65 protein-coding genes, 1 tRNA gene and 1 pseudogene (1 of these 67 running past the window's edge) are annotated in these 54,272 nt (G+C 60.4%); 17 read left to right on the top strand and 50 right to left on the bottom strand.

The genetic code is table 11. From position 1 onward, the window contains the following. From lepB to GR198_RS33845, 4 genes are all read left to right on the top strand, one after another. Nucleotides 1–118: the 3' portion of a signal peptidase I gene (lepB, locus tag GR198_RS33860; protein WP_164070369.1), read on the top strand. Its footprint begins 743 nt before the window's first position; the window shows 118 of its 861 coding nt (coding positions 744–861); its start codon lies beyond the left edge, outside the window; it ends in the stop codon at nt 116–118. Between the two features lie 49 nt (nt 119–167). Then, nucleotides 168–575, top strand: coding sequence for an Imm6 family immunity protein (locus GR198_RS33855; protein ID WP_017960056.1), 408 nt, complete (start codon nt 168–170; stop codon nt 573–575). A gap of 224 nt (nt 576–799) precedes the next feature. Continuing rightward, nucleotides 800–2,335 (top strand): sensor histidine kinase, encoded by a 1,536-nt coding sequence (locus tag GR198_RS33850; protein ID WP_029872791.1) that lies wholly within the window; start codon nt 800–802, stop codon nt 2,333–2,335. A gap of 63 nt (nt 2,336–2,398) precedes the next feature. Next, complete coding sequence (locus GR198_RS33845; RefSeq protein ID WP_003558593.1) at nt 2,399–3,022, top strand: carboxymuconolactone decarboxylase family protein; 624 nt, start codon at nt 2,399–2,401, stop codon at nt 3,020–3,022. Between the two features lie 70 nt (nt 3,023–3,092). Here the strand turns inward: GR198_RS33845 and GR198_RS33840 are convergent, their stop codons facing one another. Next, on the bottom strand, nt 3,093–4,067 hold the full coding sequence (locus GR198_RS33840) for an alpha/beta hydrolase (RefSeq protein ID WP_029872792.1): 975 nt from the start codon (nt 4,065–4,067) through the stop codon (nt 3,093–3,095). Between the two features lie 469 nt (nt 4,068–4,536). Here GR198_RS33840 and GR198_RS33835 point away from each other — a divergent pair, with 469 nt between their 5' ends. Continuing rightward, nucleotides 4,537–5,127, top strand: a complete 591-nt coding sequence (locus GR198_RS33835; RefSeq protein ID WP_029872794.1) for a nucleoside 2-deoxyribosyltransferase — start codon at nt 4,537–4,539, stop codon at nt 5,125–5,127. On the opposite strand, the gene GR198_RS33830 is transcribed toward GR198_RS33835, so the two are convergent. Next, nucleotides 5,102–5,989, bottom strand: a complete 888-nt coding sequence (locus GR198_RS33830) for a LysR family transcriptional regulator (RefSeq protein WP_029872795.1) — start codon at nt 5,987–5,989, stop codon at nt 5,102–5,104. The genes GR198_RS33835 and GR198_RS33830 overlap by 26 nt on opposite strands. Nucleotides 5,990–6,115: 126 nt before the next feature. On the opposite strand from GR198_RS33830, the gene GR198_RS33825 reads away from it, so the two are divergent. Together GR198_RS33825 and GR198_RS33820 are read left to right on the top strand one after the other, a co-directional pair. Beyond that, on the top strand, nt 6,116–6,967 hold the full coding sequence (locus GR198_RS33825; RefSeq protein WP_028741356.1) for an oxidoreductase: 852 nt from the start codon (nt 6,116–6,118) through the stop codon (nt 6,965–6,967). Between the two features lie 103 nt (nt 6,968–7,070). After that, nucleotides 7,071–8,075 (top strand): ketopantoate reductase family protein, encoded by a 1,005-nt coding sequence (locus GR198_RS33820; RefSeq protein ID WP_164070368.1) that lies wholly within the window; start codon nt 7,071–7,073, stop codon nt 8,073–8,075. Nucleotides 8,076–8,116: 41 nt separating this feature from the next. Here the strand turns inward: GR198_RS33820 and GR198_RS33815 are convergent, their stop codons facing one another. Then, nucleotides 8,117–9,112: an alpha/beta fold hydrolase gene (locus GR198_RS33815; RefSeq protein ID WP_172643816.1), complete on the bottom strand. Its 996-nt coding sequence runs from the start codon at nt 9,110–9,112 to the stop codon at nt 8,117–8,119. A 147-nt stretch (nt 9,113–9,259) separates the two neighbouring features. Here GR198_RS33815 and GR198_RS33810 point away from each other — a divergent pair, with 147 nt between their 5' ends. From GR198_RS33810 to GR198_RS33790, 5 genes are all read left to right on the top strand, one after another. Further along, the gene (locus tag GR198_RS33810) at nt 9,260–9,406 is read left to right on the top strand and encodes a hypothetical protein (RefSeq protein WP_164902284.1); all 147 of its coding nucleotides are present in this window, start codon (nt 9,260–9,262) and stop codon (nt 9,404–9,406) included. 8 nt (nt 9,407–9,414) lie between these two features. Then, nucleotides 9,415–10,335: a 4-hydroxy-tetrahydrodipicolinate synthase gene (dapA, locus tag GR198_RS33805; protein ID WP_029872798.1), complete on the top strand. Its 921-nt coding sequence runs from the start codon at nt 9,415–9,417 to the stop codon at nt 10,333–10,335. Between the two features lie 117 nt (nt 10,336–10,452). Next, nucleotides 10,453–10,635: a hypothetical protein gene (locus tag GR198_RS33800; protein ID WP_032984171.1), complete on the top strand. Its 183-nt coding sequence runs from the start codon at nt 10,453–10,455 to the stop codon at nt 10,633–10,635. 26 nt (nt 10,636–10,661) lie between these two features. After that, the gene (locus tag GR198_RS33795) at nt 10,662–10,925 is read left to right on the top strand and encodes a hypothetical protein (RefSeq protein WP_029872800.1); all 264 of its coding nucleotides are present in this window, start codon (nt 10,662–10,664) and stop codon (nt 10,923–10,925) included. A gap of 132 nt (nt 10,926–11,057) precedes the next feature. Next, complete coding sequence (locus GR198_RS33790) at nt 11,058–11,369, top strand: DUF1883 domain-containing protein (protein WP_003547605.1); 312 nt, start codon at nt 11,058–11,060, stop codon at nt 11,367–11,369. 13 nt (nt 11,370–11,382) lie between these two features. On the opposite strand, the gene GR198_RS33785 is transcribed toward GR198_RS33790, so the two are convergent. Further along, entirely contained in the window at nt 11,383–12,699 is a 1,317-nt protein-coding gene (locus GR198_RS33785) for a replication-associated recombination protein A (RefSeq protein WP_029872801.1), read from the bottom strand. Further along, entirely contained in the window at nt 12,696–14,099 is a 1,404-nt protein-coding gene (locus GR198_RS33780; protein WP_029872802.1) for a DegQ family serine endoprotease, read from the bottom strand. Before GR198_RS33780 ends, GR198_RS33785 begins: the two co-directional genes overlap by 4 nt. Before the next feature lie 146 nt (nt 14,100–14,245). Between GR198_RS33780 and GR198_RS33775 the strand changes: the two genes are divergently transcribed. Further along, the gene (locus tag GR198_RS33775) at nt 14,246–14,626 is read left to right on the top strand and encodes a YkvA family protein (protein WP_003547589.1); all 381 of its coding nucleotides are present in this window, start codon (nt 14,246–14,248) and stop codon (nt 14,624–14,626) included. Between the two features lie 23 nt (nt 14,627–14,649). Then, the gene (locus GR198_RS33770; protein WP_029872803.1) at nt 14,650–15,003 is read left to right on the top strand and encodes a lysozyme inhibitor LprI family protein; all 354 of its coding nucleotides are present in this window, start codon (nt 14,650–14,652) and stop codon (nt 15,001–15,003) included. A gap of 58 nt (nt 15,004–15,061) precedes the next feature. On the opposite strand, the gene ilvD is transcribed toward GR198_RS33770, so the two are convergent. Continuing rightward, entirely contained in the window at nt 15,062–16,900 is a 1,839-nt protein-coding gene (gene ilvD / locus GR198_RS33765) for a dihydroxy-acid dehydratase (protein ID WP_029872804.1), read from the bottom strand. Nucleotides 16,901–17,235: 335 nt separating this feature from the next. Between ilvD and msrP the strand changes: the two genes are divergently transcribed. Together msrP and msrQ are read left to right on the top strand one after the other, a co-directional pair. Further along, the gene (msrP, locus tag GR198_RS33760; RefSeq protein WP_026158636.1) at nt 17,236–18,183 is read left to right on the top strand and encodes a protein-methionine-sulfoxide reductase catalytic subunit MsrP; all 948 of its coding nucleotides are present in this window, start codon (nt 17,236–17,238) and stop codon (nt 18,181–18,183) included. Next, nucleotides 18,183–18,839 (top strand): protein-methionine-sulfoxide reductase heme-binding subunit MsrQ, encoded by a 657-nt coding sequence (msrQ, locus tag GR198_RS33755; protein WP_029872805.1) that lies wholly within the window; start codon nt 18,183–18,185, stop codon nt 18,837–18,839. Before msrP ends, msrQ begins: the two co-directional genes overlap by 1 nt. 3 nt (nt 18,840–18,842) lie before the next feature. Here the strand turns inward: msrQ and GR198_RS33750 are convergent. From GR198_RS33750 to rpsL, 32 genes and pseudogenes are all read right to left on the bottom strand, one after another. Continuing rightward, a pseudogene (locus GR198_RS33750) lies at nt 18,843–19,266 on the bottom strand (DUF2809 domain-containing protein). Nucleotides 19,267–19,396: 130 nt separating this feature from the next. Further along, entirely contained in the window at nt 19,397–19,819 is a 423-nt protein-coding gene (gene rplQ / locus GR198_RS33745) for a 50S ribosomal protein L17 (protein WP_003547581.1), read from the bottom strand. A gap of 123 nt (nt 19,820–19,942) precedes the next feature. Beyond that, nucleotides 19,943–20,953 (bottom strand): DNA-directed RNA polymerase subunit alpha, encoded by a 1,011-nt coding sequence (locus tag GR198_RS33740; protein WP_003547579.1) that lies wholly within the window; start codon nt 20,951–20,953, stop codon nt 19,943–19,945. A gap of 97 nt (nt 20,954–21,050) precedes the next feature. Next, nucleotides 21,051–21,440 (bottom strand): 30S ribosomal protein S11, encoded by a 390-nt coding sequence (gene rpsK, locus GR198_RS33735; protein WP_003547577.1) that lies wholly within the window; start codon nt 21,438–21,440, stop codon nt 21,051–21,053. 133 nt (nt 21,441–21,573) lie between these two features. Beyond that, nucleotides 21,574–21,942 (bottom strand): 30S ribosomal protein S13, encoded by a 369-nt coding sequence (gene rpsM, locus GR198_RS33730; RefSeq protein ID WP_003547573.1) that lies wholly within the window; start codon nt 21,940–21,942, stop codon nt 21,574–21,576. A gap of 221 nt (nt 21,943–22,163) precedes the next feature. Further along, on the bottom strand, nt 22,164–22,814 hold the full coding sequence (locus tag GR198_RS33725) for an adenylate kinase (protein ID WP_011651424.1): 651 nt from the start codon (nt 22,812–22,814) through the stop codon (nt 22,164–22,166). Next, the gene (gene secY / locus GR198_RS33720; protein WP_003547569.1) at nt 22,811–24,151 is read right to left on the bottom strand and encodes a preprotein translocase subunit SecY; all 1,341 of its coding nucleotides are present in this window, start codon (nt 24,149–24,151) and stop codon (nt 22,811–22,813) included. The genes GR198_RS33725 and secY overlap by 4 nt, the downstream gene beginning before the upstream one ends. Nucleotides 24,152–24,385: 234 nt before the next feature. Then, complete coding sequence (gene rplO, locus GR198_RS33715) at nt 24,386–24,862, bottom strand: 50S ribosomal protein L15 (protein ID WP_003547567.1); 477 nt, start codon at nt 24,860–24,862, stop codon at nt 24,386–24,388. Nucleotides 24,863–24,878: 16 nt separating this feature from the next. After that, entirely contained in the window at nt 24,879–25,088 is a 210-nt protein-coding gene (gene rpmD, locus GR198_RS33710; protein WP_003547566.1) for a 50S ribosomal protein L30, read from the bottom strand. A 14-nt stretch (nt 25,089–25,102) separates the two neighbouring features. After that, complete coding sequence (rpsE, locus tag GR198_RS33705; protein WP_003547565.1) at nt 25,103–25,672, bottom strand: 30S ribosomal protein S5; 570 nt, start codon at nt 25,670–25,672, stop codon at nt 25,103–25,105. A 131-nt stretch (nt 25,673–25,803) separates the two neighbouring features. Beyond that, entirely contained in the window at nt 25,804–26,166 is a 363-nt protein-coding gene (gene rplR, locus GR198_RS33700; RefSeq protein WP_003547564.1) for a 50S ribosomal protein L18, read from the bottom strand. Between the two features lie 12 nt (nt 26,167–26,178). Further along, nucleotides 26,179–26,712: a 50S ribosomal protein L6 gene (rplF, locus tag GR198_RS33695; protein WP_003547563.1), complete on the bottom strand. Its 534-nt coding sequence runs from the start codon at nt 26,710–26,712 to the stop codon at nt 26,179–26,181. Between the two features lie 42 nt (nt 26,713–26,754). Beyond that, nucleotides 26,755–27,153 (bottom strand): 30S ribosomal protein S8, encoded by a 399-nt coding sequence (gene rpsH, locus GR198_RS33690; protein ID WP_003547562.1) that lies wholly within the window; start codon nt 27,151–27,153, stop codon nt 26,755–26,757. 12 nt (nt 27,154–27,165) lie between these two features. Then, on the bottom strand, nt 27,166–27,471 hold the full coding sequence (gene rpsN / locus GR198_RS33685; RefSeq protein WP_003547561.1) for a 30S ribosomal protein S14: 306 nt from the start codon (nt 27,469–27,471) through the stop codon (nt 27,166–27,168). A 32-nt stretch (nt 27,472–27,503) separates the two neighbouring features. Then, nucleotides 27,504–28,061: a 50S ribosomal protein L5 gene (rplE, locus tag GR198_RS33680; protein WP_003547560.1), complete on the bottom strand. Its 558-nt coding sequence runs from the start codon at nt 28,059–28,061 to the stop codon at nt 27,504–27,506. Continuing rightward, on the bottom strand, nt 28,054–28,362 hold the full coding sequence (gene rplX, locus GR198_RS33675; RefSeq protein WP_003547559.1) for a 50S ribosomal protein L24: 309 nt from the start codon (nt 28,360–28,362) through the stop codon (nt 28,054–28,056). The genes rplE and rplX overlap by 8 nt, the downstream gene beginning before the upstream one ends. 11 nt (nt 28,363–28,373) lie before the next feature. Then, on the bottom strand, nt 28,374–28,742 hold the full coding sequence (gene rplN / locus GR198_RS33670; RefSeq protein WP_003547558.1) for a 50S ribosomal protein L14: 369 nt from the start codon (nt 28,740–28,742) through the stop codon (nt 28,374–28,376). Nucleotides 28,743–29,000: 258 nt separating this feature from the next. Beyond that, nucleotides 29,001–29,240, bottom strand: a complete 240-nt coding sequence (rpsQ, locus tag GR198_RS33665; RefSeq protein ID WP_003547557.1) for a 30S ribosomal protein S17 — start codon at nt 29,238–29,240, stop codon at nt 29,001–29,003. Between the two features lie 12 nt (nt 29,241–29,252). Next, nucleotides 29,253–29,453, bottom strand: coding sequence for a 50S ribosomal protein L29 (rpmC, locus tag GR198_RS33660; protein ID WP_003547556.1), 201 nt, complete (start codon nt 29,451–29,453; stop codon nt 29,253–29,255). 11 nt (nt 29,454–29,464) lie between these two features. Continuing rightward, nucleotides 29,465–29,878 carry a 50S ribosomal protein L16 gene (gene rplP / locus GR198_RS33655; RefSeq protein WP_003547555.1) on the bottom strand — a complete coding sequence of 138 codons (414 nt, stop codon included), beginning with the start codon at nt 29,876–29,878 and terminating at the stop codon, nt 29,465–29,467. A 36-nt stretch (nt 29,879–29,914) separates the two neighbouring features. Beyond that, nucleotides 29,915–30,646 carry a 30S ribosomal protein S3 gene (gene rpsC / locus GR198_RS33650; protein ID WP_003547554.1) on the bottom strand — a complete coding sequence of 244 codons (732 nt, stop codon included), beginning with the start codon at nt 30,644–30,646 and terminating at the stop codon, nt 29,915–29,917. Continuing rightward, nucleotides 30,646–31,035 carry a 50S ribosomal protein L22 gene (gene rplV / locus GR198_RS33645; protein WP_003547553.1) on the bottom strand — a complete coding sequence of 130 codons (390 nt, stop codon included), beginning with the start codon at nt 31,033–31,035 and terminating at the stop codon, nt 30,646–30,648. The genes rpsC and rplV overlap by 1 nt, the downstream gene beginning before the upstream one ends. Nucleotides 31,036–31,037: 2 nt before the next feature. Next, nucleotides 31,038–31,316, bottom strand: a complete 279-nt coding sequence (gene rpsS / locus GR198_RS33640; protein ID WP_003547552.1) for a 30S ribosomal protein S19 — start codon at nt 31,314–31,316, stop codon at nt 31,038–31,040. 15 nt (nt 31,317–31,331) lie between these two features. Beyond that, a complete protein-coding gene (rplB, locus tag GR198_RS33635) occupies nt 31,332–32,168 on the bottom strand; it encodes a 50S ribosomal protein L2 (RefSeq protein WP_028741365.1) in 837 nt (278 codons plus the stop codon). Nucleotides 32,169–32,179: 11 nt separating this feature from the next. Continuing rightward, nucleotides 32,180–32,473 carry a 50S ribosomal protein L23 gene (locus tag GR198_RS33630; RefSeq protein WP_003547550.1) on the bottom strand — a complete coding sequence of 98 codons (294 nt, stop codon included), beginning with the start codon at nt 32,471–32,473 and terminating at the stop codon, nt 32,180–32,182. Then, nucleotides 32,470–33,090: a 50S ribosomal protein L4 gene (gene rplD / locus GR198_RS33625; protein WP_003547549.1), complete on the bottom strand. Its 621-nt coding sequence runs from the start codon at nt 33,088–33,090 to the stop codon at nt 32,470–32,472. Before rplD ends, GR198_RS33630 begins: the two co-directional genes overlap by 4 nt. A gap of 13 nt (nt 33,091–33,103) precedes the next feature. Next, a complete protein-coding gene (gene rplC / locus GR198_RS33620) occupies nt 33,104–33,745 on the bottom strand; it encodes a 50S ribosomal protein L3 (protein WP_003558542.1) in 642 nt (213 codons plus the stop codon). A gap of 39 nt (nt 33,746–33,784) precedes the next feature. Further along, nucleotides 33,785–34,093: a 30S ribosomal protein S10 gene (gene rpsJ / locus GR198_RS33615; protein WP_003547547.1), complete on the bottom strand. Its 309-nt coding sequence runs from the start codon at nt 34,091–34,093 to the stop codon at nt 33,785–33,787. Nucleotides 34,094–34,247: 154 nt separating this feature from the next. After that, the gene (gene tuf / locus GR198_RS33610; protein ID WP_012757012.1) at nt 34,248–35,423 is read right to left on the bottom strand and encodes an elongation factor Tu; all 1,176 of its coding nucleotides are present in this window, start codon (nt 35,421–35,423) and stop codon (nt 34,248–34,250) included. Nucleotides 35,424–35,491: 68 nt separating this feature from the next. Then, nucleotides 35,492–37,591, bottom strand: coding sequence for an elongation factor G (gene fusA, locus GR198_RS33605; RefSeq protein ID WP_017993648.1), 2,100 nt, complete (start codon nt 37,589–37,591; stop codon nt 35,492–35,494). A gap of 29 nt (nt 37,592–37,620) precedes the next feature. Beyond that, complete coding sequence (rpsG, locus tag GR198_RS33600; RefSeq protein WP_003547538.1) at nt 37,621–38,091, bottom strand: 30S ribosomal protein S7; 471 nt, start codon at nt 38,089–38,091, stop codon at nt 37,621–37,623. 78 nt (nt 38,092–38,169) lie between these two features. Continuing rightward, nucleotides 38,170–38,541: a 30S ribosomal protein S12 gene (gene rpsL, locus GR198_RS33595; protein ID WP_003547537.1), complete on the bottom strand. Its 372-nt coding sequence runs from the start codon at nt 38,539–38,541 to the stop codon at nt 38,170–38,172. A 497-nt stretch (nt 38,542–39,038) separates the two neighbouring features. On the opposite strand from rpsL, the gene GR198_RS33590 reads away from it, so the two are divergent. After that, nucleotides 39,039–39,332 carry a hypothetical protein gene (locus GR198_RS33590; protein ID WP_003547528.1) on the top strand — a complete coding sequence of 98 codons (294 nt, stop codon included), beginning with the start codon at nt 39,039–39,041 and terminating at the stop codon, nt 39,330–39,332. A gap of 153 nt (nt 39,333–39,485) precedes the next feature. Here the strand turns inward: GR198_RS33590 and rpoC are convergent, their stop codons facing one another. The 12 genes from rpoC to GR198_RS33535 form a co-directional block, all read right to left on the bottom strand. Continuing rightward, nucleotides 39,486–43,694, bottom strand: a complete 4,209-nt coding sequence (gene rpoC / locus GR198_RS33585; protein ID WP_026158635.1) for a DNA-directed RNA polymerase subunit beta' — start codon at nt 43,692–43,694, stop codon at nt 39,486–39,488. Between the two features lie 190 nt (nt 43,695–43,884). Next, nucleotides 43,885–48,024 carry a DNA-directed RNA polymerase subunit beta gene (rpoB, locus tag GR198_RS33580; RefSeq protein WP_029875731.1) on the bottom strand — a complete coding sequence of 1,380 codons (4,140 nt, stop codon included), beginning with the start codon at nt 48,022–48,024 and terminating at the stop codon, nt 43,885–43,887. A gap of 263 nt (nt 48,025–48,287) precedes the next feature. Then, complete coding sequence (rplL, locus tag GR198_RS33575) at nt 48,288–48,665, bottom strand: 50S ribosomal protein L7/L12 (protein WP_020049535.1); 378 nt, start codon at nt 48,663–48,665, stop codon at nt 48,288–48,290. Nucleotides 48,666–48,723: 58 nt separating this feature from the next. Then, nucleotides 48,724–49,242, bottom strand: a complete 519-nt coding sequence (rplJ, locus tag GR198_RS33570; protein WP_003547522.1) for a 50S ribosomal protein L10 — start codon at nt 49,240–49,242, stop codon at nt 48,724–48,726. A 329-nt stretch (nt 49,243–49,571) separates the two neighbouring features. Next, the gene (gene rplA, locus GR198_RS33565; protein WP_003547520.1) at nt 49,572–50,273 is read right to left on the bottom strand and encodes a 50S ribosomal protein L1; all 702 of its coding nucleotides are present in this window, start codon (nt 50,271–50,273) and stop codon (nt 49,572–49,574) included. Nucleotides 50,274–50,277: 4 nt separating this feature from the next. Then, nucleotides 50,278–50,709, bottom strand: a complete 432-nt coding sequence (gene rplK / locus GR198_RS33560; protein WP_003547518.1) for a 50S ribosomal protein L11 — start codon at nt 50,707–50,709, stop codon at nt 50,278–50,280. Between the two features lie 176 nt (nt 50,710–50,885). Further along, entirely contained in the window at nt 50,886–51,416 is a 531-nt protein-coding gene (gene nusG, locus GR198_RS33555; protein WP_003547516.1) for a transcription termination/antitermination protein NusG, read from the bottom strand. A 17-nt stretch (nt 51,417–51,433) separates the two neighbouring features. Next, the gene (gene secE, locus GR198_RS33550) at nt 51,434–51,634 is read right to left on the bottom strand and encodes a preprotein translocase subunit SecE (protein WP_003547514.1); all 201 of its coding nucleotides are present in this window, start codon (nt 51,632–51,634) and stop codon (nt 51,434–51,436) included. Between the two features lie 195 nt (nt 51,635–51,829). Next, nucleotides 51,830–51,905 (bottom strand) — tRNA-Trp (locus GR198_RS33545). Between the two features lie 168 nt (nt 51,906–52,073). Then, complete coding sequence (locus GR198_RS33540; RefSeq protein ID WP_017960033.1) at nt 52,074–52,967, bottom strand: NAD-dependent epimerase/dehydratase family protein; 894 nt, start codon at nt 52,965–52,967, stop codon at nt 52,074–52,076. A 171-nt stretch (nt 52,968–53,138) separates the two neighbouring features. Next, entirely contained in the window at nt 53,139–53,273 is a 135-nt protein-coding gene (locus GR198_RS36180) for a hypothetical protein (RefSeq protein WP_003547509.1), read from the bottom strand. Nucleotides 53,274–53,475: 202 nt separating this feature from the next. Next, on the bottom strand, nt 53,476–54,272 hold a 797-nt coding region (locus tag GR198_RS33535), incomplete at its 5' end, for an elongation factor Tu (RefSeq protein ID WP_164070367.1).

Below are 54,272 nucleotides of genomic sequence, written 5' to 3'. Positions count from 1 at the left end.
CAGTCTGGATAGCCGCTTCGATATGGGATTTATCCCAGATGACAACATATATGCGAAGGCAGCCATCGTGCTTTTCAATTCCGAGGATGGATCGCGGCAGATGTCGTGGATTCAATAACTCGATAGGCAGAAAATATTGCGACCAGGCCCGTAAAGAGCATGAGCAGATGAAACTACGCGCTGAACTGATCGCTCTGCCGCCACGCCAGCAAGCACGGCGCTTGGCAGCCGTCGCCGCGTCTCTGGTCATCCAAATCAAGCATACCGAACCCCACGCGCCCGAAGCCGAAGCCGCGTTGGCGGCAATCCGCACCTGGGGTGATGGCGGAGGACTGACCGGCCGATACGTCTCCGATCTTGTCTATAGCGACGATGAGCGCGGGGCGCTCCGTCGGCTCTCGGAGGCAGCCGGAGAGCCCAGCGAAGACGGCTGGAACGCGCTGACGACGGCAACCATGTACGTCGCCTGGCTTGTTTACCAGGAGACCGGCGAGCCCATGCCGAGTGACGTCAACGAGGTCGGAGAGGACAGCCTTGACCTTCTGGACGAGCAACTGGCCAAACTCCACATATAGTTCGCCGCAGCCTGCAAGGAGAAGCAAGGCAGCTCCTTCATCGATCGCTGGTGCTGTTGTGCATCCGTGATCGCCGCGAGCGTCGCCGACGACCCTGCTCCTTCTAATTTCTCCTTCTCCAGGTTTCGGTCGAGGAATTCCCGACCATAGACATTAGCGAAACTTTATCGTTTCTGACGAATGCTACGGATACGTGCAACGCGCCAGATCTGAAGCAGGGCCGGATGATGCCACACTCGTTTGAATCTATCCTGGAGAGCCTGCCTCAGGGCATTGTTCTGCTTGATCCTGCCGGTACGGTGACGGCTTTCAATTCGCGCACGCTTGATATTCTCGGCCTTCCGCAAGGCGCCATCCGCAAAGGCATGAACATCGACGGATTGCCGGGCACCGCAGACTGCCGTGCGGTGGCATCCCGGCGGTCGATGGCTGGTGGAGCGCCCACGTCTCAGTTTGCCCTTTCCGATGGAGGGATGGTCTCATTGACCTGCGCCCCGTCGAGGGATGGAGGCTGGATCCTCAGTTACGAAGACATCTCGACTCTCATTCGCGTCGAAGACAGCCTGACCGAACAACATCGCCGGTTCGACGCAGCGCTCAGCAATATGCCGCATGGGCTGTGCATGTTCGATTCGACAAAGAATCTCATTCTGTGCAACGCTTCCTATGCACGGATGTACAATCTGCCGGACCTGCTGACGCAACCGGGAACGCCACTTGTTGATATCCTGGCCTATCGCAGCCGAGAGGGAAATGGCCCGGCCGATACCGCCGCCTATTTTGACGTGGTCTTTGAAGCGACAGCACGCGGTGCGCCGGCCAGCCAAAATATCGTTCTGGCAGATGGACGCGTTATCAAGATCACCCACAATCCGATGCAAACGGGTGGATACGTGGCCACGCATGAGGACGTGACAAAGACCGTGCGACTTGCCGAAGAGCTGCGCCGGCATCACGATCAGCTCGAAGCGACGGTTAAGAGCCGCACGGCGGAAGTCGAGCGGCAGGCGCGGGAACTCGAGCGAATGCTGGCGCAGGAGCGGAACATCAACGAATTGCAGCGGCAATTCGTGGCGATGGCATCGCATGAATTCAGGACCCCGCTGGCAATCATCGACGCTGCTGCCCAGCGGCTGCTGCGAAAAAGGGGGGCGGTCGAGCCCGAATTTCTCAGCGACAAGGTCGATCAAATCCGCGCATCGGTGACCCGGATTGTCGATCTCATGGAGAGCATCCTGTCAGCCGGACGCCTTGATACTGGCAAGATCGATATCAACTACGACGCCTGCGCATTGAGATCATTGATAAAAACCTGCTGCGAGCGGCAGTCGACGATCGCAAAGTCGCACAGCTTTGTGTTGGATATCGATGGGCTGCCGGAGTTCATCGATGCCGATCCCCGCACTTTGGCACAGGTCTTTACCAACCTGCTTTCCAATGCCGTCAAATACGCGCCCGGAACCTCCGAAATTCGCGTCACTGCATGGGCTGAGACGGGAAACGTCAAAGTTTCGATCAGCGATGATGGCGTGGGGATCGACGCCGAAGACGTGCCCCGGCTGTTCCAGCGCTATTTTCGGGCCCGGACGTCGACCGGGATTGCCGGAACCGGTATCGGCCTCAATCTGGTGAAGCAGATCGTCGAACTGCACAACGGTTCGATAGAGGTTCGCAGTGCAAGAGGATGCGGTTCGACGTTTACCGTAACCCTTCCCATCAAGAGAAACGGCGACGTTTCCGCGGCCAATGACGCTGCCTGACGTTTCAGGATTGCTGTCCTGCATATCTACCCTATCCTTCTCACAATAGAGGAGGATCATGTCATGGCTTTCATTCACACACCCAACGCATCCGCCAGCGAGAAGACGACGTCGATGTATGCGTCGGCCGAGGCGAATTATGGTTATCTGCCGAACATGTATCGGGCCTTCGGCCATCGGCCGGAGGTGATGGAGAGCTGGGCAGCGCTGCTTTCGAGCATTCGCGGCCATATGAGCTTGCGGCGCTACGAGCTGGTGACGCTGGCGGCGGCCAAGGAGCTCAAATCCTCCTATTGCATGCTGGCGCACGGCTCAGTGCTGCTGCGCGAGGGTTTCACCAGCGACGGGCTGACGGCTGTTGTCAACGAGACGGACAAGGCGCCGATCGATGCCGGCGAACGCGCGATCATGGCCTTTGCCGCCAAGGTGGCGCGCGATGCGACGTCGGTGACCCAGCAGGACATCGACGGGCTGAAGAAACACGGGCTGAGCGACGCCGATGTCTTCGACGTCACGGCTGCGGCAGCCGCCCGGTGTTTCTTCTCGAAAATGCTGGATGCGCTGGGTGCTGCACCCGACCATGCCTATATCGAGCGGCTGGAGCCGAATGTGCGAAAGACGCTCAGCGTCGGCCGAGAGGTCGAGCGGCCTCTGGCGCCGTCACAGTCCCGGGGTACACCGCAATGACGCGATGAAGGAGAGCGTCCGGCGTCTGCTCTTGCGGCTCCAATTCCTCAGGCCCTCACTCCTGCGGCCCTTACTCCTGCGGTTTGTCGGCAAAATGCTGGATCGCAAATTCGGCGATATTCTGGCTCGACCGATCGGCATCGTCGAGCAGCGAGGGAAACAGCTGCCACTGATGGGGCATACCCGGCCAGACCTCGGTGGTGACATCCACGCCCGCCTGGCGCGCCTTGTCGGCGAGCCGTAGCGTATCATCCAGCAGGACTTCGCCGGAGCCGACCTGCAGCAACAGCGGCGGAAAGCCGGTCATGTCGGCGTAGAGCGGCGATGCCTGGGGATCGGTCGGAGACCGGCTGCGGAGATAGGTCTTGCGCAGGGTGTCGATCCAGTCCTTGCCGACCAGCGGATCGCTTCCGGCGTTTGATGTCATGGATCCGCCCGTCGCGGTAAGATCGGTGATGGGGCTGAGCGCAATCACAGCCGCCGGCAACGGCTTTGCCGCCTGCATCTGCCGCAGCACCGTCTCGATCGCGATATTGCCGCCGGCGCCGTCTCCGGCCACGATGACATTCTCGCTCCGATAGCCGTTGTCGAGAAGCCAGCGATAGGCGGTCAGCGCGTCGTTGATCTGCGCGGGATAGCCATATTCGGGCATCAGCCGATAATCAATGAGAAGAATGTCGCTGGATGCGGCCTTGGCGAGCGAGCCGGCAAGCAGGCTATGTGTGCGAATGGAGCCGCTGGAAAAGCCGCCGCCATGAATATAGAGGATCACCCTTTGGCCGATCGGGTGATGAAGACGAGCGGGCCACATCAGCTCGGCGTCGACGCCGTCGGCATCGACCTGCCGAACCTGGATGCGCGTCGGCCCCGGCATCGTCTCCATCAACGTCCTGAAGGCTGTCCGCCGCTGCTGCAGGCTATCGGCGCCGGCAAAGTGATCCTTCCAGAGGCCGACGAGTTTTTCGACCTGTTCGCGCGAGGCCGGGCTTTGCGGCCCAATGTCCCGCCCGACCGCCGCCGAGGCGAGCAGCATCAGCGCAGCCAAAGCGGGGAACAGACATTTGAGCCGCCTTAGGGCTCTTCGAATACCAGCTGGCAAAATCCGACCGTTCATCAACCTCTCCCGACGATGCTGGCCAAGGCGGCATCTTTGGCCGGTTCGTCCACCGGAGTCAAAAGGGTGACAGGCGCGAACCCCAAGCTTTTTCATTCCACGAACATCGCCGCACCCGTCCGGGCCTGGGTGCGGTCGATGGCCGCCTTGAACGCCGCCCATATCAGGCGGCGGCTCGATGACGGAGATAGGGCGGCTCCTCTGCAGGTCCCTCCGCTCTGCCTGGAATGAAAGTCGGCAGCTGCCCGTTCACTGTGGATTCGTCAGACTGCTCTTAAAAAATTGAACAATGCCTGCCTGCACGGCTTGCCATTTGCCGCGCTTCCGTCGGAAATGGACGACGTGCCTGGCTGCCTCCTAAACCCGGGCGCCTCTTCTTGCTTGTGAGTGAAGGATACCGATGACCACCATTTACCTTGCCGGCCCGGAAGTCTTTCTTCCGGATGCCATGCCCATCATGGCCGAGAAACGCCGATTGGCGCGCCAGTTCGGCTTCGAGCCGACCGGTCCCGGCAGCGACGAAAACCAGACGCCGGTGAAGCGGACGGCCGTAGAGATCTACGCGCGCAACGACGACGCCATGCGTCGAGCCGAGATCTGCCTTGCCAACATCACTCCCTTTCGAGGCGTCAGCGCCGATCCGGGTACGGTCTACGAGATCGGCTTTATGATTGCGCTGGGAAAAGCGGTCTTTGCCTATACCAATCACCCCGACGACTATGGTCTGCGTGTTCGCTCGATCTGGTATGCGGGGCTCGATATCGATGAGACGAGCGGGCGCCCACGCGGACCGGATGGCATTGCGATCGAAAATCACGGGATGGCCGACAACCTGATGATCGACGGAGGGGTCGAGGCGACGGGGGGCAAGGTGTTTCGTGCGGCGGCGCTCCCGGCGGACCCTGCCCGCGACCTTACGGTTTACTTCGAGGCGCTTCAGACCATCGCCGGCATGCTGGCCTCTTTTACTCCGCCTTCATCGCGTCGATGAGCGCCCTGAAGCCCGCCGACATGTGGCGGCGGCTCGGATAGTAGAGATAGAGCGGTTCCTCCGGCTGGCACCAGTCGTCCAGCACCTGGATCAACTCGCCGCCGGCGATCGCCTTCTCCACGCGCGGCTCCCAGACATAGGCAAGGCCGACGCCGCCGAGCGCTGCCTGCATCATCAGCTCGTGATCGTCGAGCGACAGCGGTCCGGTCGGCTGAAAGCTAACCGCCTGGCCGTCCTTCTCGAATTCCCAGGCGTAACGCGCGCCTGAAGGAAACATGTTCTGGATGCAGAGATGGCGCTTGAGTTCGTGCGGTGTCGCCGGTTTCGGCCGGGTCTCGAAATAGGCGGGCGAGCCGACGACGACCAAGCGGATGCGCGGCTTGATACGCAACGCGATCATGCCCTCGGTGACGCGTTCGCCGAAGCGGATGCCAGCATCGAAGCCCTCTTCGACGATATCGACCAGCCTGTCCGTGGCGTTGATCTCCAGCTGCAAATTGGGATTCTTTTTGAGCAACGGGCCGATGACACGACCGATGACGAAGGGGCCGATCGAGTTCGGAACGTTGATCCGCACCTTGCCGAATGGCGTGTCGCGGTAGCGGTTCAGCGCATCCAGCGCTGCAGCCATTTCGCCGAAGGCCGGGTCGAGATGCGAGATCAACAGTTCGCCGGCCTCGGTCAGCGAAACGCTGCGCGTCGTGCGGTTGAGCAGGCGGATGCCGATCCGATCTTCGAGATTGAGCACGGCGTGGCTGACCGCGGAGGCGGTGACACCCCTCTCCTCGCCCGCCTTGCGGAAGCTTTTGTGCCGGGCGACGGCCGCGAAGGCTGCGAGTTCGGAAAGTTCGGTGGCGCGCATTCCTGAATGTCACTCATCATAGTTTCAAGAATAACAAATCTTATACAGCAACGGATTTTCGGTCAAATTCAACCGGTCAGCACAGAGATGCGACGCCAACCGAATAGCTCTCGAAAGGAATTCGTCATGAAAGTATGGTTCATCACTGGTGCATCCCGCGGCTTCGGCGCGCTGATGACCAAGGAAGCCCTTGCGTCAGGCGATGCCGTTATCGCCACTGCCCGCAACCCGAAGACCATCACCGAGCAGTTCGGCGAGCATCCGAACCTGCTGGCCGTTGCCCTCGACGTCACCAACGAGGCGCAGGCCAAGGAGGCAGCGGCTGCCGGCATCGCCCGCTTCGGCCGTATCGACGTCCTCGCCAACAATGCCGGCTACGGCCTGCTCGGCGCTGTCGAGGAAGCCACCGCCGAAGAGGTCGAAAAGCTCTATGCCACAAATGTCTTCGGCCTCTTGAAAGTGACGCGCGCCGTGCTGCCCTATATGCGCCGCCAGCGTTCCGGCCATGTCCTTAACTTCTCATCGATCGGCGGTTACTTCGGCTATCCCGGCTGGGGCGTCTACGGCTCGACGAAGTTCGCCGTCGAAGGCCTCTCGGAATCGATGGCCGCCGAACTCGAACCTTTCGGCATCAAGGTGACGATCGTCGAGCCGGGCTTCTTCCGCACCGACTTCCTCGCCGACACCTCGCTGGCGATCAGCCCGGCCTCCATCGCGGACTACGAGGGTACGCCGGCCGGCAAGATGCGTAGTTTCGCTGCCGACGCAAACCATGCCCAGCCCGGCAATCCCGCCAAGCTTGCCGCCGGCATCATGACGCTCGCCAATTCGCCCAATCCGCCGCTGCGCATGCCGTTCGGCAGCGATACGGTAGCCGTGATCGAGGAGCAGCATGCCAGCGTCGAACAGGAACTTGCCGTCTGGCGCCAGCTCGCTTTGTCCACGGATTTTCCAAGCGAGGCAACGGCCTCGGCCTGAAGGGCACTGCCCGCAGGAAAACGCATGATGCGGCAAATTGGTATTCGCCTCACTTCTGGAATGACCTAGATCTAGGTTCGATCACCACCATGAAGAGGCGAGCATGTCCATCAAGTCCATCTGCATCTATGGCGCTGGCGCACTCGGCGGCGCTATCGCCGTCAAGCTTGCAAGCCAAGCCGGAAACGACGCCATCATCTCCGTCATCGCGCGTGGGGCGCATCTCGACGCCATCCGCGACAATGGTCTCAGCCTGCGCGAAGCCGATGCGGAAAGGCCGCTCAATGTCCGCCTCACCGCGACCGACGATCCCAGGACATTGCCGCCGCAGGATCTCGTCATCACCGGCCTCAAGGGGCATCAGCTGGCACCCGCTGCCGAAGGCATTGCAGGCCTCCTCAAGGAGGGCACCCGCGTCGTCATGATCCTCAACGGCATCCCGTGGTGGTATTTTCACCGCGATACCCAGAGCCGGCATGCCGAGCTGCAGTTCGACGAGCTCGATCCCGGCGGCGGGCTGTGGCGGGTGATCGGGCCGGAACGCGTCATCGGCTGCGTCGCTTATCAGGGTGCCGAGGTGATCAACCCCGGCGAGATCCAGCTTTCCCACAACGGCCGCTTCGTGCTCGGCGAGCCCTCCGGCGACATCTCGCCCGATCTCGAGGTGATCGCCGCGGTGCTGACCGGCGCGGGTCTCAACATTACGACGACACCTGATATCCGCGGCGAGATCTGGAGCAAGTTGATGGGCAACGCCGCCTTCAACCCGATCAGCGCGCTGACCAGGGCGCTGATGACCGACATCATGGCGGATCCCGCCCTTTCGGCTACGGTCGGCAAGGTGATGAGTGAAGTCCGCGCCGTCGGCGAGGCCTTGGGCGCGCGGTTCAGCATGACCGTCGAGCAGCGGTTGGAACAATCGCGCCATATCGGCGGCGTGCGCACATCGATGCTGCAGGATCTGATCGGCGGCAAGGCGCTCGAAATCACGCCGCTGGTCGGCATGGTGGTGGCGCTCGGACGCCTGGGCGCCGTGCCGACGCCGGTGTCGGAAACGATCCTGGCGCTGGTGACGCAATTGGATCGGGAAAACCAGCGCGGCGGCTGATTGCGGAGGAAGGGCGGCCGGGAAAACCCGGCCGTCTTCGCTTACTTTCCGACCTGCTCGGCCCAGTTCGGCGCCTTGCCGCCACCATCGAGGAAGGTCATCGCCATAGTCGCCATGAGGGGCGAGGCGAAGGTCTCGTAGTGGGTGAGATCGGGCAGGATCGCCAGCCGGTTCTTCGACATGTTTTCCCGCATCCAGCCCGCATCGCGCAGACCGCCACCGAGCTTATGGTAGAAGTCGATCATATGCTCGGGCCGGATCATGTCGGCATCGCCATAGATCAGCATAACCGGCATGGTGAGCTTGGCGACGGCATCGCTATAGTCGATGGGTTCGCGCATCAGCGCCCCCATGGCGTCGAGCAGCTTCGGAAATTCCGAAACGTCAGGCGCCACCGCCTTGTAGGAGAGGAACATCGGCGTGTCCTTCATCATGTCGGCCATACCGGCGCCGACGGCCGCCTGCTGCGGCAGCATCTCCGGGAAGAAGCCGTTCTGCGCATAGGGTGCCGAGAGGATCACCAGCCGGCGCACCTGGTCGGGCGCGTTCGCCGCCATATTCAACGCCACCCCGCCGCCGAAGGAATAGCCGAAGACGTCGAGCTTGTCGTAACCGAGCTGCTTCACCAGGATTGCGAGATCGGCGCCGATGGCCGGAAGCTCGATCGGTCGCTTGCCGAGCGGGGTGCGGCCATGGCCCTGCAGATCGACGGCGATCACCTGCCGGTGGTCGGTGAAAACAGGCATGACCGGCGCGAACATCTCGATCTGCCCGAGGCCGCCGTGAAGCAGTAGCAGCGGCTCGCCCTCGCCGCGGATCTCGTAATAATAATCGATGCCGTTGACCGGCAGACTTCCCTTCCTGACAATCGCCGCTGCAGCCTTCTTCTCCTCGATAACAGGCGTGCTGCTGTCGGCGCCTGATATACCGGGCGCTGCCAGGAATGCGGCAGCCGTTGCGATCATCGAAATCAGCGTCATCTTCGACATGTCCTTGCTCCGTGTTTGCATCGATACCGCAAGGACGGCGGCGCTCATGTCTTTCCGACACCACGCTTCGAAATTTCTCGCATCGGCCTTTATGCCGTTCCTATATTTTCGTGCCCCGCTCCGAATGGATTTCCTATCGCCGGCAGCAGTAGACTTTCGCCATCACTGCAAAGGCCAAATGCCATGCGAAATGTCATGTCCTCCGGTTTTCAGCCCCTTCGCCCATCCAGGATCAAACGCGGCAGCCGGCAGATGCGCGAGAAACGCACCGCCCAGGCGCTGATCGTCTTCGGCGTGGTGCTCGCCTGCGTCGAACTCTACATCGTTTTCGGCGCGCTGTGAGATCCGCCATGGAAACGGCGAGAATGCCGCGCCTTGGCGGCGCGATCACCGCTCTTGTCACGCCGTTTCGCCATGGCGGCCTCGACAGGCCGGCGCTTCGGGCGCTTGCGGAGTGGCAGATCCTCAGCGGCGTCGACGGGCTTGCTGTCTGCTCCGTGTCAGGGGAAGGCCCGACGCTTTCGCCGCAGGAGCGCGCTGAGGTGATCGACCTCAGCATCCGGTCTGCGGCCGACCGCGTTTGCGTCATCGCCGCCACCGGCACCAACTCCACCGAAAGCACGATCGCGCTCACCCGCGAGGCCGAAGCGCTCGGCGCCGCCGCAGTACTCGTCACCGTGCCCTATTATTCCAAGCCCGGGCAGAAAGGCATCATCCACCACTTCGAACAGGTGGCAGCGGCGAGCGGCCTGCCTGTTATCGTCGACAACGCGCCGGCGCAGACGGCGAGCGATCTTTCGACGGAAACGCTCGGCAGGCTGGCCGCCATCCCGGGGATTGTCGGCATTCGCGACGCGACCGGCGACATTGCTCGCTTCGCCGGGCTTTCGCCGATCCTGCGACAGCGCTTCCGCTTCTTTTCCGGCCATGACCCTTCCGCGCTCGCCTTCACCATCGCTGGCGGCGACGGCGCGATCTCGCCGGGCGCCAACGTTCTGCCAAGGCTCTTCACCTCGATGCAGCAGGCAGCACGGGCCGGAAACCTTTCGGCCGCGCGTTCTCTGCAGGATCGGCTGCTGCCGCTGATCTCGGCACTTGGGCCGGAGGGCGATCCGGCGAGGATCAAATACGCGCTCCGGCTGATGCGCGGCCTGGGGGCCGAGCTTCGCCTTCCACTTGTCGCTGCCGAGCCGGAGGTGCATTTGGCCATCGGCAAGGCGCTTGCGCCCTTCCTTGACGAAAACAGCGCGGGGATGGCGTTATCCCTATGAGATTTTTATATTTTCGTTTTCGCCGCCAAATGGAAACCCTATCCACCGGAGCTTATTTTTGAAGCGTGACACCGCCGCTCGATCAAGCGGCGGTTGAGACTTCGAAAGGACAAACCGATGTCACGCCTGACTGAACCGAGTGCCGAGAGCGACCCGCGGCAACGCAGCCACATCAGCACACTCGCCGCCGATCCCTCCCATTCGATACTCTCCGGCCTTGTCGCGATTACACCCCGCCTTGCGATGACGCTGGCCTTTGCTGGCCTGGTCCAGATGATGTTCGACCTCATCTCCCGTTGAAGCATCAGGACCGAAGGATCACCACAATGGCAAACGCACAGCAACGCCGCAGCCTTCCCGCTGCAGCACCTTCGCCTTCCGCCCGCTTCACCGTCGGCCGCGACAGAAGCGGCCGCTGGATCGTCCACGACCGCGAGGGCCTTGTCGGCGGGCTCTTCATCAATGAAGCGGCCGCCCTCCATTTCGCAGCTGGGGAATGCAACTGCCCCTCCGCCGATATCCATAGGGCGGCCGTAGGCATGGTGCTCGAATTTGCGCCCTTTGCGCGCGGCACCACGAATATCCACTAAATCTTGCCGTACTCCCGCTGTTTCCATGCAGCGGGAGTACGAAGACATGAGCTGAACTGCCGATTTCCAACTTTTCCTTAACCCACATTCTGGTAAAATCCTGGCGCAGAGACTTCAGACGCCACGAGACCGATGCCGAAACCGAATTTCCGCTTCACCCATTACGATCTCAAGGAACAACGCGCCGGAACGATCATCGAGGTGTCGTTGAATGCTGTGAACAATGTCCGCCTGATGACGGCCCCGAATTTCCAGCGGTTCACCGAGGTTCTCGATTTCAAATATATCGGTGGCGTGGCTCGCAAATCGCCGATCAAGATCGCCGTTCCGGAAAGCGGTCACTGGCATGTCATCGTCGATATGGAAGGTCATCACGGGCTTGCGGAATCGTCCGTCAAGGTGATCGCCGCGCCGGCAAATCAGAAGACGCCGCGCGCCTCCTGAGGTTCGCCAGGCTTCAGCGCGGGTTACGCTCCTTGCGAAGCTTCGCCCACCATTCCAACCGCTTGCGGATATCGCGCTCGAAGCCGCGCTCCGGCGGATCGTAGAAGATCTGGCGTCCCATCTTCTCCGGGAAATAATCCTGGCCGGAAAAGGCATCGGGCTCGTCGTGGTCGTAGCGATAGCCGTCGCCGTAACCCTCACCCTTCATCAACTTGGTCGGCGCGTTGAGGATGTGCTTCGGCGGCAGCAACGAGCCGTTCTGCTTGGCGGCCTGGCTTGCCGCCTTGAAGGCGGTGTAAACGGCATTCGATTTCGGAGCGGTGGCGAGATAGACACAGGCCTGGGCCAGCGCCAGTTCGCCTTCCGGCGAGCCGAGATACTCATAGGCATCCTTGGCGGCATTGCAGATCACCAGCGCCTGCGGATCGGCAAGACCGATATCCTCCACCGCCATGCGCACCAGCCGCCGGCCAAGATAGAGCGGATCCTCGCCGGCATCGAACATGCGGGCAAGATAATAGAGCGCGGCATCGGGATCCGAGCCGCGCACGGATTTATGCAGCGCCGAGATCAGATTGTAGTGGCCGTCCTGCGCCTTGTCATAGACCGGGGCACGGCGCTGGACGATGCGCGTCAGGCCTTCGGTATCGAAGCTCTCGCCTTCGCGCGCCGCGCGCCAGACTTCTTCGGCGAGCGTCAGCACCGCCCGGCCATCGCCGTCGGCCATGCGCACCAGGCTGGCGCGGGCATCCTCCGTCAGCGGCAGCGGCTTCTGCTCGATCGCCTCGGCACGCTTCAGCAGTTCCTCGAGGCTCTCCTCGTCATGCGACTTGAAGGTGAGCACACGGGCCCGCGACAGCAGAGCGGCGTTGAGCTCGAAGGACGGGTTCTCGGTGGTGGCGCCGACGAGGATGACGGTACCATCCTCCATGACGGGCAGGAAACTGTCCTGCTGGGCGCGGTTGAAACGATGGATCTCATCGACGAAGAGCAGCGTCTGACGGCCGTCCATGCGGCGCAGGCGGGCTGTCTCAAACACCTTCTTCAGATCGGCGACGCCGGAGAAGATCGCCGATATCTGCTCGAAGGCTAGCCCCGCCTCGCCCGAGAGCAGCCGTGCCACGGTCGTCTTGCCGGTGCCGGGCGGCCCCCAGAAGATCATCGAGCCGAGCGAGCCGCTTTCGATCATCCTTTTCAGCACGCCATCCTCACCGGTCAGGTGTTCCTGACCGGTGACATCGGCAAGCGTCTTCGGCCGCAGCCGGTCGGCAAGCGGCCGCCTGGCAGCGACCTCCTCCGGAACGCGCGGCGCGAAGAGATCGTTGCTCATCGGAAAAATTGCCGGATGCGCTGGCCGTCGCGCTCGATCTCGACCCGCCAGAAGCCGGGGTCGCTATCGGCGATCTCGGACAGTTCGCTGGTCGACTTCACATCGGTGCCGTTGATCGAGACGATGATATCCTTCGGTTCGAAACCGAGACGGGCGGCGGGCGAATCCTCCTTCACCTCGGAGACGACGACGCCCGCCGATTCCGGCGGCATGCGCAGCTCGTCAGCGACACGCGGCGACAGGTTCTCGACGACGGCACCGGTAAACGGCGTATGTCCGCCGATCGTGCGCTGGTCGCGCGGCGAGGTTTCCGGGGCGCGGGCGAGCGTCAGCGGCAGTTGCTCCTCGCGGCCGTTCTCGATGACGGTGAGCTTGACCGAATTGCCGAGACCAGCCGTCGTCAAGCGGTAGAGCAGCGCATCCGGATGCTCGACGGAAACTCCGTCGACGGCGGTGACGATTTCGCCGGCCTTCAGCCCGGCCTTGGCGGCCGGCCCACCTTCCGAAACCTTGACGACGAGCGCGCCGCGGGCCTTGTTCAGCCCCAGCGCCTCGGCCACTTCCGAGGTCACGGCATCGAAACTTGCGCCGACATAGGGCCGCTCAAAGGATTTGACGCCGGCATCGGCCGACGCGAGGAAGACCTTGACCAGATTGGCAGGGATGGCGAAACCGATGCCGTTCGAGCCGCCGCCGCGCGAGAAGATCGCCGTGTTGATGCCGATCAGCTCGCCCTTCATGTTCATCAAGGCGCCGCCGGAATTGCCGGGATTGATCGAGGCATCGGTCTGAATGAAAAAGCCGAACTCGTTCTTGATCACCTGGTTGCGGGCAAGCGCCGAGACGATCCCGCTCGTCACCGTCTGGCCGACACCGAAGGGATTGCCGATCGCCAGCACGAGATCACCGACCTCGACCGTATCGGAATTGCCGATCGGCAATGTCGGAAAGCTTTCCTTGGCGTCGATCTTCAGCACGGCAAGATCGACACGGTCATCGCGCAGCACCACCTTGCAGGGGAATTCGCGGCCGTCCGAGAGCGCCACCTTTATATCGTCTGCGCCCTCGATGACGTGATTGTTGGTCACGACAGTGCCGTTCGCCTCGACGATGACGCCGGAGCCGAGCGAAGACTGCTTCTCCGAACGGTTCGGCATCTGCTGGCCGAAAAATTGCTCGAAGAAAGGGTCGCCGGCAAAGGGCGACTGCCGCCGGACGGTCTTTTCCGCATAAACATTGACGACGGCGCCTGACGTCTGTTTGACGAGCGGCGCGAAGGAGAGCTGCATCTGCATCTGGCTCTCGGGTACGGTCTTTGCCGTCTGCGCTTGGGCAGCAAGCGGCAGAACGAGCATGACAGCGAACAGCGAGACGGAGGCGCGCTTGAAAAGGCCTTGCATGGGTATCCCTTTTGAATCCTCTTGAGGAACGTTGTAGCGCCCGACGCTAGAAAGGAAAGAGGGCGGAAGCATGGAAGAATAAGGCAATGGAACGTCGCGGAAGTACCACTTAAAGCGATTGCGAATTTGATTCAGGAAGTACGGCCATGCAACTGATATCAAAAGCCAAAATCTGGGCAAAGTCACTGAAGCGTGACATCGTGGCATTGTGGCTTGCCGCCCGTGACGCACGTGTGCCGTGGCACGCGAAGGCAGTGGCCGGCGCCGTTGCCGCCTACGCGCTGTCGCCCATCGATCTCATCCCCGATTTCATCCCCATCCTCGGCTATCTCGACGATCTCCTTATCGTGCCGCTCGGTATCATGCTGGCGATCCGGCTCGTGCCAGTAGAGGTGATGAACGAGCTTCGTACGGAGGCGACAAGGCGCATCGAGCGTCCCTCCAGCCGGGTCGGACTGATCTTCATCCTTGCCGTCTGGCTCATTTGCATCATCTTCCTGGCTCTGGCACTGCGGAAGCTAGCCTGACCGGCAGCAATAGGAACATATGAATGATCACGACAAGAACGACGACAGCGGCCCTCGGCTTTGCGATCCTGCTCATTGGATCGAACCTGGCACAGGCAGCAAGCTTCGATTGCGATGCGAAAGAATTGAAGCCGGATGAAAAAGCGATCTGCGACAGCCGCGCACTCAACGACGCCGACGTGAAGATGGTGACGACCTTCGAGCTGCTCTCCGGCCTGCTGGCGATGGGTTCGCGCGGAACATTGCAGGACGAACAGACGGCCTGGTTGAAAAAGCGGCAGGAATGCGGAGCGGATGCGGCGTGTATCAAGGCTGCCTATGACGAGCGGCTGAAGCAGTTCGGCGAGACCTATAAAAACATCAACCGGCCGCTTTGAAAGCGACCGGTTGGAAGAGCCGCTGACTTTTCATCAACGGTTCGTAAGCTGAAGCTGCTCAGCGGGCGTTCAGATCGCGCACGGCACCGCGGTCCGCACTCGTTGCGAAGGCCGCGTAGGCCTTCAGCGCGGTCGTGACATTGCGCTTGCGGACTTCTGTGGGATACCAGCCCTTGGCGTCCTGCTCGCCGCGGCGGGCGGCGAGTTCAGTCTCGCTGACGCGCAGGCTGATCGTGCGGTTGGGGATGTCGATGTCGATCATATCACCTTCGCGCACCAGGCCGATCGTGCCGCCATTTGCCGCTTCCGGCGAGGCGTGGCCGATCGAGAGGCCGGAGGTGCCGCCGGAGAAGCGGCCGTCGGTGATGAGCGCACAGGCCTTGCCGAGGCCCTTCGACTTCAGATAGCTGGTCGGATAGAGCATTTCCTGCATGCCTGGGCCGCCCTTCGGGCCTTCGTAGCGGATGACGACGACGTCGCCGGCCTTGACCTCGTTGGCAAGGATCGCCTTGACGGAGGCATCCTGGCTTTCGAAGACGCGGGCGGGGCCGGAGAATTTCAAGATCGATTCATCGACGCCGGCAGTCTTGACGATGCAGCCGTCGATCGCAAGGTTGCCCTTGAGCACGGCAAGACCACCATCCTTGGAGAAGGGATGTTCGACCGAGCGGATGACGCCGTTCTCGCGGTCGGTGTCGAGTTCGTCCCAGCGGGCCTCCTGGCTGAAGGCGACCTGGGTGGGAATGCCACCCGGAGCGGCACGATAGAATTTACGGACAGTTTCGCTGTTGGTGCGGGTGATATCCCACCGATCGATCGCGTCGCCCAGCGTTTCTGCATGCACGGTCGGGCAATCGCGGTTCAAGAGACCGCCCTTGTCGAGTTCGCCGAGGATCGACATGATGCCGCCGGCGCGATGGACGTCTTCCATATGAACATCGCTCTTGGCGGGGGCGACCTTCGACAGGCACGGCACGCGGCGCGACAGCGCGTCGATATCGGCCATAGTGAAATCGATCTCGCCTTCATGGGCGGCGGCAAGAATGTGCAGGACCGTATTGGTGGAACCGCCCATGGCGATATCGAGCGTCATGGCATTCTCAAACGCCTGTTTGGAAGCGATGGTGCGCGGCAGCGCCTTGACGTCATCCTGCTCGTAATAACGGCGGGCGAGATCGACGATCAGGTGGCCGGCCTCGACGAAGAGGCGCTTGCGGTCGAGATGGGTGGCAAGCGTCGAGCCGTTGCCGGGCAGCGACAGGCCGAGGGCTTCCGTCAGGCAGTTCATCGAATTGGCCGTGAACATGCCGGAGCAGGAACCACAGGTCGGACAGGCCGAGCGCTCGATGGTCTGGACGTCCTCGTCGCTGATCTTGTCATCGGCAGCGGCAACCATGGCGTCGACGAGGTCGAGTGCATGCGTCTTGCCGTGCATCACGACCTTACCGGCTTCCATCGGACCGCCCGAGACGAAGACCGTCGGGATATTGAGGCGCAGCGATGCCATCAGCATGCCGGGAGTGATCTTGTCGCAGTTGGAAATACAGACCATGGCGTCGGCGCAATGGGCATTGACCATGTATTCGACGCTGTCGGCGATGAGCTCGCGCGAGGGCAGCGAATAAAGCATGCCGTCATGGCCCATGGCGATGCCATCATCGACGGCGATCGTGTTGAATTCCTTGGCGACACCGCCGGCCGCCTCGATCTCGCGGGCAACGAGCTGGCCGAGGTCCTTCAGGTGCACGTGACCGGGGACGAACTGGGTGAAGGAATTCACCACCGCGATGATCGGCTTGCCGAAATCCGAATCCTTCATGCCCGTGGCGCGCCAAAGGCCGCGGGCGCCCGCCATGTTGCGGCCATGGGTCGTGGTTCTGGAACGGTAAACTGGCATCGGTGTCTTCCTCAACGTGGCGGAATTATCAGGCGAAGCTGGGCGGCATGGAGCCTGCAGGCCGGGCAAACGCTGCTTTTTGGAATTGTCCTAATCCAATCGACGGGGGCTGTCACTACCGGGAAGCCCAAATCCGGTACGCCGGGGAGAAGCGCCATGAGGCCCATCGATCATATACGGTTCGACGCGACGTTTTGTTACAGCCTATTCCATCACGGCCGAACACAAAAAATTGGCTTCCTGTCAGCAATATTCAAGGCTTAGACACTAATCTAGACATGGTGGCGGTTCGTTTAAGGGCTATATTTCAAGATATCCGCCAAGGAGGTTTCGACATGCCAACCTATCGCCCACCGAAGATCGCGTCATCGGAGATCACGCCGCGCCAGATCTATGTGCGCCGTCGTGAATTTCTGGGCGCGGCGGCGCTTGGCGCCATGGCGCTCTACAGCGGCGGCAAGGCGAGCGCTGCGGCCCTCTCTGCCGTAGAGAGCAAGTATAAGGTCGATGAGAAGCCGACGCCGATCAAGGACGTCACCACCTACAATAATTTCTATGAGTTCGGCCTCGACAAGGGCGATCCCGCAGCACTTTCCGGCGATTTCAAGCCGCTGCCCTGGACGATCAAGGTCGACGGCATGGTCAACAAGCCAGGCACCTTCGACCTCGAGGCGCTGATGAAGGAATTCCCGATCGAGGAGCGCACCTACCGGATGCGCTGCGTCGAGGCCTGGTCGATGGTCATCCCCTGGGACGGCTTTCCGCTGGCATCGCTGCTCGACAAGGTTGAGCCGCTGGGCAGCGCCAAGTACGTCGCCTTCGAAACCGTGGTGCGGCCGGACGAGATGCCTGGGCAGAAGGGGTTCTTCCAATCGCTCGACTGGCCCTATGTCGAGGGTCTTCGCCTCGACGAGGCGCGCCATCCGCTGACGCTGCTGGCCGTCGGGCTCTACGGCGAAACGCTGCCGAACCAGAACGGCGCGCCGATCCGCCTCGTCGTGCCGTGGAAATACGGCTTCAAGGGCATCAAGTCGATCGTCAGGATCACGCTCACCGACCAGCAGCCGAAGAATACCTGGCAGGTCACCAATCCGCAGGAGTATGGCTTCTACGCCAACGTCAATCCAGCGGTCGACCATCCTCGCTGGAGCCAGGCGACCGAACGGCGCATCGGCGAAAGCGGCTTCTTCGGCGCGAGCCGCCATCCCACCCTGCCCTTCAACGGTTATGCCGACGAGGTGGCGAGCCTTTATGCCGGCATGGATCTGAAGGCGAATTTCTGATGGCGGAACTGTCGCTCGCCATCCCGAAACGCTGGCAGCCCGCCTCCGTCTGGCTGCTTTATGTCGTCGGGCTCGTGCCTGCGGCCTGGACTTTCTATCTCGGCGCGACCGATCAGCTCGGCGCCGATCCGGTCAAGACCTTCGAGCTTTTCCTCGGCATCTGGACGATCCGTTTCCTGATCGCAACACTTGCCGTTTCCCCTGCCCGCGATCTCTTCGGCTGGAACTATCTGCGTTACCGCCGCGCGCTTGGCCTGCTCACCTTCTATTACGCGCTGATGCATTTCACCGTTTACATGGTGCTCGACCAGGCGATGGATATTGCCGCCGTCATCAACGACGTGCTGAAGCGCCCCTTCATCATGTTCGGCATGGCAGCCCTTGCGATGCTCATTCCGCTGGCGCTGACATCCAACAATCTCTCGATCCGCCGTCTCGGCAAGAACTGGATCTGGCTGCATCGCCTCGTCTACATCATCGCCGCCTGCGGGGCGCTGCACTTCGCGCTCTCGACCAAGATCCTCGACCTCGAGCAATATATCTATGTCGGGCTGATCGTCGCGCTCATCCTCTATCGCTCCTACCGGCCGATCGCACGCAACAGGCAGAAGGGCAAAGGGCGGACGCGCAATCGCGCAGTGGCGTCGGCCTCGTGAGGTTTAGCGGCGAGGACGCGTCGCAGTCCGGCGTGCCGGATCGAAGGCGCAGGCCGCGGCTATGCCGATTGCATAAGCCAGCATGTTCCAAAGCGAAAAGACCCGGCCAAGCAGCAGGGCGCCTGCCGTGGTCAGCCGAAACGCGTCGAGCCAGGGCGTGTGATAAAGCCGGAACAATTCCACTGAGATCGCGATGAGTAGCGCTGTGACAGCAATTGCTGCTGGCCGTGACCTTGCGGCAATGAGCGCCACCAGCAGATAGGACCATCGCTCCCCAGAGTGCCGATCCACCATACTTGACGACGATGAAAGGCAGATCGGCCGCATAGCCAAACCGTCTGAGCGCCAGCCCGAGCGCTATAACCGCAAGCAGGGCTATGAGACGGAGGAACTGCACTCGACGACGATTTTCAAAGACTTCGCGCAAATGAACCTGTCCTATCTGCACCTCAGCCGGTTCAACGGCTGATCTCAAAAGAAGCGCGGCGCTGTCGTGCACAAACAAAAACAGCCGGGCTTTGCAGCCCGGCTGTTCTGTTTCCGCCGGAGAGGAAGATTTAAGCGGCGACAGCCTGCTCTTCGGCAGCGACGCGGGCCTTGTCGGCTGCGCCCTTGGCATAGGCATCGCGGTCAACGAATTCGATCACAGCCATGGCGGCATTGTCGCCCTGGCGGAAGCCGGCCTTCATGATGCGCAGGTAGCCGCCGTTGCGGGTGGCGTAGCGCGTTGCGATCGTGTCGAACAGCTTCGCGACGACAGCGGCATCGCGGATCTGCGAGATCGCCTGACGGCGAGCATGCAAGTCGCCGCGCTTGCCGAGCGTGACGAGCTTCTCGACGATCGGACGGATTTCCTTGGCCTTCGGCAGGGTCGTGACGATCTGCTCGTGGGTAATCAGCGAAGCCGCCATGTTGGCGAACATCGCCTTGCGGTGGCTTGCAGTTCTATTCAGCTTGCGGCCGGCTTTACCATGGCGCATTGCTATTCTCCTTTAATGCAGGTGCCCTTACGCTAAGTGGGCCTGCCGTTTCCTGGCACATGCAGGCGATCGGCCTGCTGTTTGACGGGGAAAGGCAGCCGAAAGAGCCTGCCTTTTGTTTTTTCAGTACTGGTCTTCGTAACGCTTGGCGAGATCTTCGATGTTCTCGGGCGGCCATGCCGGCACTTCCATGCCGAGGTGCAGGCCCATGGAAGCGAGAACTTCCTTGATTTCGTTCAGCGACTTGCGACCAAAATTCGGTGTGCGGAGCATTTCTGCTTCGGTCTTCTGAATGAGGTCGCCGATGTAGACGATGTTGTCGTTCTTCAGGCAGTTTGCCGAACGGACCGACAGTTCGAGTTCGTCCACCTTCTTCAGGAGAGCCGGGTTGAAAGCGAGTTCGGTGACTGCTTCCTCTTCGGTTTCCTTCTGCGGCTCGTCGAAGTTGACGAAGACGCCAAGCTGATCCTGGAGGATGCGCGCCGCAAAAGCGACGGCGTCTTCGCCGGTGATCGAGCCATCGGTTTCGATGGTCATGTTCAGCTTGTCGTAGTCGAGAACCTGTCCTTCGCGGGTATTTTCAACCTTGTAGGACACCTTCTTGACCGGCGAATAGAGGCTGTCGACCGGGATGAGACCGATCGGAGCATCTTCCGCACGATTGCGTTCGGCTGGAACGTAACCCTTGCCGTTGTTGACGGTGAATTCCATGCGGATTTCGGCACCCTCGTCGAGCGTGCAGATGACATGCTCGGGGTTGAGGATTTCGATATCGCCGACCGTCTGAATGTCTCCAGCCGTGACAACGCCCGGGCCCTGCTTACGCACGACCATGCGCTTTGCATCGTCGCCATCCATCTTGATGGCGATTTCCTTGATGTTAAGGACGATGTCCGTCACGTCTTCGCGGACGCCCGGAATCGAGGAGAATTCATGCAGCACGCCATCGATCTGCACCGCCGTGACGGCAGCACCGCGCAGCGAGGAGAGCAGAACGCGGCGAAGCGCGTTGCCGAGGGTGAGGCCGAAGCCGCGCTCCAGCGGTTCGGCAACAAGCGTCGCCCTGGTGCGCGAGCTCGAAGAGAACTCCACCTTGTTCGGCTTGATCAGTTCCTGCCAGTTCTTCTGAATCATGAGTTTGCCTTCCGTTCGTTGCCACCATCCAATCGTGGCAACCGAGCTTGAAAACCACCGGGAGCGCGCAGGCGCTCACCGGTGACGAGAGCGATGATCAGACGCGGCGCTTCTTGCGCGGACGGCAGCCATTGTGCGGGATCGGGGTCACGTCGCGGATGGACGTGATCATGAAACCTGCAGCCTGGAGCGCGCGCAGAGCCGATTCACGACCCGAACCCGGACCGCAGACTTCGACTTCCAGCGACTTCATGCCGTGCTCCTGGGCCTTCTTGGCGCAGTCTTCGGCAGCGATCTGGGCAGCGAACGGGGTCGACTTGCGCGAGCCCTTGAAGCCCTTGGCGCCAGCCGACGACCAGGCGATCGCATTGCCCTGCGCATCAGTGATGGTGATCATCGTGTTGTTGAAGGTCGAGTTGACGTGAGCGACACCCGACGAGATGTTCTTGCGCTCGCGACGGCGAACGCGGACGGCTTCCTTAGCCATGGTATTCCTTTCGTTGATCTCTTCACCGCCGTAATGCCAGCGGCTACACCGGAACGGCGCCTATATGGTCCCGCTCCAAACTCAAAAGAGGCCGGCGCAGACCGCCAGCCTCCCCACCCCGGTTTCCCGGAAATTACTTCTTCTTGCCAGCGATTGCCTTTGCCGGACCCTTGCGGGTGCGGGCATTGGTATGCGTGCGCTGACCGCGGACCGGAAGGCCGCGGCGATGACGCAGGCCGCGGTAGCAGCCGAGGTCCATCAGACGCTTGATGTTCATCGCGGTATCGCGACGAAGATCGCCTTCGACCTGATAGTCGCGGTCGATGGCTTCGCGGATCTGAAGGACTTCTGCGTCCGTCAGCTGATGCACACGACGTTCAGCCGGGATACCGACCTTTTCGACGATTTCCTGTGCGAATTTAGAACCGATCCCGTGAATGTAGGTCAGCGCGATGACAACGCGCTTCGCAGTCGGGATGTTGACGCCAGCGATACGTGCCACGCCTATTCTCCTTGCATTCCAGTTGCCATCCGGCAAGTGGGCTTCGTTATGCGGTCTTGAGAACCGCCCGTTCAGATTTACGTCCGTAACATGTCAAAACGACCGCACCCGGACTTCCCTGGGAAATCCGCGCCGATCGCATGGAATGTCGCGAGTTGGCGCGGTGTTTAGCGGAATCACTGCTGAAAAGCAACCAGTCCGCCAAGTTTATTTTCAAAGCCTTAAAGCTTGGAAAGAATGCTTTCGACCTCGGCGGTCACCTGATCGATTTCTGCCATGCCGTCCACAGACTTGAGTTTGCCCTTGGCATGGTAATAGCCGATCAGCGGTGAGGTCTCCTTGTAGTAGACCTGCAGACGAGCCGTCATGGTCTCCGGAGTGTCATCAGGACGGCGCTTGAAGTGCGTCGAACCGCACTTGTCGCACACGCCCTCGGCAGCCGGAACCTTATCGGTATCGTGATAGACGCTGCCGCACTGTGCACAGGAGTAGCGACCGGCAACGCGACGAACCAGCTCGTCGTCATTGACACGGAATTCGATGACGACCGAAAGGTCGAGACCTTTAGCCTTCAGCATCGCCTCGGTGGCGTCCGCCTGGACGAGCGTCCTGGGGAAGCCGTCGAGGATAAAGCCGTTGGCGCAATCGGGTTGATCGATACGCTCGGAAACAATGGCAATGACGATCTCATCCGAGACGAGCTTGCCGGCGTCCATGACCGCCTTCGCGCGCTTGCCGACATCGGTGCCGGCGTTAACCGCTGCACGCAGCATGTCCCCCGTGGAAAGCTGCGGAATGCCGTGCTTTTCCACGATCCGCTGGGCCTGGGTTCCCTTACCCGCGCCCGGCGGCCCCAAAAGGATAAGTCTCATCGCCCCCTCTTTCCTCCACGCAACTTCGATTTCTTGATCAGGCCTTCGTATTGCTGCGCGATCAGGTGACCCTGGATCTGTGCAACCGTATCAAGAGTTACGCTAACCACGATCAAAAGCGAAGTCCCACCAAGGGCTAATGGAATGCCGGTTTGCGACACCAATATCTCCGGAAGGATGCAGACGAAGACGAGATAGAGCGCGCCGATCACCGTGATTCGGGTCAGCACGTAGTCGATATATTCGGCGGTGCGGTCGCCCGGACGGATGCCGGGAATGAAGCCGCCATGCTTCTTCAGATTATCAGCCGTGTCCTTCGGATTGAAAACGATGGCCGTATAGAAGAAGGCGAAGAAGGCGATCAGCGCCGCATAGAGCACCATATAGAGTGGCTGGCCATGACCGAGGGCCGCGACGATCGATGTCGCCCAGGAGGGCATTGCCGTGGTGCTGGCAAAGCCCGCAATCGTTGCCGGCAGAAGCAGCAGCGACGATGCGAAGATTGCCGGAATGACACCTGATGTATTGAGTTTCAACGGCAGGTGGGACGTATCACCCTGGAACATCCGGTTGCCGACCTGACGCTTCGGATACTGGATCAGCAGCCGGCGCTGGGCGCGCTCTACGAAGACGATGATGGCGATGACGGCGATCGCGACGATGATCACCAGCAGGATCAGCGGGGTCGACAGCGCGCCTGTGCGGCCGAGTTCGAGCGTGCCGGCAAGAGCAGTGGGAAGGCCGGCGGCGATGCCGGCGAAGATGATCAGCGAGATGCCGTTGCCGATGCCGCGCGAGGTGATCTGCTCGCCGAGCCACATCAGGAACATCGTGCCGCCGAGCAGCGTCAGAACGGTGGAGACGCGGAAGAACCAGCCCGGGTCGACGACCAAGCCCTGGCCGCTTTCAAGGCCGGCGGCAATGCCATAAGCCTGGAGCGCACCGAGGATAACGGTACCGTAGCGGGTATACTGGTTGATGATCTTACGGCCCTGCTCGCCTTCCTTCTTGAGGTTTTCGAGCGCCGGCACGACCGAAGTCATCAGCTGCACGATGATCGAGGCGGAGATATAGGGCATGATGCCGAGCGCGAAGATCGCCATGCGCTCAACGGCGCCGCCCGAAAACATGTTGAAAAGGCCGAGAATGCCGCCTGCCTGGCCGCGGAAAGCCTGGGCATAGGCTTCAGGATTGAGGCCCGGAAGCGGAATATGCGTGCCAAGTCGGTAGACGAGGAGAGCTGCCAGTGTGAACCACAGGCGCTTCTTCAAATCCTCGGCTTTGGCGAAGGTCGAAAAATTGAGGTTGGATGCCAATTGTTCCGCTGCAGAAGCCATGCGTTTCTCCGCGCTACCAATTCCGGCGTCTATGGGGGACAGACCGGACCCGGAATCAGTATGAAATTATTCAAAACCGGGCTTAGGACGGATTGCAACGCAACCCCATGCCTCACCCTTGTTTTCGAGTCTTACCGGCATGACGCGGGCGCGCCAGCCAAGTTTTTGTGAGGCCCACATATGGGAGCAAAATCGCCCGGTGTGAAGCACCCCGGGCGACATATCATCAGATTATTATTCGGCTGCAGCCGGAGCCGAAAGCAGCGTCACGGTGCCGCCGGCCTTTTCGATCTTCTCGACGGCAGGCTTGGAGGCGCCTGCAACGACGATGGTGATCTTGGCCTTGATCTCGCCGTCGGCGAGAACGCGAACGCCGTCCTTGACGCGGCGGATGACACCCGCAGCCTTGAGGGCAGCTGCGTCAACGGTCGTCTTGGCATCGAGCTTGCCGGCGTCGATCGCCGTCTGGATGCGGGCCAGCGACACGACAACAAAATCGGAAGCGAAAATGTTGTTGAAGCCGCGCTTCGGCAGGCGACGATAGATCGGCATCTGGCCGCCCTCGAAGCCATTGATGGCGACGCCCGAACGGGACTTCTGACCCTTCACGCCGCGACCACCAGTCTTGCCAGAACCCGAGCCGATACCGCGGCCGAGGCGCTTGCGGCTGTGGGTCGAGCCTTCGTTGTCTTTAATTTCGTTGAGTTTCATGAGCGTTTCCTCCGTCTCACTTCTCGTCGACGACGCGAACGAGATGCTGGACAGCACGGATCATGCCACGAACGGAAGGGGTATCCTCCAGCGTGCGGCGACGGTGCATCTTGTTCAGTCCGAGACCGATCAGCGTGCGCTGCTGGACATCCGGACGGCGAATCGGGCTGCCGATCTGTTCGATCGTGACAGTCTTCGCTTCAGCCTTCTTAGTAGCCTTGGCCATCTGTCAAACTCCTCTTATTCTTCAGAGGCGTTGCCGGAGGCGCTACGACGAGCCTGCAGCGTTGCATACTTGATGCCGCGCTGAGCTGCGATGTCCTTCGGGTGAACCTGGTGCTTCAGAGCGTCGAAGGTGGCGCGAACCATGTTGTAGGGGTTCGACGAACCGGTCGACTTGGCGACGACGTCGTGCATGCCGAGTGTTTCGAATACGGCGCGCATCGGGCCGCCGGCGATGATGCCGGTACCGACCTTGGCCGAGCGCAGCAGAACCTTGCCGGCGCCGTGGCGGCCATGAACGTCGTGATGCAGCGTACGGCCGTCACGCAGCGGTACGAAGATCAGTTCGCGCTTGGCGGCTTCGGTTGCCTTGCGGATGGCTTCCGGCACTTCACGTGCCTTGCCATGGCCGAAGCCGACGCGGCCCTTCTGGTCGCCGACGACGACGAGTGCTGCGAAACCGAAACGACGGCCGCCCTTGACGACCTTGGCGACGCGGTTGATCGCGACAAGCTTGTCGACGAATTCGCTATCGCGCTCTTCACGGCTCTGGCGGTCGTCCCGCTGCGGCCTTCTTTCCTGTGCCATTGTCCTCTTCCTTTTTCTTTTCCGGGTGCAATCGGCAAACAAATGTGGACCGCATCAGCCTCCCCTTTCGGAGAGTGCCTGCGGTCCGGCGAAAATCCGGCCGGCGCTTGAGGCGTCCGGCCGGAAACTGATCAGAAGGTGAGACCGCCTTCGCGGGCCGCTTCGGCGAGAGCCTTGATGCGGCCGTGATAGATGAAGGCGCCACGGTCGAACACGACTTCCGTAACACCGGCCTTGGAGGCGCGCTCTGCGAGGAGCTTGCCCACAACGGTAGCGGCGGCGGTATCGGCACCGGTCTTCAGAGAACCGCGCAGATCCTTCTCGAGGGTGGAGGCAGACGCAAGCGTCTTGCCGGCCACGTCATCGATGACCTGGGCGTAGATGTTCTTCGAGGAGCGATGAACCGACAGGCGCGGACGGCCATTGGCCACCGACTTGAGATGACGGCGCACGCGGTTGGCACGACGTGCAAGTGCTTCTTTCCTGCTAGCCATTTCGCGTGATCCTTACTTCTTCTTGCCTTCTTTGCGGACGATCCGCTCGTCAGCGTACTTGACGCCCTTGCCCTTGTAGGGCTCGGGACCGCGATATTCGCGGATTTCGGCGGCAACCTGACCGACCTGCTGCTTGTTGATGCCGCTGACGACGATTTCCGTCGGCTTCGGAACAACGATCGAGATACCGACCGGCGGCTCGTAGATCACGTCATGGCTGAAACCGAGGGCCAGCTGCAGGTTCTTGCCCTGCATGGCGGCGCGGTAACCGACGCCGTTGATTTCAAGCTTGCGCTCGAAACCGTCCTTGACGCCCTTGAAGATGCCTTCGATCATCGTGCGGGACATGCCCCACTTTGAGCGCGCATCCTTGGTCTGGTTCACCGGCGTCACGACGACGGCGTTATTTTCAAGCTTGAGGCTGATTTCGTCGTTAGCAACGAAAAACAGCTCGCCCTTCGGGCCCTTTGCAGTCACCTTCTGGCCATCGACCGTAGCCGTGATCCCAGCAGGCACCTGAACGGGCTTTTTACCGATACGAGACATGTTTCAATCCTGTCTGTTCGCTATGGAGATCCCTGCCCGATCTTAGAAGACCGAGCAAAGAACCTCGCCACCAACGTTCTGTTCGCGAGCCTGGTGATCGGCCATCACACCCTTCGGAGTCGAAAGGATGGTGATGCCGAGACCGTTCGCGACCTGCGGAATGGACTTGACCGAGACATAAACCCGGCGGCCCGGCTTGGACACACGGCCGATCTCACGGATCACCGATGCGCCTTCATAATATTTCAGCTCGATGCTGAGTTCCGACTTGCCATTGCCGAAATCGACAACGGAGTAGCCACGGATGTAGCCTTCGGATTGCAGAACATCGAGAACACGTGCACGGAGCTTCGAAGCAGGCGTCGAAACCGACGACTTGCGGCGGGAAGCGCCGTTACGGATGCGAGTGAGCATATCGCCCAACGGATCAGTCATTGTCATGTAACCTGCTCCTTACCAGCTCGACTTGACGATACCCGGCACCTTGCCGAGATTGCCGAGTTCACGCAGCGCAATACGCGACATGCGCAGTTTGCGGTAATATGCGCGCGGACGCCCCGAAACTTCGCAACGGTTGCGAATACGGGTCTTCGATCCATCACGCGGCAGGGATGCCAGCTTGATCGAGGCCTTGAACCGCTCTTCGATCGGAAGAGCCTGGTTCATGATGATCGCCTTCAACCCAGCCCGCTTAGCGGCCTGGTTAGCGACCGTAGTACGGCGGCGCTTGTTCTTTTCAACTGCGCTTGTCTTCGCCATGTCAGGTTCCTTTTCTACGCTCGTCGTTACGGTTATTGACGGAACGGGAAGCTGAACTCTTTCAGAAGAGCCCGTGCTTCGTCGTCGGTCGTCGCCGTCGTGCAAACGATGATGTCCATGCCCCACATCTGATCAACCTTGTCGTAGTTGATCTCAGGGAACACAATGTGCTCCTTGATGCCCATGGCGAAGTTGCCACGGCCGTCAAAGCTTTTCGGGTTCAGGCCGCGGAAGTCGCGAACGCGCGGGAGCGCGATGTTCACGAGACGGTCCATGAACTCGTACATGCGGGCGCCGCGCAGGGTGACCTTCGCGCCGATCGGCATCTGTTCGCGGACCTTGAAGCCTGCGATAGAGTTGCGTGCGCGGGTGATGACCGGCTTCTGGCCGGCGATCGCTGCGAGGTCGGCGGCAGCTACCGTCGGCTTCTTCGAGTCAGCGGTCGCTTCGCCGACACCCATGTTGATCACGATCTTGTCGAGCTTCGGGATCATCATCTCGTTGGCGTAGGAGAACTGCTCCTGCAACGCCTTGCGGATGCGCTCGACATATTCCTTCTTGAGCCGCGGCTCATATTTTGCCTCAGCCATCGATCACTTCTCCAGAACGCTTGGCCACACGGACCTTCTTGCCGTCAACGACCTTGAAACCGACGCGGGTCGGCTTGCCGTCCTTGTCGATGATTGCAACGTTGGACAGGTGAACCGGGGCTTCCTTGTTGATGATGCCGGCTTCCTGGGTCTGCGTCTGGCGCTGGTGGCGCTTGACGACGTTGACGCCACGAACAACGGCACGATCTTCCTTCGGCATGACCTGGACAACTTCGCCGGTACGGCCCTTGTCCTTGCCAGCGAGCATGACGACCTTGTCGCCCTTACGAATCTTCTGCATCGCTTCGCTCCTTACAGTACTTCGGGAGCCAGCGAGATGATCTTCATGTGGTTCTTGGCGCGAAGTTCGCGCGGAACCGGTCCGAAGATACGGGTGCCGATCGGCTCTTTCTTGTTGTCGATGAGGACTGCTGCGTTGGTGTCGAAGCGGATGACGGAGCCATCTGCACGACGGATGTCCTTGGCGGTGCGAACGACAACCGCCTTCATCACGTCACCCTTCTTCACACGGCCGCGCGGGATCGCTTCCTTGATCGAAACGACGATGACGTCGCCGATCGAGGCATACTTGCGCTTCGAGCCGCCCAGCACCTTGATGCACATGACACGACGTGCGCCGGAATTATCCGCGACGTCGAGGTTTGTTTGCATCTGAATCATATCAGGTCGCCTTCTTGGTTTACCGGAATGGTTGGGCTAGCCCCCTACTCCGGCTTATGAAAATTTTCGCCGGCCGAGCTGCCGTGAGGCAGCACAGACGCGGCAATAGCTGAATAGCGCGGGATCGATCGTGCCAGGGTGGTTTCCCGAACGGGACCTTCCGTGCGCTCAAAGCAAAAGAACGCCCGGCATTCGAGCGTTCTGACGCTGCTTCATACAGATATTTCGGCGAGACGCAAGGCCTCGCGCAAAATTCTGTTACTTGCCCTGGGCGGAAATCACCGTCCAGCGCTTGTCCTTGGAGATCGGCGCGCATTCCTCGATGGATACGGTATCGCCAATCTTGTACTGATTGTTCTCGTCGTGGGCCTTGTACTTCTTGGAACGACGAACGGTCTTCTGGAGCAGCGGGTGAGCGAAACGACGCTCGACACGAACCACTACCGTCTTCTCGTTCTTGTCGCCAACGACGACGCCCTGCAGGATGCGCTTCGGCATATTTTTCTTCCTTTAGGCCTTAACTTCTGCCGCCTTCTGGCGGGCAATGGTTTTCACGCGGGCGATGTCCTTGCGGACTTCGTTGATGCGCGAGGACTTTTCGAGCTGGCCGGTCGCCTTCTGGAAGCGCAGGTTGAACTGCTCCTTCTTCAGCTTGGCAAGCTCGTCCTTGAGTTGGTCGGCGGTGAACCCGCGAACGTCTGAGGCTTTCATGAGCTCATTCCTTACTCTGCAATGCGCTGAACGAAGCGCGTCTTGACCGAGAGCTTGGCAGAGCCGAGGCGAAGCGCCTCACGGGCGATTTCTTCGCTGACACCGTCGATCTCGAACATCATACGGCCGGGCTTGACCTTGCATGCCCAGTATTCAACGGAGCCCTTACCCTTACCCATACGGACTTCGGTCGGCTTTTTGGTTACCGGAACGTCCGGGAACACGCGGATCCATACACGGCCGGCGCGCTTCATATAACGCGTGATCGCGCGGCGGGCCGCTTCGATCTCGCGCGCGTTGACGCGGTTGGGTTCCTGTGCCTTCAGGCCGAATTCGCCGAATGCCAGGTCAGAACCGCCCTTGGCGACGCCCTTGATGCGGCCCTTGAACTGCTTGCGGTACTTGGTACGCTTTGGCTGCAACATTTTCTTATTCTCCGAACTTCTCTGCCACGCGCGCTATCAAGCGTTGTCGCGGCGACGGTCTCTGTCGCGGTCACGATCACGGCTTGCCGGACCCTGGGCGTCACCTTCCATCGCGCGGCGCTCGGAAGCCATCGGATCATGCTCAAGGATTTCGCCCTTGAAGATCCAGACCTTGATGCCGCAGATGCCGAACGCGGTTTCTGCTTCAGCCGTGCCGTAGTCGATGTCGGCGCGCAGCGTGTGCAACGGCACACGACCTTCGCGGTACCATTCCGTACGGGCGATTTCAGCGCCGCCGAGACGGCCAGCGCAAGTGATCTTGATGCCTTCGGCGCCAAGACGCATCGCGGACTGAACGGCGCGCTTCATGGCGCGACGGAAAGCCACGCGACGCTCGAGCTGCTGGGCGATCGACTGAGCGACCAGCGTCGCATCGACTTCGGGCTTGCGCACTTCAACGATGTTGAGGTGCGTTTCCGAATTGGTCATCTCCGACAGCTTCTTGCGGAGCTTGTCGATGTCAGCGCCCTTGCGGCCGATGATCAGGCCCGGACGTGCCGAGTGGATCGTGACGCGGCACTTCTTGTGCGGACGCTCGATGACCACCTTGGAGATTCCGGCCTGCTTCAGTTCGCTCATGACGAACTTGCGCATCTTCAGGTCTTCGTGCAGCAGCTGGCCGTACTCGGCATTGTCCGCAAACCAGCGGCTATCCCAGGTACGGTTGATGCCGAGGCGGAAACCGATTGGATTGATTTTCTGACCCATTATGCGGCCTCCTCTGCTGCCTGCACTTCACGAACGACGATCGTCAGGTGCGCGAAGGGCTTTTCGATGCGCGACGCGCGACCGCGGCCACGAGCGTGAAAACGCTTCATGACGATCGACTTGCCGACATAGGCCTCGGCGACAACCAGCGAGTCGACGTCGAGATCGTGGTTGTTCTCGGCGTTGGCGATCGCAGATTCGAGCGTCTTCTTGACGGCGCCTGCGATGCGCTTGCGGGAGAACTCCAGCTCAGCGAGTGCGCGCTCGACCTTCTTGCCGCGGATAGCCGCAGCAACCAGGTTGAGCTTCTGGGGGCTGACGCGGAGCGTGCGGGCGACTGCTTGCGCCTCGTTGTCCTTCAGCCGGCGTTCGGCTTTTGCCTTGCCCATTGTTACTTCCTCTTCGCCTTCTTGTCCGCGCCGTGACCGTAGTAGGTGCGGGTCGGAGAGAATTCACCGAATTTGTGGCCGACCATGTCTTCATTGACGCTGACCGGGATATGCTTGCTGCCGTTGTAGACGCCGAAGGTAAGACCGACGAACTGCGGCAGGATCGTGGAGCGACGGCTCCAGATCTTGATCACTTCACTACGACCGCCTTCACGAACCTTCTCAGCCTTCTTGAGAAGATAGCCGTCAACGAACGGACCTTTCCATACTGAACGAGCCATTGGAGACTTCCTCTCTTACTTCTTACGCTGATGACGCGAGCGCATGATCATCTTGTCGGTCGACTTGTTCGACCGGGTGCGCTTGCCCTTGGTCGGCTTGCCCCACGGCGTCACCGGATGGCGACCACCGGAGGTGCGGCCTTCACCACCGCCGTGCGGATGGTCGACCGGGTTCATGACGACGCCGCGGTTATGCGGACGCTTGCCGCGCCAAACGGTACGACCGGCCTTGCCGTCGTTGATGTTGGCGTGATCAGGGTTGGAGACGGCGCCGATCGAAGCAAGGCAGGAGCCATGAACGAGACGCTGTTCACCGGAGTTCAGGCGAAGGATCGCCATGCCCTGGTCGCGGCCGACGAGCTGTGCGTAGCCACCGGCGGAGCGAGCGATCTGACCACCCTTGCCCGGCTTCATTTCCACATTGTGGATGATGGAGCCGACCGGGATGTACTGCAGCGGCATGGTGTTGCCGGGCTTGACGTCGACAGCCTTCTCGGAAGCGATGACCTTGTCACCGGCAGCGAGGCGCTGAGGAGCGAGGATATAAGCCTTCTCGCCGTCAGCATAGTTCACCAGCGCGATGAAAGCCGTGCGGTTCGGATCGTATTCGATACGCTCGACCGTGCCTTCGACGTCGAACTTGCGACGCTTGAAGTCAATCAGACGATAGGTGCGCTTGTGACCGCCGCCGATGAAGCGGGCGGTGATGCGGCCGAGGTTGTTACGACCGCCGCTCTTGGTCAGACCTTCCGTCAGCGCCTTGACCGGCTTGCCCTTGTAGAGGGCCGAACGGTCGACGATGACCAGCTGGCGCTGGCTCGGGGTGATCGGATTGAAAGTTTTCAATGCCATTTTCTTATACCTCAGAGACCGGTGGAGACGTCGATCGTCTGGCCTTCAGCCAGCGTCACAACAGCCTTCTTCACGTCCTTCTGCTTGCCGACGAAACCGCGGAACCGCTTGGTCTTGCCTTTGCGCAGCAGAGTGTTGACAGCCGTGACCTTGACGCCGAACAGCGCCTCGACCGCAGCCTTGATTTCCGGCTTGGTCGCCTGCTTGGCGACATTGAAAACAACCTGGTTGTTTTCGGATACCAGCGTGGACTTTTCGGTGATCGCCGGAGAGACGATCACATCGTAGTGGCGAAGATCGGTCACTTGAATCGCTCCTCTAGCGCTTCAACCGCAGCCTTGGAAAGCACGAGCTTGCCGCGGCGCACGATGTCGTAAACGTTGATGCCCTGGATCGGCAGAACATCGATGTTCGGGATGTTCTGAGCTGCGAGCTTGAAGTTGCCGTCAAGCTCTGCGCCGCCGATGAAGAGGGCGTTGGTCAGGCCGAGCGTCTCGAAAACGGACGCGAGCGACTTAGTCTTGGCTTCAGCGGCAACCAGGTTGTCGATGACGATGACGTCATCGGCCTTGATCTTGGCCGAAAGGGCGTGGCGAAGGCCGAGTGCACGAACCTTCTTCGGAAGATCGTGCTCGTGGCTGCGGACAACCGGGCCGTGAGCCTTGCCGCCGCCGCGGAACTGCGGAGCGCGAGCCGAATGGTGGCGGGCGCGGCCCGTACCCTTCTGCTTGTACATCTTGGCGCCGGTGCGCGAAACTTCCGCGCGGCCCTTAGCCTTGTGCGTGCCCTGCTGCTTCTTGGCAAGCTGCCAGCGGATGACGCGGGCAAGAATGTCTTCACGGGGCTCGAGGCCGAAAATCGCGTCCGAAAGGGAAACCTTCCCGGCGTCTTTTCCCTCGAGGGTCTTGACGTTGAATTCCATTGATCTGGCTCCCTTACTTCGCGGCCGACTTGACGGCGTCGCGCACGATGATCCAAGCACCCTTGGAACCAGGAACAGCACCCTTGATCAGGATCAGACCACGATCTTCGTCGGTCGAAACCACTTCCAGGTTCTGCGTCGTGACGCGCGTCTGGCCCATGTGACCAGCCATCTTCTTGTTCTTGAAAACCTTGCCCGGATCCTGGCGCGAGCCAGTCGAACCGTGCGAGCGGTGCGACACCGACACACCGTGCGTGGCGCGCAAACCGCCGAAGCCGTGACGCTTCATGGCGCCGGCAAAACCCTTGCCGATCGTCGTACCCGTCACGTCGACCAGCTGGCCAGCTGCGAAGTGGCCCGCCTTGATCTCCGTGCCGATCTCCAGCAGGTTGTCTTCCGAAACGCGGAATTCAGTGACCTTGGCCTTCGGCTCGACGTTGGCAATGGCAAAGTTGCCGCGCATCGCCTTCGACGTGTTCTTTACCTTCGCCTGGCCGGCACCGAGCTGAACTGCGGTATAGCCATTCTTTTCGACAGTGCGCGTGGCAACGACCTGGACGGCCTCCATACGCAGTACCGTTACCGGGACATGCTCGCCGGCGTCGTTATAGACGCGGGTCATTCCCACCTTCTGTGCAATCACACCTGAACGCATCGGTTCAATCCTTCTCACTCAGCCCGAAGACCCGAGGTCTCAGAGCTTGATCTCAACATCGACACCGGCGGCGAGATCGAGCTTCATCAGCGCGTCTACCGTCTGCGGGGTCGGGTCAACGATATCGAGAAGGCGCTTATGCGTGCGCATCTCGAACTGTTCGCGGCTCTTCTTGTCGATGTGCGGGGACCGGTTGACCGTAAACTTCTCGATGCGGGTCGGAAGCGGAACGGGGCCCCGGACGCTTGCACCGGTGCGCTTAGCCGTCGATACGATCTCACGCGTGGAGGCGTCGAGAATCCGGTGATCGAACGCCTTCAGGCGGATGCGGATATTCTGGCCGTTCATTCGACTTTATCCTTGTGTCTGTTATCCGCGTGTCACCACTTAGGGACACGACTTACCTTCAGTTACGTTAGCGGGCCACCGGTTTCAAAGATCGAGAGGGACACCGAGATCGGCGTCCCTGTCCTTTCCTTGGGCCAGGTGGCCCAGCCGCTAATTACTCGACGATCGACGCGACGATGCCGGCGCCGACGGTGCGGCCGCCTTCGCGGATCGCGAAGCGCAGCTTTTCTTCCATCGCGATCGGAACGATCAGCTCGACCGATACCGTGACGTTGTCGCCAGGCATGACCATCTCGGTGCCCTCAGGCAGCGTCACAATGCCCGTCACGTCGGTCGTGCGGAAGTAGAACTGCGGACGGTAGTTGGTGAAGAACGGCGTATGACGGCCACCCTCTTCCTTCGTCAGGATGTAGGCTTCAGCCATGAACTTCTTGTGCGGCTTGACCGAACCCGGCTTGCACAGAATCTGGCCACGTTCAACGCCATCACGGGTAACGCCGCGGATCAGCGCGCCGATGTTGTCGCCAGCCTGGCCCTGATCGAGCAGCTTGCGGAACATTTCAACGCCGGTCACCGTCGTCTTCGTCGTCGGGCGGATGCCGACGATCTCGACTTCTTCGCCAACCTTGACAATGCCACGCTCGACGCGGCCGGTCACAACCGTACCGCGGCCAGAGATCGAGAACACGTCTTCGATCGGCAGCAGGAACGGCAGGTTGATCGGACGCTCAGGCGTCGGGATGTAGGCGTCGACAGCGGCCATCAGTTCACGGATCGAATCTTCGCCGATCTTCTTGTCCGAATCTTCGAGAGCAGCAAGTGCTGAACCCTTGACGATCGGGATATCGTCGCCCGGGAAGTCGTAGGACGACAGCAGTTCGCGAACTTCGAGCTCGACCAGTTCGAGAAGCTCGGCGTCGTCAACCTGGTCGACCTTGTTCAGGAACACCACGATTGCCGGAACGCCGACCTGGCGGGCCAGCAGGATGTGTTCGCGCGTCTGCGGCATCGGGCCGTCAGCGGCCGAGCACACCAGGATCGCGCCGTCCATCTGGGCAGCACCGGTGATCATGTTCTTGACGTAGTCGGCGTGGCCGGGGCAGTCGACGTGGGCGTAGTGGCGGGCCGGCGTCTCGTATTCAACGTGGGCCGTCGAAATCGTGATGCCACGCGCCTTTTCTTCCGGAGCCGCGTCGATCTGGTCGTACGCCTTGTACTCACCGAAGTACTTCGTGATCGCTGCCGTCAGAGACGTCTTACCGTGGTCAACGTGGCCAATCGTGCCAATGTTGACGTGCGGCTTGTTGCGCTCAAACTTACTCTTTCCCATTTTCGGGTCTCCGTTTTGCTAGTCCCCGAAGGGATCTAATTCTTGTTATCGGTCAATTGGTATTCCGGTCACTTCTGACCGGAATACTTTGCCTGGATTTCAGTTGCGACGTTCGACGGGACCGGCGAATAGTGATCGAAGGTCATCGTGTACTGGGCGCGGCCCTGGGACATGGAGCGCAGGTTGTCGACGTACTTGAACATGTTCGCGAGCGGGACGTTCGCGTTGATGACGACGGCGATACCACGGCTTTCCTGGCCCTGGATCTGACCGCGACGGGAGTTCAGGTCGCCGATAACGTCGCCGACGTAATCTTCCGGGGTGACGACTTCGACCTTCATCATCGGCTCGAGCAGCTGAGCGCCGGCCTTCCTGGCTGCTTCACGGAAGCAGGCACGCGATGCGATTTCGAAGGCGAGAACCGAGGAGTCGACGTCGTGGAAGGCGCCGTCGATGAGGGTCGCCTTGACGCCGAGCATCGGGAAGCCCGCGAGCGGACCCGAAGACAGAACGCTTTCGATGCCCTTCTGGACGCCGGGGATGTATTCCTTCGGAACGGAACCGCCGACGATCTTCGATTCGAACTTGAATTCGTCGCCATCCGGGTTCGGTTCGAAGACGATCTTGACGCGCGCGAACTGGCCGGTACCGCCGGACTGCTTCTTGTGCGTGTAGTCTTCTTCGTGCGTCCGGGTGATGGTTTCGCGGTAGGCAACCTGCGGCGCGCCGACGGTTGCTTCGACCTTGAACTCACGACGCATGCGGTCGACGATGATGTCGAGATGCAGTTCGCCCATGCCGGCGATGATGGTCTGACCTGATTCCTGGTCGGTCTTGACGCGGAAGGACGGATCTTCAGCAGCTAGGCGGTTGAGCGCGAGGCCCATCTTTTCCTGGTCGCCCTTGGTCTTCGGCTCGATGGCGATCTGGATGACCGGCTCCGGGAATTCCATGCGCTCGAGGATAACCGGCTTCAGCGGATCGCAGAGCGTGTCGCCCGTCGTGGTTTCCTTGAGGCCGGCGAGAGCGACGATGTCGCCTGCGAAGGCTTCTTCGATGTCTTCCCGCGAGTTGGAGTGCATCTGCAGCATACGGCCGACGCGCTCGCGCTTGTCCTTGACCGTGTTGATGACCGACGTGCCCTTTTCGAGCTTGCCGGAGTAGATGCGGGCGAAGGTCAGCGAACCGACGAAGGGGTCGTTCATGATCTTGAAGGCGAGCATGGAAAGCGGCTCGCTGTCATCGGCATGACGCTCGATTTCGGCTTCCGTCTTGAAATCGATGCCCTTGATCGCCGGGATGTCCATCGGCGACGGCAGGTAGTCGACAACGGCGTCGAGCAGCGGCTGCACGCCCTTGTTCTTGAAGGCCGTGCCGCAGAACATCGGGTGGAACTTGACGTCGATCGTGCCGCGGCGAACCAGCGCACGGATCTGATCGTTGTCGGGCAGAATGCCTTCGAGGTAAGCTTCGGTGGCGGCTTCGTCGATATCGACGACCGTCTCGATCAGCTTTTCGCGATATTCTTCAGCCTTGGCCTTCATGTCCTCGGGGATCTCGACGACATCCCACTGGGCGCCGAGCGACTCGTCGCGCCAGATGAGTGCGTTCATCTCGACCAGGTCGATGACGCCCTTGAATTCGGTCTCAGCACCGATCGGCAGCTGCATGACGACGGCCGTTGCACCGAGACGGGTCTTGATCATCTCGACGGAGCGGTAGAAGTCCGCGCCGGTCTTGTCCATCTTGTTGCAGAAGATCATCCGCGGGACATTGTACTTCTCGGCCTGGCGCCAGACGGTTTCCGTCTGCGGCTCAACACCGGCGTTGGCGTCGAGCAGCGCGATGGCGCCGTCGAGAACGCGCAGCGAACGCTCAACTTCGATGGTGAAGTCAACGTGGCCGGGAGTGTCGATGATGTTGAAGCGGCGCGTCTTGCCGTCACGGCCCTTCCAGTAGGTCGTGGTGGCAGCAGAGGTGATCGTGATGCCACGCTCCTGCTCCTGCTCCATCCAGTCCATGGTGGCTGCGCCGTCGTGGACTTCGCCGATCTTGTGCGACTTGCCGGTGTAATAAAGAATACGCTCGGTGGTCGTGGTCTTGCCGGCGTCGATATGCGCCATGATACCGAAATTACGGTAGTCTTCGATCTTATATTCGCGAGCCATTGTGGACTGCCTTTCGATACCGTTCGGAATTACCAGCGATAGTGCGAGAACGCGCGGTTGGCGTCAGCCATCTTGTGCGTGTCTTCGCGCTTCTTGACGGCGGAGCCGCGGTTGTTGGACGCATCGAGCAGTTCGCCGGAAAGGCGGTCAACCATAGTCGTTTCATTGCGCTTGCGGGCAGCAGCGATCAGCCAGCGAATAGCAAGAGCCTGGCGGCGCTCCGGACGAACATCGACGGGGACCTGGTAGGTCGCACCACCGACACGACGCGAGCGAACTTCAACGTGCGGGGCAATGTTCTCAAGCGCAGAATGGAAAACCGTGAGCGGCTCCTGCTTGGACTTGCCGTGGACGACGTCGAACGCACCGTAGACGATGTTTTCAGCAACGGACTTCTTGCCGTCGAGCATGATGGCATTCATGAACTTGGTGACGACGAGATCGCCGAACTTCGGGTCCGGATTGATCTCGCGCTTTTCTGCTTTATGACGTCTGGACATAGTTTTGTCTCTTCAACCGTTAAGGCGCTTCATGACGCGGAGGACCTCGCGCAGCGCCGGATTATTCAAAAAACCGAATTACTTCGGACGCTTCGCGCCGTACTTGGAGCGGCGCTGCTTGCGGTTCTTGACACCCTGGGTATCGAGAACGCCGCGGATGATGTGATAACGGACACCCGGAAGGTCCTTAACGCGGCCGCCACGGATCATGACGACGGAGTGTTCCTGAAGGTTGTGACCTTCGCCGGGGATGTAACCAATGACTTCGAAGCCGTTGGTCAGGCGGATCTTTGCGACCTTACGCAGAGCCGAGTTCGGCTTCTTCGGCGTCGTCGTGTAGACGCGCGTGCAAACGCCGCGCTTCTGCGGGTTCTCCTGGAGTGCGGGAACCTTGTTACGCTTTACGTTCGCCTGGCGAGGCTTGCGGATCAGCTGGTTTACGGTAGGCATTCAACCATCCCTTACGTTTTATCTCAGTACCCTTACGGGCTTGAACTCGCGCCGTCTCCGGCAGTGACGCGCGCTTTCCGTCAATGCGCAAAATATGGCCCGATCCGCTTCCGCAGATGGACCACAAGGAGCAGAGGACACATAAAATATGCGTCGTGCGTGCAGCATCATGACTTCAACGTGCGTTTAGAACCTTGTTTGAGGTGAACTTCAGGGCGAGTCGCCCCGAACAGCCAAGCCTCACATGGGATCTGATGGCCGGGGTACTACTGGTTTCCACCCGTCTCGTCAAGGCCGGTTAAGAAATAAACTCGCCGTATCGCCTTGATATGGCGGCCGAACGCCCTGTTTCATCCTTCTAGACGAATTCACGGCCGTGCCCCAAGATAAAAACTTGGGCATTGCAGCAAAAGCGGTTAAGGAATCAGCAATTGCGGCGTTCGGCCCTCACAGCAGGATTCGAGCGACCGAATCGTCAAAGAGCCGAAGGACAGGCGATGATTACGACACCTGATAACGACAATAATTTCGACGGCCCGATGATCTTCATCATCATCGGCAAGGGCTACGAGTCCGACGCCAGCGAAGGCATCGACCTGCACATCATGCTCAAGGCGCCTGACGACGACACTGCCGTACGCGAGGCCTTGAACGCCCTTGCCGAGGAAGGCTTCATCGAAGCAGATCTCGACCAGATCGGCATGCTGACCGAGGTCCCGGCCGAAGAGCCGCACGCATCTGCATACCAGGGCGCCGTCGAAGGCGAAGTCGCGATCATCCGGTTCAACTGAAGGGAGCCGCCGCTCACGCTGCCGGTCGCCAAAGGCAGCATAAGCGGAAAGCAGCGCCCTCCCTCCCCCGCCAGACCGATCAGAGCAGACTAAAACGAAAAACCGCCCGGATCGCTCCGGGCGGTTTTTCAATTCATCGACTTCAGCCGCGGATTATTCCGCAGCCGGAGCCTTTTCGGCCATGTCCTGCAGCATCGGCGTGGCGACGGCAGCACCCGTGCCCTTGCGGCGCTCTTCGAGGATCATCTCGTCGCGCGACGTGGCGATGCGGCGGATCTGGGTCATGGTGCCGCCGGTACCGGCCGGGATAAGGCGGCCGACGATGACGTTTTCCTTCAGACCCTGCAGGCCGTCGGTCTTGCCGGCGATCGCAGCTTCCGTCAGCACCTTGGTCGTTTCCTGGAAGGAAGCGGCCGAGATGAAGGACGGGGTCTGCAGCGATGCCTTGGTGATGCCGAGAAGAACCGGATCGCCGTAGGCTGGCTTCTTGCCCTGCTCGATCAGGTGATCGTTGACGTCTTCGAGCTCGATCCGGTCGACATTGTCGCCGACGATATAGGTCGAGTCGCCTGCATCGGTGATTTCGACCTTCTGCAGCATCTGACGGACAATCACCTCGATGTGCTTGTCGTTGATGACGACGCCCTGCAGGCGGTAGACTTCCTGGATCTCGTTGACGAGGTAGGAGGCCAGAGCCTCCACGCCCTTGATCGCCAGGATATCGTGCGGAGCCGGGTTACCGTCGAGGATGTAGTCACCCTTTTCGATATAGTCACCTTCCTGAAGGTGGAAGGGCTTGCCCTTCGGGATCAGGTATTCGACAGGCTCGACACCGTCTTCCGCCGGCTCGATGATGACGCGACGCTTGTTCTTGTAGTCGCGGCCGAGACGGATCGTACCATCGATCTCTGCGATGATGGCGTGGTCCTTCGGACGGCGGGCTTCGAACAACTCGGCAACACGCGGCAGACCGCCGGTGATGTCCTTGGTCTTGGCGCTTTCGAGCGGCGAACGAGCGAGAACGTCACCCTGGGAGACCTTCGTGCCCGGCTCGACCGACAGGATTGCATCGACCGAGAGGAAGAAGCGGGCGTCACCACCACGAGACAGCTTCGCGATATTGCCGCTGGCATCCTTGATGACGATCGCCGGCTTGAGGTCCGAGCCGCGCGGGGTCGAACGCCAGTCGATGACCTGACGCTTGGTGATGCCGGTCGATTCGTCGGTCGCTTCCAGAACGGAGAGACCGTCGACCAGATCTTCAAACTGAACGGTACCGGCCACTTCCGTCATCATCGGACGGGTGTAGGGGTCCCACTCTGCCAGGCGCTGGCCGCGCTTGACCTTGTCGCCTTCGTCGACATGCAGCTTCGAACCGTAGGCCACGCGCTGCGACGACCGCTCGACACCACGTTCGTCCAGGATCTGGACGGTCATGTTACGGCCCATGGCAACGAGGTTGCCATCGGAGTTGCGCAGGATGTTGCGGTTCTTGATCTGCACCGTACCTTCGTACGAGGCTTCGAGGAACGACTGGTCGACCACGGTTGCCGTACCGCCAAGGTGGAAGGTACGCATGGTGAGCTGGGTGCCCGGTTCGCCGATCGACTGAGCAGCGATGACGCCGACGGCTTCGCCCATATTGACCGGCGTACCGCGCGCGAGGTCGCGGCCGTAGCAGACCGAGCAGACGCCCGTCTGGATTTCGCAGGTCAGTGCCGAGCGGATGCGGATCGACTGGATGCCGGCCTTCTCGATTTCGACGACGTCGGGCTCGAGGATCATCCTGCCGGCATCGACGATGCGCTCACCCGTGACCGGATGATCGATGTCGTCGAGCGCCGTGCGGCCGAGGATACGGGCGCCGATCGAGGCAACCACCTGGCCGGCATCGACGATGGCGGTCATGGTGAGGCCCGTCTGCGTTCCGCAATCGACATGCGTGACGATGCAATCCTGCGCGACGTCGACGAGACGGCGGGTCAGGTAGCCGGAGTTGGCGGTCTTCAGGGCGGTGTCTGCCAGACCCTTACGGGCGCCGTGGGTCGAGTTGAAGTACTCGTTGACCGTCAGGCCTTCCTTGAAGTTCGAGATGATCGGGGTCTCGATGATTTCGCCCGACGGCTTGGCCATGAGGCCACGCATGCCGCCCAGCTGGCGCATCTGGTTCGGAGAACCTCGGGCACCGGAGTGGCTCATCATGTAGATCGAGTTCATCGGCTTCTGGCGACCGGTCTTCTCGTCGAATTCGACCGCCTTGATGCGGGCCATCATCTCTTCGGCGACCTTTTCGGTCGCCTTGCCCCAGGCGTCGACAACCTTGTTGTACTTTTCGCCCTGGGTGATGAGGCCGTCATTATACTGCTGCTCGTATTCCTTCACCAGGTTTTCGGTGTCGGCAACGATCTTGGCCTTGGCATCCGGAATGACCATGTCGTCCTTGCCGAACGAAATGCCGGCGCGGCAGGCGTGGGCGAAGCCGAGCTGCATGATGCGGTCGCAGAAAATGACCGTGTCCTTCTGGCCGCAATGGCGATAGACCGTGTCGATCATCTTCGAGATGTTCTTCTTGGTCATTTCCTGGTTGCAGATATCGAAGGGCACCTTGCCGTTCTTCGGCAGCAGTTCGCCGATGAGCAGACGGCCAGGCGTCGTCTCATAGATCTTCGAGTAAGGCTTGCCATCCTCGTCGACCGACTTGAAGCGGCCGCGGATCTTGGTGTGCAGCGTCACGACCTTGCTTTCGAGGGCGTGATGCAGCTCGCCGAGATCGGAGAAGGCCATGCCTTCGCCCGGCTCGTTCTGGTTGAGGATCGACAGATAGTAGAGGCCGAGAACCATGTCCTGCGAGGGAACGATGATCGGCGCGCCGTTGGCCGGATGCAGGATGTTGTTGGTCGACATCATCAGCACGCGGGCTTCGAGCTGGGCTTCGAGCGACAGCGGCACGTGAACGGCCATCTGGTCGCCGTCGAAATCGGCGTTGAAGGCAGTGCAGACGAGCGGATGCAGCTGGATCGCCTTGCCTTCGACCAGGATAGGTTCGAAGGCCTGGATGCCCAGGCGGTGCAGCGTCGGTGCGCGATTCAAGAGAACCGGATGCTCGCGGATAACCTCGTCGAGGATATCCCAGACTTCCGGCTTTTCCTTCTCGACCAGCTTCTTGGCCTGCTTGACGGTCGAGGAGTAACCCTTGGCGTCGAGGCGGGCATAGATGAACGGCTTGAAGAGCTCGAGCGCCATCTTCTTCGGCAGGCCGCACTGATGCAGCTTCAGTTCCGGACCGGTGACGATGACCGAACGGCCGGAATAGTCGACGCGCTTGCCGAGCAGGTTCTGGCGGAAGCGGCCCTGCTTGCCCTTCAGCATGTCGGAGAGCGACTTCAGCGGACGCTTGTTGGCACCGGTGATGACGCGGCCGCGACGGCCGTTGTCGAACAGCGCGTCAACGGATTCCTGCAGCATGCGCTTTTCGTTGCGGATGATGATGCCAGGCGCACGAAGCTCGATCAGGCGCTTCAGACGGTTGTTACGGTTGATGACGCGGCGGTAGAGATCGTTCAGATCCGACGTCGCGAAACGGCCGCCGTCGAGCGGAACCAGCGGACGCAGATCCGGCGGGATGACCGGAACGACCTTCATGATCATCCATTCCGGACGGTTGCCCGACTCCATGAAGTTCTCGACGATCTTCAGGCGCTTCATCAGCTTCTTCTGCTTGAGATCCGACGTGGTGTCGGCAAGCTCGGCGCGCAGGTCGCCAGCGATCTTTTCGAGGTTCATCGAGGCCAGCATCTCGTAGATCGCCTCGGCGCCGATCATCGCGGTGAACTGGTCTTCGCCGTATTCGTCGACGGCAAGCATGTACTCTTCTTCCGAGAGGAGCTGGTGCTCCTTCAGGGCGGTCAGGCCCGGCTCGGTGACAATGTAGTTTTCGAAGTAGAGAACGCGCTCGACATCCTTCAGCGTCATGTCGAGCAGCGTCGAAATGCGTGATGGCAGCGACTTCAGGAACCAGATGTGGGCAACGGGAGCGGCGAGCTCGATATGGCCCATGCGCTCACGGCGAACGCGCGACAGCGTGACTTCGACGCCACACTTTTCGCAGATGATGCCCTTGTACTTCATGCGCTTGTACTTGCCGCACAGGCATTCGTAGTCCTTGATCGGCCCGAAGATGCGCGCGCAGAACAGACCGTCGCGTTCCGGCTTGAACGTACGATAGTTGATGGTTTCCGGCTTCTTGATCTCACCGTAAGACCAGGAGAGGATCTTCTCCGGAGACGCGATCGAAATCCGAATAGAATCGAAATTCTGTGCAGGCACCTGCGGATTGAAAAGATTCATGACCTCTTGGTTCATGCCTGTCTCCTTCATGGGCTAAAGCGCCCTCAAAATGCGATGGTCGGCGGCAAATTCCCGGGAGCCGCCTCCCTCGCTTAAACGAGAATAACCGCTGGATGCGGCGAAACTTCCCTTCCGGGCCGACACGGATACGGCGCCCGGTGGGACCGGCGTGCGCCGCATTGGCAGCGCACGCCCTATCAAGTGCTTACTCGGCCGCGTCGGGCAGCTGAGCTGCCTGCGCCTCGTCAAGCTTGGTGTTCTCGAGCTCGACGCTGAGGCCCAGTGAGCGCATTTCCTTGACGAGAACGTTGAAGCTTTCCGGAATACCGGCTTCGAACGTGTCGTCTCCTCGGACGATGGCTTCGTAGACCTTGGTGCGGCCGGCGACGTCGTCCGACTTCACCGTCAGCATTTCCTGCAGCGTGTAGGCCGCGCCGTATGCTTCGAGCGCCCAGACTTCCATTTCGCCGAAGCGCTGGCCGCCGAACTGCGCCTTGCCGCCCAGCGGCTGCTGGGTCACGAGCGAGTAAGGACCGATCGAACGAGCATGAATCTTGTCGTCGACCAGATGGTTGAGCTTCAGCATGTAGATGTAGCCCACGGTCACCTGGCGGTCGAACTGCTCACCGGTACGGCCGTCATAGAGCGTCGACTGACCGCTATCCTTGAGGCCTGCCAGACGCAGCATGTCGTTGACGTCGGCTTCGTTCGCGCCGTCGAAAACAGGCGTCGCAATCGAAACGCCGCGCTTCCACTGGTCGGCGAGACGCAGAACCGAGTCGTCGTCGAACTCATGGACCTGTTCGGCCTTCGGGCCGTCTCCGACGACATCGCCGATGGTCTTGCGCAGCGGCTCAATGTTGCCATTGGCCTTGTATGCGTCGATCAGTTCGCCGATCTGGCGACCCATGCCGGCGCAAGCCCAACCCAGATGGGTTTCCAGGATCTGACCGACGTTCATGCGCGAAGGCACGCCGAGCGGGTTCAGAACGACGTCGACATGCGTGCCGTCTTCGAGGAACGGCATGTCCTCCACCGGCACAATGCGCGAGACGACGCCCTTGTTCCCGTGACGGCCGGCCATCTTGTCGCCCGGCTGGATCTTGCGCTTTACCGCGACGAAGACCTTGACCATCTTCATGACGCCAGGAGGCATTTCATCGCCGCGCTGGACTTTTTCGACCTTGTCCATGAAGCGCTGTTCGAGGCGCGACTTGGATTCGTCGTACTGACCGCGGAGCGCTTCGAGCTCGCTCTGGACCTTTTCGTCTTCGACCGCGAACATCCACCACTGCGAGCGGGGATATTCGGAGACGACGGCGTTCGAAAGCTCGGCTCCCTTCTTAAAGCCCTTCGGGCCGGCAATGGAGGCCTGGCCGCGCAGCATCTCGATCAGACGGCCGTAGACGTTACGGTCGAGGATCGCCTGCTCGTCGTCACGGTCCTTTGCCAGACGCTCGATTTCTTCGCGCTCGATGGCCATCGCGCGCTCGTCTTTTTCAACGCCGTGGCGGTTGAAGACGCGGACTTCGACGATCGTGCCGTAGGTGCCGGGCGGCATGCGCATGGATGTGTCGCGCACGTCGGAGGCCTTTTCGCCAAAGATGGCGCGCAGAAGCTTTTCTTCCGGCGTCATCGGGCTTTCACCCTTCGGCGTGATCTTACCGACGAGGATATCGCCCGGCTGAACTTCGGCGCCGATATAGACGATGCCGGCTTCGTCGAGGTTCTTCAGCGCTTCTTCCGAAACGTTCGGAATATCGCGGGTGATTTCCTCAGGACCAAGCTTGGTGTCGCGCGCCATCACTTCGAATTCTTCGATGTGGATGGAGGTGAACACGTCGTCGGCAACGATACGCTCGGAGAGCAGGATCGAGTCTTCGTAGTTGTAGCCGTTCCAAGGCATGAACGCGACGAGCGCGTTGCGGCCGAGCGCCAGGTCGCCGAGATCGGTCGACGGGCCGTCGGCGAGAATGTCGCCACGGTTGACCTCGTCGCCGACGGTGACCAGCGGGCGCTGGTTGACGCAGGTGTTCTGGTTCGAACGCTGGAACTTCTGCAGGCGGTAGATATCGACGCCGGACTTGCCGGCTTCGAGGTCTTCCGTGGCGCGGATAACGATACGCGTCGCGTCGACCTGGTCGACCACGCCGCCGCGGCGAGCGCCGATGGCAGCACCAGAGTCTCGGGCAACCACCGGCTCCATGCCGGTACCGACGAACGGAGCTTCGGCACGCAGCAGCGGCACTGCCTGACGCTGCATGTTCGAGCCCATGAGCGCGCGGTTGGCGTCGTCGTTTTCCAGGAACGGGATAAGCGCGGCTGCGACCGAAACGACCTGCTTCGGCGAGACGTCCATCAGGTTCATGCTGTCGCGCGGGGCGAGCATAACTTCGCCGGCATGACGGCAGACGACGAATTCGTCGACGAAGGAACCGTCAGCGTTCATCTCGGCGTTGGCCTGGGCGACGTAGTACTTCGCCTCTTCCATGGCGGAGAGGTAGAGCACGTCGCTCGTCACCTTGCCGTCGACGATGCGGCGGTACGGGCTTTCGATGAAGCCGTACTTGTTGACGCGGGCAAAGGTCGCAAGCGAGTTGATGAGACCGATGTTCGGGCCTTCCGGCGTTTCGATCGGGCAGATGCGGCCATAGTGGGTCGGATGCACGTCGCGGACTTCGAAGCCGGCACGCTCACGGGTCAGACCGCCCGGGCCAAGAGCCGAAAGACGGCGCTTGTGGGTGATTTCCGAGAGCGGGTTGACCTGGTCCATGAACTGCGAGAGCTGCGAGGAACCGAAGAATTCGCGCACGGCAGCAGCTGCCGGCTTGGCATTGATCAGGTCCTGCGGCATCACCGTGTCGATCTCGATCGAGGACATGCGTTCCTTGATCGCGCGCTCCATGCGCAGCAGGCCGAGACGGTACTGGTTTTCCATCAGCTCGCCGACCGAACGGACGCGGCGGTTGCCGAGGTTGTCGATGTCGTCGATCTCGCCCTTGCCGTCGCGCAGTTCGACCAGCATCCTGACCACGGCCAGAATGTCGTCCTTGCGCAGGATGCGGACGGTGTCTTCGACGGTCAGGTCGAGGCGCATGTTCATCTTGACGCGGCCGACGGCGGAGAGGTCGTAACGCTCCGCATCGAAGAACAGCGAGTTGAACATGGCTTCGGCCGATTCCATGGTCGGCGGCTCACCCGGACGCATGACGCGGTAGATGTCGAACAGAGCGTCCTGACGGTTCTCGTTCTTGTCGGCTGTCAGCGTGTTGCGGATATAGGCGCCGACATTGATGTGGTCGATGCCGAGAACCGGGATCTCGTCGAAGCCGTTCGCCAGGATGATGCCAAGCGTCTTCTCGTCGATTTCGTCGCCGGCTTCGAGGTAGATCTCACCCGTCGAGTAGTTGACGATGTCGCCGGCAAGGTAGTTGCCGTAAAGATCGTCGTCGGCGGCCTTGAGGGCCTTCAGGCCCTTGTCGGACAGCGTGCGCAGCAGGCGCGGGGTCAGCTTCTTGCCGGCTTCCACGACGACTTCGCCGGTATCGGCGTCGACCATCTCGGTGATCGCCTTGGCACCCTTCAGCGTTTCCGGCATGAAGGGAATGCGCCAGCCTTCGCCGTCGCGCTTGTAGAGCGACTTCGTGTAGAAGGTGTCGAGGATTTCCTCGCCGTCCATGCCGAGCGCCATCAGCAGCGACGTGACAGGGATCTTGCGGCGGCGATCGATACGAGCGTAGACGATGTCCTTGGCGTCGAATTCGATATCGAGCCAGGAACCGCGATAAGGGATGACGCGCGCAGCAAAGAGCAGCTTGCCGGAAGAATGGCTCTTGCCCTTGTCGTGGTCGAAGAAGACGCCCGGCGAACGGTGCATCTGGGAGACGATGACGCGCTCGGTGCCGTTGACGATGAACGTGCCGTTGTTGGTCATGAGCGGCATGTCGCCCATGTAAACGGACTGTTCCTTGATGTCCTTGATCGACTTCGCGCCGGTATCCTCGTCGATATCGAACACGATGAGGCGCAGCGTCACCTTCAGCGGCGCTGCATAGGTCAGGTCGCGCTGACGGCATTCGTCAACGTCGAACTTCGGCGGTTCGAACTCGTAGGACACGAATTCCAGCATGGATGCGCCAGAGAAGTCGGTGATCGGGAAAACCGACTTGAATACGGCCTGAAGACCCTCGTCGGGTCGGCCGCCCTTCGGCTCTTCTACCATCAGAAACTGGTCGTAGGACGCCTTCTGAACCTCGATGAGGTTCGGCATTTCTGCGACTTCGGGGATCTTACCAAAAAACTTGCGTACGCGCCTACGACCGTTGAACGAAAGGGTCTGAGCCATCGTCGCTCCTTCAAAATCTTGCACCCGGGCCTGCAACGGACGGGAACCGATGGCCAGTCGATCCCGTCAATCAATGAGTAGTTCAATCTCGTCCGACCCCAGAAAACGCTCAGCTCGGATTGCTGTGCTGCCCTCGGTGCGAGACCATCCTTTTGAAGAACCCATTACCCAAAAGCCGTTTCGACGCGGCTTTTGGGTAATTCGTTCAGAAAAACGGCAAATGGGAGGCAGTAGAGATACTGCCTCCCAAAAGCAGTTCAAGATTACTTGACGTCGGCCTTGGCGCCAGCGTCTTCAAGCTTCTTCTTGATGTCAGCGGCTTCAGCCTTGTTGACGCCTTCCTTGACAGCCTTCGGAGCGGCTTCAACGAGATCCTTGGCTTCCTTGAGGCCGAGACCAGTGATGGCGCGGACTTCCTTGATGACGTTGATCTTGTTGGCGCCGACATCCGTGAGGATGACGTCGAACTCGGTCTTTTCTTCTTCAACGACAGCAGCAGCAGCACCGCCGGCAGCGGCAGCAACAGCTACCGGAGCAGCAGCGGAAACGCCCCACTTTTCTTCGAGAAGCTTCGACAGTTCTGCAGCTTCCAGAACGGTCAGCGAGGAGAGGTCGTCAACGATCTTTGCGAGATCAGCCATTTTACTAGTTCCTTTTGTTCGGTTCGAACCGGTTGATTATAAACAGCGAAAAACCGCCTTACGCGGCTTCGTCCTTCTTGGCGTAGGCCGCAAACACGCGGGCAAGCTGGCTTGCCGGTGCTGCAACAACCCCAGCGATGCGGGTAGCCGGTGTCTGGATCATGCCCAGCAGCTTCGCACGCAGCTCATCGAGCGAAGGCAGGGTCGCAAGCGACTTGACTGCATCGGCGTTGAGCGTGGTTGTTCCCATGGCGCCGCCCAGAACAATGATCTTGTCATTGGTCTTGGCGAAATCCATGACGACCTTCGGAGCGGTGATCGGATCGGTGCTGTATGCAATCAGCGTCTGACCCTTGAAGAGATTGGACATCCCTTCCGCTTCCGTACCCTGAAGGGCAATCTTGGCCAGGCGGTTCTTCGCGACTTTGACGGTACCGCCAGCTGCGCGCATCTTCGAACGAAAATCGTTCATCTGCGCGACTGTGGCACCAGCATAGTGGGCCACGACAACTGAGCCCGAAGCCTTGAAGACTTCGTTCAGTTCCGTGACGAATTCGCGTTTTTCCGCTCTTTCCACTGCCTATCTCCAGTTGGCGGGACCGAAAATGGGCCCGCCGGTTGCCTTTTGCCTCCTGGGATCATGCGAGATCCCAAGCGACGCTTGAGGATCCTGTCCCCCCGCGCTCTCGCGCCAATCAAGGCTAAAGAGGCACAAGGCATCCAAGGCTCGAACCGAGTTCCTAGAAGCGAACTTCTTGCAATTCGGGTCTTACCCGTCTCATGCAGGCACAGTGATTAAGGGAAAACCACCTGCAATCTCGGACAGGATTCCGGATTTCTCCGGAATATTCCGGCCCCTTGCGAGGCCGGAAATTCAGTCGCCGGACTTAAAGCCCGGCCATAAACTTACGCAGCCGGAGCACCGGTGACCGAGCCGGGCTCGATCTTGACGCCCGGACCCATGGTCGAGGAAATCGCCACGCGCTTGACGTAGTTGCCCTTGGCGCCAGCCGGCTTCGCCTTGATGACGGCGTCAGCAAAGGCGCGGATGTTTTCTTCCAGAGCCTTGGCGTCGAACGAGGCCTTGCCGATACCGGCATGGACGATGCCAGCCTTCTCGACGCGGAACTCGACAGCGCCGCCCTTGGAAGCCTTGACGGCTCCAGCGACATCCATGGTGACGGTGCCGACCTTCGGGTTCGGCATCATGCCGCGCGGACCGAGAACCTTACCGAGGCGGCCGACGAGCGGCATCATGTCAGGGGTGGCGATGCAGCGATCGAATTCGATCTTGCCGCCCTGGACGATTTCGACGAGGTCTTCGGCGCCGACGATATCGGCACCGGCAGCCTTGGCTTCGTCAGCCTTGGCGCCACGAGCGAAGACGGCGACGCGAACCGTGCGGCCCGTGCCGTTCGGCAGGTTGACGACGCCACGAACCATCTGGTCCGCATGGCGCGGGTCGACGCCGAGGTTCATCGAGACTTCGATGGTTTCGTCGAACTTGGCGACAGCCCGTTCCTTGACCATGCCGATGGCCAGGGTCAGAGCGTAGAGCTTGGTGGGATCAACACCTTCGTTGATCTTCTGCGTGCGCTTACCAGCCATGATCTTAACCCACCACTTCCAGGCCCATGGCGCGGGCAGAGCCCTCGATCATCGCCATTGCACCTTCGATATCCGCTGCGTTCAGATCCTTCATCTTGGCTTCTGCGATCGACTTGATCTGAGCCTTGGTGAGGGAGCCGGCCTTGGCGCCCTTGCCGGGCGTCTTGGAACCGGACGTGATCTTCGCTTCCTTCTTCAGCCAGTAGCTGACCGGCGGCTGCTTCATCGCGAAGGTGAAGGACTTGTCCTGGTAATAGGTGATGACGACCGGAATCGGCATGCCCTTTTCCATTTCCTGCGTGGCGGCATTGAACGCCTTGCAGAATTCCATGATGTTAATGCCACGCTGACCAAGCGCCGGACCAATCGGCGGGGACGGGTTTGCCGATCCTGCCTTGACCTGAAGCTTGAGCTGGCCTGCAACTTTCTTAGCCATATCTCTCTGCCTTTCATGAACGGCCGGTCGCCCGGCCCGTGATGCCGGATTTCTCCGGCGGCTGCGGTTGCGTGGTGCGGATCCTTAGGGTCCGGCTAAGACCCCTCACCTTCCACGCGGGTGCTGACAAGGCCCGCAGGAAACAGGCCGCAAGGGCCAGCTTCCAGTTTCTGAAATCAGACCTTCTCGACCTGAGCGTATTCGAGCTCGACCGGCGTTGCGCGGCCGAAGATCGACACTTCCACCTTCAGGCGCGAACGTTCTTCGTCCACATCCTGAACCGTGCCGTTGAACGACGCGAACGGGCCGTCGGAAACGCGGACCTGCTCGCCGATCTCGAAGGTAATGGAGGCCTTCGGCCGCTCGACACCTTCCTGGACCTGACCGAGAATGCGCTCGGCTTCATAATCCGGAATCGGAACGGGCTTATTGTCGGAGCCGAGGAAACCTGTGACCTTCGGCGTATTCTTGATCAGGTGGTAGGCTTCGTCCGTCAGATTGGCACGAACCATGACATAGCCCGGGAAAAACTTGCGCTCGGAATCGACCTTACGGCCGCGACGCACTTCCACCACCTTTTCAGTCGGCACAAGGATCTTCTCGAACAGGTGCTCAAGCCCCTTCTGGCGAGCCTTGTTCTCGATGTCTTCAGCCACCTTCTTTTCAAAATTTGAATATGCGTGGACGATGTACCAACGTGCCGCCATTTTCATTTCCACCCGTATCAGTTGCCGGTATTCAGCACGAAGCTCAGAGCCCAGCCGATCAGCTGGTCAGCGGCAAAGAAAAACAGCGCGGCGAAAACCACCATCACCAGCACCATGACCGTCGAGATCATGGTCTCGCGGCGCGACGGCCATGTAACTTTGGACGTCTCGGAGCGAACCTGCTGCAGAAACGCAAACGGATTGGATTTGGATGCCATCGACTGCCCACGCAATTACGGCGCGTAAAGCTGAAACTATCAGCCCCACGCACCGCGTGTCTGTTGAACCCTAAATAAACACCGATTTCCGAATACACAAGGGGGAAACCGAAGTTTAACGAAATTACTTACCACCAATCAATCCCCGACCGGAAATGCCGCGAGCATGTCCGCGCTGTCCCGCATCAAGGAAAATGGCAGGGGCAGTAGGGCTCGAACCTACGACCTGCGGTTTTGGAGACCGCCGCTCTACCAACTGAGCTATACCCCTTCATACCGATCATTCAGCGCCAGGGCCAAGGCCCGCAAATCGCTGCTGAAAAGCATGGCGCTCCCTTTAAGACGACGGCACGGGATTGGCAAGCACGATTTTCGATTTTCAAAGCCATTCTCCTGATATGCGAGCGATCGGCCTTTCAATCGCGGAACCACGGTCCGTTCAGACCTTCACATATTTCCGCCAATCGTGTTCTTCCTTAAAACCCAGCACCTCGCGGATCTTGCGATTGGAGAGCAGGCCCTCATATTCGCCGATCTCGCGGGTGAAGGGCACATTCGGAAAGAATCGCTTCGCAAGCTCTTTCGATGGCGTATTGGCAGAGACGGTGTCGTTGGCGGCGTTGAAGACCTGGTAGCCGAGACCGTCCTTCTCGATGCAGAGATGGCAGATCTGCCCGAGGTCGCGGGCGTCGATATAGCTCCAGGCGATACGCTTGCGCATCTCGGGATTGGCGAAATAGGTCGGAAACTTCTCGTACTCGTCAGGCTCGATGACGTTGCCGATGCGCAGCGCATAGATATCGAAGCCCGAACGTTCGGCAAAGGCGCGCGCCGTCTTTTCGTTGACCACCTTGGAAAGGCCGTAGGAATCCATCGGATTGACGTCGTAGTCCTCCTCCAGCGGGAACTGGTGGAAATCGCGATGGCCTTCGGCAAAGCAGACGCCGTAAGTCGTCTCGCTCGATGCGACGATGATCTTGCGGATGCCGAGCTTCACCGCCGCCTCGATGACATTATAAGTGCCCATCGTGTTGATGCGGAAGGTTTCGTTATCGGGCTTGATCAGGATGCGCGGGATGGCGGCGAAGTGCACGACGGCGTCGAAGGGCTGTACGCCCCTGCCCGCGTCGAGATCGGGAAAATCGCGATGCATCGAAAGCGCGTTGAAGACCTGACCGCTATCGGTGATGTCGGCGATGAGATTGGTGACGCCCGGGCTATCCAGCGGCACGAGATCGAGGTTGTGAACCTCGTAGCCGGCATTGACGAGCCACGGCACCGCATGGCGACCTGCCTTGCCCGAACCGCCGGTGAATAGAATACGTCTCTTCATGGAATATCCTCCGCGTCATGAAATCGGAGGCATAGATAGACGCTTCCGCGCGAAGAGCAAGCGAGCGTCCTGCAAGGGTTCACCCCCGCGTCGCCAGGAGCATCCTATCCGGGAGCACCTGGCCGATCATTTCCGATCACCGCAGAACCCTGCGATGTTCGGCAAAGGTCGTCACTTGACGACACTTACCTCGCCAATCTGCACGACGGCAGACTGAACAACTTCTTGCGGAATTGCAGCGATGAAAAACATCGTGAAAACATACATCGCGAATATCGTCGCAGCGAATGTGGCCTTTGGAATCATCCGGGCTCTCCTCTTTGCAAGGAGGAGTCTGGACTACAATGGTCCAATCACAAACCGGTTTCTGAACGTGAGATGAACAAAATACTGTGACAGGCCAACTTAACGATATTTTTACAACACCTGTTAAACCTACAGGAAGCCATGAAAATGAAAAACCCCGCTGTTTCCAGCGGGGTCTTCATAATTGCGGATAACTCGAAAGTTACTCGACGATCGACGCGACGATGCCGGCGCCGACGGTGCGGCCGCCTTCGCGGATAGCGAAGCGCAGCTTTTCTTCCATCGCGATCGGAACGATCAGCTCGACCGATACCGTGACGTTGTCGCCCGGCATGACCATCTCTGTGCCTTCCGGCAGCGTCACGATACCCGTCACGTCGGTCGTGCGGAAGTAGAACTGCGGACGGTAGTTGGTGAAGAACGGCGTATGACGGCCACCCTCTTCCTTCGTCAGGATGTAGGCTTCTGCCATGAACTTCTTGTGCGGCTTGACCGAACCCGGCTTGCACAGAATCTGGCCACGCTCAACGCCGTCACGGGTGACGCCGCGGATCAGCGCGCCGATGTTGTCGCCGGCCTGGCCCTGATCGAGCAGCTTGCGGAACATTTCAACGCCGGTCACCGTCGTCTTCGTCGTCGGACGGATGCCGACGATCTCGACTTCTTCGCCAACCTTGACAATGCCACGCTCGACGCGGCCGGTCACAACCGTACCGCGGCCAGAGATCGAGAACACGTCTTCGATCGGCAGCAGGAACGGCAGGTTGATCGGACGCTCAGGCGTCGGGATGTAGGCGTCGACAGCGGCCATCAGTTCGCGGATCGAATCTTCGCCGATCTTCTTGTCCGAATCTTCGAGAGCAGCAAGCGCCGAACCCTTGACGATCGGGATATCGTCGCCCGGGAAGTCGTAGGACGACAGCAGTTCGCGAACTTCGAGCTCGACCAGTTCGAGAAGCTCGGCGTCGTCAACCTGGTCGACCTTGTTCAGGAACACCA

Origin of the sequence: Rhizobium leguminosarum (assembly GCF_010668065.1) — a bacterium.
GTDB classification, from domain to species: domain Bacteria; phylum Pseudomonadota; class Alphaproteobacteria; order Rhizobiales; family Rhizobiaceae; genus Rhizobium; species Rhizobium leguminosarum_S.
This window is presented reverse-complemented; position numbering and strand designations above follow the sequence as displayed.

What these genes read in the sequence shown, in the direction of transcription:
- rpsK (WP_003547577.1), bottom strand. Translation starts at nt 21,440, where the DNA reads ATGGCTAAGGAAGCCGTCCGCGTTCGCCGTCGCGAGCGCAAGAACATC.
- rpsJ (WP_003547547.1), bottom strand. Translation starts at nt 34,093, where the DNA reads ATGAACGGCCAGAATATCCGCATCCGCCTGAAGGCGTTCGATCACCGG.
- ilvD (WP_029872804.1), bottom strand. Translation starts at nt 16,900, where the DNA reads ATGCCAGTTTACCGTTCCAGAACCACGACCCATGGCCGCAACATGGCG.
- GR198_RS33740 (WP_003547579.1), bottom strand. Translation starts at nt 20,953, where the DNA reads ATGATTCAGAAGAACTGGCAGGAACTGATCAAGCCGAACAAGGTGGAG.
- GR198_RS33845 (WP_003558593.1), top strand. Translation starts at nt 2,399, where the DNA reads ATGGCTTTCATTCACACACCCAACGCATCCGCCAGCGAGAAGACGACG.
- GR198_RS33770 (WP_029872803.1), top strand. Translation starts at nt 14,650, where the DNA reads ATGATCACGACAAGAACGACGACAGCGGCCCTCGGCTTTGCGATCCTG.
- GR198_RS33820 (WP_164070368.1), top strand. Translation starts at nt 7,071, where the DNA reads ATGTCCATCAAGTCCATCTGCATCTATGGCGCTGGCGCACTCGGCGGC.
- rplB (WP_028741365.1), bottom strand. Translation starts at nt 32,168, where the DNA reads ATGGCATTGAAAACTTTCAATCCGATCACCCCGAGCCAGCGCCAGCTG.
- rpoB (WP_029875731.1), bottom strand. Translation starts at nt 48,024, where the DNA reads ATGGCTCAGACCCTTTCGTTCAACGGTCGTAGGCGCGTACGCAAGTTT.
- secY (WP_003547569.1), bottom strand. Translation starts at nt 24,151, where the DNA reads ATGGCTTCTGCAGCGGAACAATTGGCATCCAACCTCAATTTTTCGACC.
- tuf (WP_012757012.1), bottom strand. Translation starts at nt 35,423, where the DNA reads ATGGGAAAGAGTAAGTTTGAGCGCAACAAGCCGCACGTCAACATTGGC.
- rplR (WP_003547564.1), bottom strand. Translation starts at nt 26,166, where the DNA reads ATGGCTAGCAGGAAAGAAGCACTTGCACGTCGTGCCAACCGCGTGCGC.
- rplF (WP_003547563.1), bottom strand. Translation starts at nt 26,712, where the DNA reads ATGTCTCGTATCGGTAAAAAGCCCGTTCAGGTGCCTGCTGGGATCACG.
- msrQ (WP_029872805.1), top strand. Translation starts at nt 18,183, where the DNA reads ATGGCGGAACTGTCGCTCGCCATCCCGAAACGCTGGCAGCCCGCCTCC.
- GR198_RS33815 (WP_172643816.1), bottom strand. Translation starts at nt 9,112, where the DNA reads ATGAGCGCCGCCGTCCTTGCGGTATCGATGCAAACACGGAGCAAGGAC.
- GR198_RS33800 (WP_032984171.1), top strand. Translation starts at nt 10,453, where the DNA reads ATGTCACGCCTGACTGAACCGAGTGCCGAGAGCGACCCGCGGCAACGC.
- GR198_RS33825 (WP_028741356.1), top strand. Translation starts at nt 6,116, where the DNA reads ATGAAAGTATGGTTCATCACTGGTGCATCCCGCGGCTTCGGCGCGCTG.
- rplE (WP_003547560.1), bottom strand. Translation starts at nt 28,061, where the DNA reads ATGGCTGAGGCAAAATATGAGCCGCGGCTCAAGAAGGAATATGTCGAG.
- nusG (WP_003547516.1), bottom strand. Translation starts at nt 51,416, where the DNA reads ATGGCGGCACGTTGGTACATCGTCCACGCATATTCAAATTTTGAAAAG.
- rplC (WP_003558542.1), bottom strand. Translation starts at nt 33,745, where the DNA reads ATGCGTTCAGGTGTGATTGCACAGAAGGTGGGAATGACCCGCGTCTAT.
- rpoC (WP_026158635.1), bottom strand. Translation starts at nt 43,694, where the DNA reads ATGAACCAAGAGGTCATGAATCTTTTCAATCCGCAGGTGCCTGCACAG.
- GR198_RS33795 (WP_029872800.1), top strand. Translation starts at nt 10,662, where the DNA reads ATGGCAAACGCACAGCAACGCCGCAGCCTTCCCGCTGCAGCACCTTCG.
- GR198_RS33540 (WP_017960033.1), bottom strand. Translation starts at nt 52,967, where the DNA reads ATGAAGAGACGTATTCTATTCACCGGCGGTTCGGGCAAGGCAGGTCGC.
- GR198_RS33835 (WP_029872794.1), top strand. Translation starts at nt 4,537, where the DNA reads ATGACCACCATTTACCTTGCCGGCCCGGAAGTCTTTCTTCCGGATGCC.
- msrP (WP_026158636.1), top strand. Translation starts at nt 17,236, where the DNA reads ATGCCAACCTATCGCCCACCGAAGATCGCGTCATCGGAGATCACGCCG.
- GR198_RS33780 (WP_029872802.1), bottom strand. Translation starts at nt 14,099, where the DNA reads ATGCAAGGCCTTTTCAAGCGCGCCTCCGTCTCGCTGTTCGCTGTCATG.
- rpsH (WP_003547562.1), bottom strand. Translation starts at nt 27,153, where the DNA reads ATGACAATGACTGATCCGTTGGGCGATATGCTCACTCGCATCCGTAAC.
- rpsQ (WP_003547557.1), bottom strand. Translation starts at nt 29,240, where the DNA reads ATGCCGAAGCGCATCCTGCAGGGCGTCGTCGTTGGCGACAAGAACGAG.
- rplQ (WP_003547581.1), bottom strand. Translation starts at nt 19,819, where the DNA reads ATGCGCCATGGTAAAGCCGGCCGCAAGCTGAATAGAACTGCAAGCCAC.
- rpsE (WP_003547565.1), bottom strand. Translation starts at nt 25,672, where the DNA reads ATGGCACAGGAAAGAAGGCCGCAGCGGGACGACCGCCAGAGCCGTGAA.
- rplL (WP_020049535.1), bottom strand. Translation starts at nt 48,665, where the DNA reads ATGGCTGATCTCGCAAAGATCGTTGACGACCTCTCCTCGCTGACCGTT.
- GR198_RS33790 (WP_003547605.1), top strand. Translation starts at nt 11,058, where the DNA reads ATGCCGAAACCGAATTTCCGCTTCACCCATTACGATCTCAAGGAACAA.
- rpsN (WP_003547561.1), bottom strand. Translation starts at nt 27,471, where the DNA reads ATGGCGAAGACAAGCGCAGTTGAAAAGAACAAGCGCCGCCGTACTACG.
- rpsS (WP_003547552.1), bottom strand. Translation starts at nt 31,316, where the DNA reads ATGGCTCGTTCAGTATGGAAAGGTCCGTTCGTTGACGGCTATCTTCTC.
- dapA (WP_029872798.1), top strand. Translation starts at nt 9,415, where the DNA reads ATGGAAACGGCGAGAATGCCGCGCCTTGGCGGCGCGATCACCGCTCTT.
- rplK (WP_003547518.1), bottom strand. Translation starts at nt 50,709, where the DNA reads ATGGCTAAGAAAGTTGCAGGCCAGCTCAAGCTTCAGGTCAAGGCAGGA.
- fusA (WP_017993648.1), bottom strand. Translation starts at nt 37,591, where the DNA reads ATGGCTCGCGAATATAAGATCGAAGACTACCGTAATTTCGGTATCATG.
- GR198_RS33775 (WP_003547589.1), top strand. Translation starts at nt 14,246, where the DNA reads ATGCAACTGATATCAAAAGCCAAAATCTGGGCAAAGTCACTGAAGCGT.
- rpsL (WP_003547537.1), bottom strand. Translation starts at nt 38,541, where the DNA reads ATGCCTACCGTAAACCAGCTGATCCGCAAGCCTCGCCAGGCGAACGTA.
- rpmC (WP_003547556.1), bottom strand. Translation starts at nt 29,453, where the DNA reads ATGAAAGCCTCAGACGTTCGCGGGTTCACCGCCGACCAACTCAAGGAC.
- GR198_RS33590 (WP_003547528.1), top strand. Translation starts at nt 39,039, where the DNA reads ATGATTACGACACCTGATAACGACAATAATTTCGACGGCCCGATGATC.
- rplN (WP_003547558.1), bottom strand. Translation starts at nt 28,742, where the DNA reads ATGATTCAGATGCAAACAAACCTCGACGTCGCGGATAATTCCGGCGCA.
- rpsC (WP_003547554.1), bottom strand. Translation starts at nt 30,646, where the DNA reads ATGGGTCAGAAAATCAATCCAATCGGTTTCCGCCTCGGCATCAACCGT.
- GR198_RS33725 (WP_011651424.1), bottom strand. Translation starts at nt 22,814, where the DNA reads ATGAGACTTATCCTTTTGGGGCCGCCGGGCGCGGGTAAGGGAACCCAG.
- rplD (WP_003547549.1), bottom strand. Translation starts at nt 33,090, where the DNA reads ATGGAATTCAACGTCAAGACCCTCGAGGGAAAAGACGCCGGGAAGGTT.
- rplP (WP_003547555.1), bottom strand. Translation starts at nt 29,878, where the DNA reads ATGTTGCAGCCAAAGCGTACCAAGTACCGCAAGCAGTTCAAGGGCCGC.
- GR198_RS33785 (WP_029872801.1), bottom strand. Translation starts at nt 12,699, where the DNA reads ATGAGCAACGATCTCTTCGCGCCGCGCGTTCCGGAGGAGGTCGCTGCC.
- secE (WP_003547514.1), bottom strand. Translation starts at nt 51,634, where the DNA reads ATGGCATCCAAATCCAATCCGTTTGCGTTTCTGCAGCAGGTTCGCTCC.
- rplX (WP_003547559.1), bottom strand. Translation starts at nt 28,362, where the DNA reads ATGCAGAAGATTCGTAAGGGCGACAAGGTCGTCATGCTCGCTGGCAAG.
- rplO (WP_003547567.1), bottom strand. Translation starts at nt 24,862, where the DNA reads ATGAAACTCAACGAAATTAAAGACAACGAAGGCTCGACCCACAGCCGC.
- rpmD (WP_003547566.1), bottom strand. Translation starts at nt 25,088, where the DNA reads ATGGCCAAGGCTACTAAGAAGGCTGAAGCGAAGACTGTCACGATCGAA.
- GR198_RS33855 (WP_017960056.1), top strand. Translation starts at nt 168, where the DNA reads ATGAAACTACGCGCTGAACTGATCGCTCTGCCGCCACGCCAGCAAGCA.
- rplA (WP_003547520.1), bottom strand. Translation starts at nt 50,273, where the DNA reads ATGGCTGGTAAGCGCACGCAGAAGATCAACGAAGGTGTTGATCCCACC.
- GR198_RS33830 (WP_029872795.1), bottom strand. Translation starts at nt 5,989, where the DNA reads ATGCGCGCCACCGAACTTTCCGAACTCGCAGCCTTCGCGGCCGTCGCC.
- rpsG (WP_003547538.1), bottom strand. Translation starts at nt 38,091, where the DNA reads ATGTCCAGACGTCATAAAGCAGAAAAGCGCGAGATCAATCCGGACCCG.
- GR198_RS36180 (WP_003547509.1), bottom strand. Translation starts at nt 53,273, where the DNA reads ATGATTCCAAAGGCCACATTCGCTGCGACGATATTCGCGATGTATGTT.
- GR198_RS33810 (WP_164902284.1), top strand. Translation starts at nt 9,260, where the DNA reads ATGTCCTCCGGTTTTCAGCCCCTTCGCCCATCCAGGATCAAACGCGGC.
- GR198_RS33850 (WP_029872791.1), top strand. Translation starts at nt 800, where the DNA reads ATGATGCCACACTCGTTTGAATCTATCCTGGAGAGCCTGCCTCAGGGC.
- rplV (WP_003547553.1), bottom strand. Translation starts at nt 31,035, where the DNA reads ATGGGCAAGGCAAAAGCCGAACGCCGGCTGAAGGACAACGAGGCGCAA.